Genomic DNA, 56,217 nt, shown 5'->3' on the forward strand with positions numbered 1-56,217 from the left:
GATCACGCCCAGCCTCGAAGAGATGGCCTACGTGGCCGCCGAGATGCAGCGCGACGACTATTTCCGCGAACGCCGCATGCCGCTGTTGATCGGCGGCGCCACCACCAGCCGCGTCCACACCGCCGTGAAGATCGCGCCGCATTACGACGGCCCTGTGGTGTACGTGCCGGACGCCAGCCGTTCGGTGGGCGTGGCCACCAACCTGATGTCCGACCAGTCGGCCAGCTACCTGGCGGAGCTGGCGCAGGAATACGAGGACGTGCGCCGCCGCCACGCCAACCGCAAGACCTCGCCGCTGATGTCGCTGGTCGATGCGCGCGCGCAGCGCCCGCGGATCGACTGGGCCAATTACACGCCGCCGCGGCCCAAGTACATCGGCCGCCGCACGTTCAAGAGCTACGACCTGGCCGAGATCGCGCGCTACATCGACTGGGGGCCGTTCTTCCAGACCTGGAGCCTGTTCGGACCGTATCCCGCCATCCTGCAGGACAAGGTGGTGGGCGAGCAGGCGCGCAAGGTGCTGGCCGATGGCCAGGCCATGTTGAAGCGCATCATAGAAGGCCGCTGGCTGACCGCCAGCGGCGTGGCCGGCTTCTATCCGGCCAATACCGTCAACGACGACGACATCGAGGTCTACAAGGACGAGTCGCGCGGCGAGGTGCTGTTCACGTGGCGCAACCTGCGCCAGCAGGGCGCCAAGCGCGAGGGCGTGTCCAACAAGTGCCTGGCCGATTTCATCGCGCCCAAGGACAGCGGCGTGGCCGACTACATCGGCCTGTTCGCCGTCACGGCGGGCCTGGGCATCGAGAAGAAGGAAGGCGAGTTCGAGCGCGACATGGACGACTATTCGGGCATCATGCTGAAGTCGCTGGCCGACCGCCTGGCCGAGGCCTTCGCCGAATGCCTGCATGCCCGCGTGCGGCAAGACCTGTGGGGCTACGCGCCCGACGAGGCGCTGTCCAACGAGGACATGATCGCCGAGAAGTACGTGGGCATCCGCCCCGCGCCGGGTTATCCGGCCTGCCCCGAGCACGTCGTCAAGACCGACCTGTTCCAGGTCCTGGACGCGCGGGAAGTGGGCATGAGCCTGACGGACAGCTACGCCATGTGGCCGGCTTCCAGCGTGTCGGGCTTCTATTTCAGCCACCCGCAGTCGCAGTACTTCAACGTGGGCGTCATCGGCGACGACCAGGTGGAAGACTACGCGCGCCGCAGCGGCCGCGGCGAGGACGACGTGCGGCGCACCCTGTCGCCCAACCTGGGCTGATGCATGCGGCGGCCGGGCGGCGCGCGCCGCCCGGCTCGCGGCACGCGCGGTATCGGCGGCGCGCATATGCCCCGGAAACGGGCCCATATGCGCGCCGTTTATGTTTTCTTTACGTCTGCGTACGCCTTGTTTGCAGGTTTTTTGCCCGGTGTGGCCTACAGTGCTCGAACTGGCCGTGGGGCCATCGACCGCAACAGGGCAAGACGCCGCGGTGCAAGGCGGCCACTGCCCGCCAGGAAAGGAAGACCATGGGCAAGATCGCCGATCTGCTGAAGGACCAGGACGTACTCATCGACCTGGACGTGCCGGACAAGGATGCGCTGTTCGACGTGGCCAGCCAGGGCCTGGCCAATGGATGCCAGATATCGGCCCAGAACATCCTGGCCGCGCTGACGCGCCGCGAGCGGCTGGGGCCGACCGCGCTGGGGCAGGAAGTCGCCGTGCCGCATGCTTCCGTCGAAGGGCTGGATGGCATCCACGTGCTGTATGCGCGCTTGAAGCAGCCGTGCTTCTTCGACGGCGCGACCGGCATGCCGGTGATGCATGCCCTGTTTCTCATCGTGCCGATGCCCGCCAACCAGACGCACCTGGACATGCTGGCCGAGGTGGCCCGCTTGTTCTCCCAGCCCGACTTCCAGAAGGCCCTGCGGCGCGCCGAGTCGCCCGCCGGGATTCGCCAGGCGTTCCAGGCGTATTGCGAACGCAGCCCGGCGGATATCGGCCAGGCCGCCGTGCGGGCCCGCTGACTCGCGGGCCGATGCGGCGGCAAAGCCGCGGCAGTGGGACGCTACACCGCGCACCCGGATTCGGGCAGCGAGGCAAAACAGGGCTTGGCGGCCACGATCGTCAGCGTGTCGCTGGTGAACGAGCCGTCCTCCTGCACCTGGAAATAGCGCCGCACCGGCTCGGGCGCGATGGCGGACATGTGCCGCAGCGCCGCGACCAGCGTGTCGGGCGTGCGCATGCGCGCCACCCACGACGAGAACTCCAGCGGCAGCCGCCGCGGCGTCCAGCTGCGAGGCACGAAACCGGCCTCGCTCAGCATGCGCGTCCATTCCGACGCCGAGTAGTCGCGCACGTGCGAGGTGTCGCGCAGCACTTCGATGGTCTGCAGCCAGGTGTCGAGCAGCGCCTGGCCGGGCGAGACCACGTCCGCGAAGACCGCCGTGCCGCGCGGCTTGAGCACCCGCAGCGCCTCGCGCATGGCCAGTCCGGGGTCGGACCAGTGGTGGGTCGAGTACCGGCACAGCACCAGGTCGAACTCCTCATCCGCGAAGGGCAGGCGTTCGGCCTTGCCGCGGCAGGTCGACAGGTTGGACAGCCCGCGCCGCGCCGCCTCGTCCGCCACCACGTCCAGCATCCGCTGCGACAGGTCATAGGCGGTGACGTGAGCCACCAGCGGCGCCACGGTGAAGCTGACGTGGCCGCCGCCGCACCCCAGGTCCAGCACGCGCGCCCGGGGATGCTCGCGGGCGATGTCGGCCAGTTGCCGCAGGTCGGCGCCTTGCGCGTGGACGGTGCTGGTCAGATAGGCGGCGGCCTGCGGGCCGAACTGGCGGTCCACCGCGGCCTCATGGGTATTCGTGGTCATGTCGATTCCTGCGTTGTCGGTCAGGGGCCGGAGCGGTCCCCGCAGGGCGTAAGATAGGCAGGTGTGCATACGCGTACAAGTCTATTGCTTATCCTGGTATGACTACTGCTCCCTCCGCTCCCTCCGCCTCTGACGGCTCTTCCGTGCGCCGCCACGCGCTGGGCGAATTCGTACGCAGCGCCCGCGCGCGCATCACCCCGCAGATGGCGGGTCTGCCGGACGGGCTGCGGCGCCGCACGCCCGGCCTGCGCCGCGAAGAGGTGGCGCAGTTGTCGGGCATCAGCGTCACCTGGTACACGTGGATCGAGCAGGGACGCGAGGTCTCGGTGTCGCCCTCGGTGTGGGGGCGCATCGCGGGTGTGCTGCAACTGGCGCGTGCCGAACGCGCCTATCTGTTCGAGCTGGCCGAATGCGCCGATCCGCAGCATCCGCGCGATGACGCCAGCGGCACGCCCGCGCCGTTGCGCGAATGCGTGGAGGCCATCCAGGCGCCGGCCTACGTGCTGGACCGTGCATGGAACGTGCTGGCCTACAACGCGCCCATGCGCGGCCTGTTCGACGACTGGCCGGCGCGCGATGCCAAGCCCAACCTGCTGCGCTACATCTTCCAGGACCCCGCCGCGCGCGAGCTGGTGGTGGACTGGGACCAGCGCGCCCGCCGCGTGGTGGCCGAGTTCCGCGCCGATGCCGGCGCGCACCTGGACGAGCCGGACGTGGCGCAACTGGTGGAAGACCTGAAGCGCGACAGCGGCACGTTCGCGCACTGGTGGACGCGCCACGCGGTGGTCGAGCGCGAAGGCGGCCTGCGCGATTTCCAGCATCCCCGGCGCGGCCGCGTGGCGTTCCAGCAGGTCACGTTCCGCCTGGCCACGCATCCGGAGCTGAAGCTGGTGATGTTGCTGGCGGGCGAGGCCATGCCCGCCGAGTAGCCGCGTTCAGGCGAAAAGGTCGCGATCCGCCGCGGGCATGCCCGGCAACCCCGCCAGGAACAGGCCTTCCAGCAGCTTCTTCACCGGCGCGGGCAGGGCGGTGGCGGCCAGTTCCGCCGCCGGCACCCAGCGCATGACCGGACCTTCGGCCACGCCATCACGCAGCACCGTGGGCGCCCGCACGTGCACATACCAGGGGCTGACGTTCAAGCGGTAATGCGTGAAGACGTGCGAGAAGTCCGCCAGCCGGTAGTGCGCGGCCGGTTCCAGCCCCAGCCGCCTCGACGCGTCCAGGGGATCGGCGTCCGCCGCGAATTCCGGCAGGCTCCACAACCCTCCCCAGATGCCGGTTTGCGGCCGTTGCAGCAGCAGCACGGCGCCATCGCGCTGCAGCACCAGCATGCCCGTGTCGCGTTGCGGTACGGCCTTGCGCGCCTTGGGGGTAGGCAGTTCCTGCTGGCGGCCCTCGCGCCGCGCGACACAGGTGTCCATGACCGGGCAGCGCTCGCAGGCCGGCTTGCCGCGCGTACAGAGCGTGGCGCCCAGGTCCATCAGGCCCTGCGTGTAGGCGCGCATGTCCAGCGTGGGCGCCGCGGCCACCTGGGCGTCGGCCAGCGCCCACAGGCGTTGCTCGACTTCGCGCTTGGCGGGATCGCCCTCCACCCCGAAATGGCGCGTGAATACACGCTTGACGTTGCCATCGAGGATGGGCGAGCGCTCGCCGTACGAGAACGCCGCGATGGCCGCCGCCGTGGAGCGGCCGATGCCGGGCAGCGTGGCGATCTGCGCCGCGGTGGGCGGAAAGCGGCCGCCCCAATCGGCCACGACCTGCTGGGCGCAGCGGTGCAGGTTGCGCGCGCGGGCGTAGTAGCCCAGGCCGGCCCAGTAGGGCATGACCTCGTCCTGGGTGGCGGCGGCCAGCGCCGCCACGTCCGGGAAGCGTTCCAGGAAGCGCTCGTAATAGGGGATGACCGTGGCGACCTGAGTCTGCTGCAGCATGATCTCGGACAGCCAGGTGCGGTAGGCGTTGGGAGCGCCTTGCCAGGGCAGGCCGTGACGGCCGTGCCGGGTCTGCCAGGCGGCGATGCGGGTGGCGAAATCCATGCCGGATTATCGCATCGCCCTATTGCGGGGACGCATCCGGACGAGTACAACATGAACAAAACAGGAAGCACCCTGGTGTGCTGTCCCATGGATCGCCGGCATGGCCAGACGTGCCGGGGCATCCATGCGACAGCGCACTGATGCCCCGGGCCAGCCGCCGGCCGCTCCACAAGAGCTCTTTTCCAGCGGCCATCCCGGTATTCCAAGACCAACGGAGTAGACATGAACGCCCCTCTCTCGCCCGCGCAACACGCGGCGCTTGCCTCTGTCCAACTGGACGATCGATACACCCTTGAAACCGGCCGGGCCTGGATGAGCGGCATCCATGCCCTGGTGCGCCTGCCCATCATGCAGCGGCTGCGCGACGCGCAGGCCGGCCTGAACACCGCCGGCTTCGTGTCGGGCTACCGCGGTTCGCCGCTGGGCGGCGTCGACCAGAACATGTGGAAGGCGGCCAAGTACCTGAAGCAGCACCACGTCGAGTTCCAGCCCGGGGTCAACGAAGACCTGGCCGCCACCGCCGTGTGGGGCTCGCAGCAGGTGAACCTGTTCCCGGGCGCGAAGTACGACGGCGTGTTCGGCATGTGGTACGGCAAGGGCCCCGGCGTGGACCGCTGCGGCGACGTGTTCAAGCATGCCAACGCGGCGGGCACGTCGCGCCATGGCGGCGTGCTGGTGGTGGCGGGCGACGATCACCCGGCCAAGTCTTCCACGCTGCCGCACCAGAGCGACCACATCCTCAAGGCCTGCATGATTCCGGTGCTGTTCCCGTCCAGCGTGCAGGAAGTGCTGGATTTCGGGCTGCACGGCTGGGCCATGAGCCGCTATGCGGGCGTCTGGGTGGGCCTGAAGACGATCACCGACATCGTCGAGGTCTCGGCCTCGGTGGACGTCGACGTCGATCGCGTGAAGATCCTGCTGCCGGAAGATTTCCAGCTGCCGGGCGATGGCCTGAACATCCGCCTGCCCGACACCCCGCTGGAGCAGGAGGCGCGCCTATTGGACTACAAGCTGTACGCCGCCCTGGCGTACGCGCGCGCCAACAAGCTGAACCGCGAACCGTGGCAGGTGCCGCAGCAGGATGCGCGCTTCGGCATCATGACATCGGGCAAGGCCTATCTCGACACGCGCCAGGCGCTGTCCGACCTGGGCCTGTCGGAAGAGGTGTGCCGCCGCATCGGCGTGCGCCTGTTCAAGGTGGGCATGGTGTGGCCGCTGGAAGCCAGCGGCACGCAGCAGTTCGCCGAGGGCCTGGACGAGATCCTGGTGGTGGAGGAAAAGCGCCAGGTGCTCGAATACCAGTTGAAGGAAGAGCTGTTCAGCTGGATCGGCTCGGGCAAGAAGATTCCTCGCGTGGTCGGCAAGTTCGACGACAAGGACGGCGGCGAATGGTCGGTGCCGCAAGGCAACTGGCTGCTGCCGGCGCACTACGAGTTCTCGCCCGCCATGGTGGCCAAGGTCATCGGCCAGCGCCTGCTGCGCTTCGAATTGCCCGAGGACGTGCGCGCCGGCATCGAGGCGCGCCTGGCCTTCATCGAGGCCCGTGAAACCGCGCTGTCCAAGCCGCGCGTCACGGCCGAGCGCAAGCCCTGGTTCTGCTCGGGCTGTCCGCACAACACCTCCACGCGCCTGCCCGATGGCTCGCGCGGCATGGCGGGCATCGGTTGCCACTACATGGTGACCTGGATGGGCCGCAACACGCAGGTGTTCACCCAGATGGGCGGCGAGGGCGTGCCCTGGATCGGCCAGGCGCCGTTCACCGAGGAAAAGCACGTGTTCGCCAATCTGGGTGACGGCACGTACTTCCATTCGGGACTGCTGGCGATCCGCGCGGCGGTGGCGGCCAAGGCGCCCATCACCTACAAGATCCTGTTCAACGATGCCGTGGCCATGACCGGCGGGCAGCCGGTCGATGGCCCCATCAGCGTGCCGATGATCGCGAACCAGGTGGCGGCGGAAGGCATCGAGAAGATCATCATCGTGACCGACGAGCCGCAGAAGTACCGCGGCGTGTCCGGCCTGGCGCCCAACGTGCCCGTCAAGCATCGCGACGAACTGGACGCGGTGATGCGCGAACTGCGCGAATATCCCAACGTGTCGGTGCTGATCTATGACCAGACCTGCGCCACCGAGAAGCGCCGCCGCCGCAAGCGCAATGCGTATCCCGATCCCGCGCGCCGTGTCGTCATCAACGAGCGCGTGTGCGAGGGCTGCGGCGATTGTTCCGAGAAGTCGCATTGCCTGTCGGTCGAGCCGCTGGAGACCGAGTTCGGCCGCAAGCGCACCATCAACCAGTCCAGCTGCAACAAGGATTATTCCTGCCTGAAGGGCTTTTGCCCCAGCCTGGTCACGATCGAAGGCGGCAAGCTGCGCAAGCCCGGCGCGTTGCAGCAGCAAGGAGACATCGCCGCGGGCCTGCCCGAGCCGCGCGCGGCGGACCTGCGCGCGGGCCACTACGGCGTCTTCATCGCCGGCGTGGGGGGCACGGGCGTGGTCACCATCGGCCAATTGCTGGGCATGGCCGCGCACCTGGAGGGCAAGGGCTGTTCGGTGCTGGACATGGCGGGCCTGGCGCAGAAGGGCGGCGCGGTGTATTCGCACGTGGTGCTGGCGCCCACGCCGGGCGAGCTGATGAACACGCGCGTGGCCATGGGCGAGGCCGACCTGGTGCTGATCGGCGACATGGTGGTGGGCACGGGGCCCGAGGCCATGGCGCGCATGCGCCCGGGCCGCACGCATGCCCTGCTGAACAGCGACGTGGCGCCCACCGCGGCCTTCGTCAGCAACCCCGACTGGACGCTGCCGGGCTCGGACCTGCAGGCGGATCTGCAGGCGGCTTGCGGCGCCGGCAACGTCGACACCATCGATGCGGCCGAGCTGGCGGTGGGCCTGCTCGGCGATGCCATCTACGCCAACCCGCTGATGATGGGCTATGCCTATCAGAAGGGCTGGCTGCCGCTGGGCGAGGCGGCGCTGCTGCGCGCCATCGAACTCAACGGCCAGCAGGTGCCGAACAACGTGGCGGCGTTCGCCTGGGGCCGCCGCGCCGCGCACGACCTGGCCGCGGTGCAGGGGCTGATCGGCGCGCCCGCCACACACGCGCCGCCCGTTGCCGACGAGGGCATCGTGGAGGTGCGCCGGGGGCAGGGGGCCGTGGTCGACTTCAAGCGGCCGGGCGGCGAGCTGGATGCGCTGGTGTCTCGTCGTGTCGAATTCCTGACGCGGTACCAGAACGCCGCCTACGCGCGGCGCTATCAGGAACTGGTCGACCATGTGGCGCAGGCCGAGCGCGCCGCCACCGGCACCACGCGCCTGGCCACGGCGGTGGCGCACTACTACTTCAAGCTGATGGCCTACAAGGACGAGTACGAGGTGGCGCGCCTGTACACCGATGGCGAGTTCCTCAAGCGCATCGAGGCGCAGTTCGAAGGCGACTGGACGGTCAACTTCCACCTGGCGCCGCCGCTGTTCGCAAAACGCGATGCGCAGGGACACCTGGTCAAGCGCCGCTATGGGCCGGGCATGCTGCGCGCCTTCAAGCTGATGGCCCGGCTGCGGGGCCTGCGCGGCACGCCGCTCGACGTGTTCGGCTACACGGCCGAGCGGCGCGCCGAACGCGAGCTGGTCCGCCAGTACCGCGAGGACATCATGGCGATCCTGCCCAAGGTGTCGCGCGCCAACCTGGAGCGCGCGGTGGCGCTGGCCAGCCTGCCGGAGCACATCCGCGGCTACGGCCACATCAAGGAGGCCGCGATGGCAAAGGCCGCCGCGCGCCGGCGGGAAATGCTGAGGGACTTCAGCGCGCAGGTGGTGCCCCTCGACGGCGCGCGGGCGGCCTAGACGCCGGCTTTTCGCCCCAGGGTGATTGACATGGGGTGTTCCGTGGATATATCGTAAGACATATCTTACGATCTACGGAGCATTCTCATGCATTTTCCCTGGCAGGGTTTCTCGCGGGGCCATTCGCCCCGGCATTGGTTCGGCATGGGCGGTCCGCGCGGCGGCCGCCATGGGCGGGGCGGCGGCTGGATGGGCGGCGGCTGGGGCGGCATGGGCGACGATGGATTCACCCGTGGCCGCAAGTTCGGCGCCGACGAACTCCAACTGATGCTGCTGGCGATGCTGCAGGAGCAGCCCCGCCATGGCTACGAACTGATCAAGGCGCTGGAGACGCGTTCCAACGGCTTCTACACCCCGAGCCCCGGGGTGGTCTATCCCGCGCTGACCTATCTGGAAGAACTGGACTACGCCACGGTCGAAGTTCACGGCAACCGCAAGCGCTATCACCTGGCCGAGGCGGGCCGCGTCCACCTGGACGAGAACCGCGAGCGCGTCGACCTGATCTTCGCGGGGTTGGCCCATGCCGCGCGCAAGATGGCGTGGATGAAGCAGTGGGGCGGCCAGGACGGCGCCGCAGAGACGCCCGCGGGTCCCCAGGGCGGCGGTTGGGTCAAGGAACTGGACGAGGCGCGCCACGCGCTGAAGATGGCGCTGTTCCGGCGCAGCGAAGCCGATGCCGACGAACAGCGCCGCCTGGCCGACATCCTGCGCCGCGCCACCGCCGAGATCGAGCAGGGTGGGCCCTGTCAGCCCCCGAAGGCTTGAATCCCCCATCAGATCCCGGAGAGAGAATCCCATGACATCCGATACCCTGGACGCGGCGCGCCCGCAGGTCCGCAAGGTTCAACATGCATTGAAAGCCCGTCTGTTGCGGGTGCGCCGCACCACGGCCCTCAGCCCGCAGATGGTTCGCATCACGCTGGAAGGCGACGACCTTGACGGCTTCGTCTCCGCCTCGTTCGACGATCACGTCAAACTGTTCTTCCCGTCCGAGCCGGATGCCACGCCGGTGATGCCGGTCTTCGGCCCGAATGGCCCGCAATGGCCCGAGGACGCGCCCAGGCCCGTCACGCGGGACTACACGCCACGCCGCTACGACGCGCAGGCCGGTGAACTGGACATCGACTTCGTGCTGCACGGCGAGGGGCCGGCCACGGCCTGGGCCGCGCAGGCGCGTCCTGGGCAGCAACTGGGCGTGGGCGGACCGCGCGGCTCATTCGTCGTGCCGCTGGGGTTCGACTGGCACCTGCTGACCGGCGACGAGACGGCCCTGCCGGCGATTGCCCGCCGCTTGTCCGAGTTGCCGGCTTCCGCGCGCGTGATCGCGGTGATCGAGACGCGCCAGACGTCGGCGCGACTGCCGCTGGAATGCGCTGCCGACCTGACCCTGCAGTGGGTGCATTGCGCGGTGGATACGTCCGATGGCCGCACGGCGCTGGAGCGCGCGGTGCGCCGCCTGCGATTGCCGGAAGGCCAGGGCTATACGTGGGCGGCGGGCGAATACTCGGCCATCCGCGCGATCCGCCAGCACCTGGTGCAGGAGCGAGGCATGGATTCGGCGTCGATTCGCGCCGCGAGCTACTGGCGGCGGGGGCCCGGCGCCGGGCACGAGGTGTTCTAGCGCTGCCGCGCCGGGAAGCCGGCCTCGGCCCGGGGCCGGCCGGCAGCGTTGGTCAGGACTTGGCCTTGTCGAAGCGTTCGACGCGCATCGGGCTGGGTGTGGCAGGCTTGTCGAAACGCTCGACCTTCATGCCGCCCGCAGGCTTGTCGAAGCGCTCGACCTTCATGCCGCCCGCGGGCTTGTCGAAGCGCTCGACATTTTGCGGGGCCCGCGTTTCCGACTGCACGAACTCGGCGGCCGCCTCTTCGCGCTTGGCGATCAGCACTTCGCCCTTCTGGTGATGCGGGGCCATGCGGCGCACCATCACGCGGCCTTCCTGCGGGAAGAAGTTGATGCGCCGCGCATGGATATCGCCCAGGTCCTGGGCCAGTACCGGGATGCCTTCCATCTTCAGGTAGCTGAGCACGAACTGGCCGTTGCGCTCGCCGATGTTCAACTGCTGCATGGCGCTGAGCACCGCGCCGCCGCCGAAGACCTTGGCTTCGAGGCGCTCGCGCGCTGCGCCGGCCTTGATCAGTTCGTTGATCAGCACTTCCATGGCGAACGAGCCGTAGCGCATGGTGGCCGAGGCTGGCGACGAGGCATCGCCCTCGGGCAGCATGAAGTGGTTCATGCCGCCGACGCCGGTGACCGGGTCGCGCAGACAGGCCGCCACGCACGAGCCCAGCACCGTCGACAACATCAGGTTCTCGTGGGTGGTGGTGACGTAGTATTCGTTCGGCAATATCTTGACCGCGTCGCTCTTGAAGGCGCTGTCGTAGTAGTGGCGCGTGGCGCGGGCTTTTGAGGCGGATGGCATGGGAGCAGGGCGCGAGCCGGAAATTAAACGACAGTATCGGGCATGAATCGTTACATTTATAACAGTTTACAGCTCAAATGTTGCAATACGCCCATCCGATGGGTCCACTGTACCCTGCCATGTGCCAAGTCTGATCTTCCGAACAACGAGCTTAAAAGCGCGTACTACGCGTGACTGACCAGCGGGCCGACAGGGCACCCAATATTCCGGCGGCCACGACGGCCAGCAGCAGCATCGGCGCCCCGGGAAGGTGCAACGCGAACTCGGCGCCATAGCTGTTGGCCAGGCCCAGCAGGGCGTCGTTCAGCGGCGCCAGGGCGATGGCGGCCGCGCCGACGGCCAGCAGGGCGGCCAGCGCGCCCGTCAGGGCGCCCAGATAGAGAAAGGGCCGGCGCACGAAGGCCTCGGTGGCGCCCACCAGGCGTGCCACGGCGATTTCCTCGCGCTGCGTCATGGCCTGCAGCCGCACGGTGTTGAACACCGTGGCCAGCACCACCACCGCCACGCAGATCGCCAGGAAGACCAGGCCGATGCGGGCAAAGCGCAGGATGGCTTCCAGCCGCTGCACCCAGGCGCTGTCCAGTTGCACCTGGTCGACGTGATCCCAGGTGCGCCATTGCCTGGCGAGCGTGTCGGCGCGTTGCGCCAGGTCGCTGCCGTCGGCCAGGGTGGCGACCACGGCGTCGGGCAGGGGATTGCCCTGCAGCACGGCCAGGGCCTCTTGCCAGGCCGGATTGCTGCGCAACTGCTCCAGCGCCTGGCCGCGCGGCACGACGCGCACCGCCGCGACCTGGTCGCCGAACTCGCCGCCGATGCGCTTGGCCACGGCGGCGGCCGCGGTGGCGGGGGCGCCGGGCTGCATGAAGACGGTAAGTTCCGGCGCCACCGATACCTGGCGCGCCACGGGCTGCACCGACACCAGGATGGCCGCGCCCAGCAGGGGCAGGGCCAGCGCCAGCGCCATCACCAGCAGGTTGGCCAGTGAAGAGAACGGCTGTTTCGCCAGGCGGCGCAGCGTGATGGTCAGGGCGTAGCGGTGTTGCCGCAGCAGGGCGTTCATGCGTGGCCTCCGTGCGAATCCTGGAACTTGCCCGGTTCGACCAGCAGCATGCGGGTGGCGTACGCGGCCATCAGGGCCTGGTCGTGCGAGGCGATCAGGGTGGTGACGCCGACGCGGTTGAAGTCGCGGAACACGTTCATGATGCGTTGCGCGTTGCCGTGATCGAGGTTTGCGGTGGGCTCGTCGGCGATCAGGATGGCGGGGCGGTTGACGATGGCCCGCGCGATGGCCAGGCGCTGCTGCTCGCCGCCCGACAGTTCGATCGGATTGAGGTCTTCCTTGCCCGCCAGGCCGACCTTGTCCAGGGCGGCGCGGGCGCGGGCGCTGGCCGACTCGCCCGGATGGCCCAGCACCGCCAGCGGCAGCATGACGTTCTGCAGTGCGCTGCGGTCGAACAACAGGTGGGTGTCCTGCAGGATGACGCCGACGGCGCGCCGCAGATAGGGCCGTTCGCGGGCCGACAGCTTGTCCAGTCTCTGGCCGTTGACCTGGATGGAGCCGCGCGACGGCGGCTCCAGCCCGCCGATCAGTTTCAGCAAGGTGGATTTGCCGGCGCCCGAGGGCCCCGACACGAAGACGAATTCACCGGCCGAGACCCGGAAATTGATGTCGGCCAGAATGTTGCGGCCGCGTCCGTACGATTTGAAGACGTGCTGGAATTCGATCATGGCGGGGCAGGAGTGAAGCAGCAATAGTAACTCGCCCCGGCGCTGCCCCGCAGCGTTCCGAGCCTCACGCGGTGCACCAACAAAGTGCATCGATATGACGTGAAACGTGCGCCAAGATCATATATATGTCCCCGATTCGGATCGTTTGTGCAAAGGGATTTCCCCCATGTCCCCAAATTTGTCCAAACGCTACCATCGCCGCAAGCGTGAGGCCTACCAGGCCCGCGCAGCAGTCGCACCTTACACGGGAGATCGAACATGAAAGTATTGAAACTGGCCGCTGTCGGCGCAGCCCTCTTCGCCGCCGCCTCGGCCGCGCACGCGGGCGCGACGTTCGACAACGTCAAAAAGAAAGGCTTCGTCCAGTGCGGAGTTTCCACCGGCATCTCCGGCTTTTCCATGGCCGACAGCAAGGGTACGTGGCAGGGCATCGACGTGGACATGTGCCGCGCCATCGCTGCCACGATGTTCAATGACGCCAGCAAGTTCAAGGTCACCCCGCTGAACACGCAGCAGCGCTTCACCGCCCTGCAGTCCGGCGAAATCGACGTGCTGACCCGCAACACCACCCAGACGCTGACTCGCGACACGACGCTGGGCCTGATCGGCGCGGGCGTGAACTACTACGACAGCCAGGGCGTCATGGTCTCGAAGGACCTGGGCGTCAAGAGCGCGAAGGAACTGAACGGCGCCACCATCTGCGTGCAGCCGGGCACCACCACCGAACTGAACCTGGCAGACTGGTTCCGTGGCCAGAAGATCGAATTCAAGCCGGTCGTGATCGACAAGTTCGACGAAATCGTGCGTGCCTTCTCGGCTGGCCGTTGCGATGCCTTCACCACCGACAAGTCGCAGCTGGCCTCGGTGCGCACCACGCTGACCGATCCCGACAAGTACGTCATCCTGCCGGAAGACTTCTCGAAAGAGCCGCTGGGCCCCATGGTCCGCCAGGGCGACGAGCAGTGGTTCAACGTGGTCCGCTGGGCGCTGAACGTGCAGCTGGAAGCCGAGGAATACGGCATCACGTCGAAGAACGTCGACGACATGGCCAAGAGCTCCAACCCCAACATCCAGCGCATCCTGGGCACGACCCCGGGCATGGGCAAGAACCTGGGCGTGGACGACAAGTGGGCCTACAACATCATCAAGCAAGTGGGCAACTACGGTGAAGTCTTCGAACGCACCCTGGGCAAGGGCAGCGCGATGAAGCTCGAACGCGGCCTGAATGCCTCGTACAAGCAGGGCGGCATCATGTACGGCTGGCCGGTGCGCTAAGCCGAGCCAGACCGCCTGCCGCGCCATGCCCCTGGGGGCGAGCGCGGCCCCGCCTCGCGGCGGGCATGGCAGGCGCAAGAGCGAAGGCGGCGCACGACGCCGCCTTCGCCGTGTTGTCCGATCTTTATAGAAGCACATCATGGCAACTTCCCCTAAAAGCCCCCCTGTGGCGGCCCCCGTGCGACGCCTGAGCTGGAACGATCCCGGCACGCGCGCGGTGATCTACCAGGTCGTCGCCCTGGGCCTCGTCGCCCTGGCCGTCTGGTTCCTGGTGTCGAACACGCTGCACAACCTGGCGCAACGCAACATCGCCACCGGCTTCGCATTCCTGAGCCGTGAGGCGGGCTTCGCCATCGGCGAAACCTCCGTCGCGTATTCGCCCGCGGATTCCTATGGCCGCGCCATCTGGGTTGGCCTGCTGAACACGCTGCGCGTGGCGGTGCTGGGCATCATCCTGGCTACCCTTCTCGGCACGCTGATCGGCATCGCCCGGCTGTCCAAGAACTGGCTCATTTCCAAGCTCGCCTCGATCTACGTCGAGGTGATGCGCAACATTCCGCTGCTGCTGCAGCTGTTCTTCTGGTACTCGATCATCACGGAAAGCATGCCGGGACCGCGCCAGGCGCACAACCCGCTGCCCGGGGTGTTCATCTCCAACCGCGGCCTGAAAGTGCCCAGCCTGCAGGGCGATTCGTTCGACTGGATACTGGTCGGCGTGGTGGTGGCGATCGTCGCCATCGTGCTGGCGCAGCGCTGGGGCAACAAGCGCCAGCAGGCCACGGGGCGTCCGTTCCCGCTGGGCCGCTGGGCCATCGCCTTCCTCATCGGTTTCCCGGTGCTGGGCTGGCTGGTCAGCGGCGCCTCGCTGGCGCTGGACGTGCCCGAGCTGCGCGGCTTCAACTTCGTGGGCGGCTGGACGCTGTCGCCCGAGTTCTCCGCGCTGCTGGCCGGCCTGGTGATCTACACCTCGGCCTTCGTGGCCGAAGTGGTGCGATCCGGCGTGCAGGCCGTCAACAACGGCCAGTGGGAAGCGGCCGGCTCGCTGGGCCTGCGCCGCGGCCTGGTGCTGCGCCTGGTGGTGCTGCCGCAGGCGCTGCGCGTGATCATCCCGCCGATGACCAGCCAGTATCTCAACCTGACCAAGAACAGCTCGCTGGCCGTGGCCATCGGCTATCCGGACATCGTCTCGGTGGTCAACACCACGTTGAACCAGACGGGCCAGGCCATCGAGGGCATCCTCATCATCATGGCGGCGTATCTCACCGTCAGCCTGTCGATCTCGATTTTCATGAACTGGTACAACAAGCGCATCGCGCTGGTGGAGCGTTGACATGAAGGCCCACCCCTACGCGCTGACGCGCGCTCCCCAGGGGGCGACGCAGGCGGACCGGCAAAGCCGGATCCGCGGCGTCCCCGATCGAGGCGCACCGGTTTCATATGCCGCGGGTGCTGCTTGGCTGCATGAGACGCTGACATGAGCAATACCATACACACTCCCACCGAAGCGTTGCCTGCGCCGTCCAACCAGGTCGGCGCATGGGCCTGGATCAAGTCCAGCCTGTTCTCGTCGCCCCTGAACATCCTGCTGACGGTCCTGTCGGTCTGGCTGATCCTGATGGCCGTGCCGGCACTGGTCGAATGGGCGCTGATCAAGGCCGACTTCAACGCAACGACGGCGGCCGAGTGCCGCGCCACCACCGGCGCGTGCTGGGCCTTCATCGCAGAGAAGCATCGCCTGATCCTCTTCGGCACATATCCGTACGACGAACAGTGGCGTCCGCTGCTGGCCACCATCGTCCTGATCGCGGTCATCGTCTGCAGCGGGATGCGCCGGTTCTGGAACATCGCGCTGCCCATCATCTGGACGATCGGCCTCACGCTGGTCGGCATCCTGATGTGGGGCGGCGTCTTCGGCCTGGAATACGTCGAGAACGCGCGCTGGGGCGGCCTGCCCCTGACGCTGATTCTGTCGACCTTCGGCATCGCCTTCGCCTTCCCGCTCGGCGTGTTGCTGGCGCTGGGCCGCCGTTCGCGCATGCCGGCGATCAAGGCGCTGTGCGTCGTGTACATCGAGCTGATTCGTGGCGTGCCGCTGATCAGCCTGCTGTTCATGTCGTCCGTGATGCTGCCGCTGTTCCTGCCCGAGGGCTATTCGATCGACAAGCTGCTGCGCGCGCAGATCGCCATCATCATGTTCGCGGCGGCCTACATCGCCGAGACGGTGCGCGGCGGCCTGCAGGCCATCCCGAAGGGGCAGTACGAGGGCGCGGATTCGCTGGGCCTGTCGTACTGGCAGCAGATGCGCAAGATCATCCTGCCACAGGCGCTGAAGATCGTCATTCCTCCGCTGGTCAGCATTTTCATCGCGCTGTTCAAGGACACTTCGCTGGTGGTCATCATCGGCATCTTCGACCTGACCCTCGCGGCCAAGGCGGCGTTGTCCGACGCGGCCTGGCGCGGCTTCAGCACCGAGGCCTACGTGTTCATCTCGCTGATCTACTTCGTCTTCTGCTTCTCGATGTCGAAGTACAGCCAGAAACTTGAAAAGCGGCTGCAAACCGGCCACGCCAGATAAAACAATCAAACCGCGCCGCCCCGGGGGCGGCGCGGCCTCAGTCATCACGGGAGTACAGGCATGCCTGACGCCATCATCAGCCTGCAGGACGTGAACAAGTGGTACGGCCAGTTCCACGTTCTGCGCAACATCAACCTCGACGTCGCGCCGGGCGAACGTATCGTGGTCTGCGGCCCGTCGGGTTCGGGAAAGTCCACGATGATCCGCTGCATCAACCGCCTCGAAGAACACCAGGCGGGCAAAATCATCGTCGACGGCACCGAGCTGACGAACGACCTGAAGCAGATCGAGACCATCCGCCGCGACGTCGGCATGGTGTTCCAGCACTTCAACCTGTTCCCGCACCTGACGGTGCTGGAAAACCTGACGCTGGGCCCCACGTGGGTGCTGAAGAAGCCGCGCGCCGAGGCCGAAGCCACGGCCATGCAGTACCTCGAGCGCGTGCGCATCCCGGACCAGGCCAAGAAATTCCCGGGCCAGCTGTCGGGCGGCCAGCAGCAGCGCGTGGCCATCGCGCGTTCGCTGTGCATGCATCCCAAGATCATGCTGTTCGACGAGCCGACCTCCGCCCTCGATCCGGAAATGGTCAAGGAAGTGCTGGACGTGATGGTGACGCTGGCCGAGGAAAGCGGCATGACCATGCTGTGTGTGACCCACGAAATGGGCTTCGCGCGCAAGGTGGCCGACCGCGTGATCTTCATGGACCGCGGCGAGATCATCGAGCAGAACAGCCCGGATGCATTCTTCGACAATCCGCAGAACGAGCGGACGCAGCTGTTCCTGAGCCAGATCCTGCACTGACCCGGTCCTGATCCCAGCATGTCCGAGGCCGCCTTGCGTTGTCGTATGGCGGCCTTTTTCTTTGCATTCCGATTGCGGGCCGGCTTGGGCAGATCCTCCCTGGAACCTGCCAACCGGACGCAATTATTGAAAGAAATCGCTGAATTTTCGGCAATGATTTGCCGCAAATTCACGAATAATTACCTAAAACCGCCAAAAATGAAAAGAATGCGCGCCTCTGTAACTGAGTTATGCTGGCGCCGCTCATCACTGGAGACCCTGCTCATGTCCCGTCCCGACACCCTCCGTTCCACCGCTCGCCGCGCCCTGCTGGGCGGCGTCGTGGCATTGGCCGCCGGCCTGTCCTCGCTGGCCCCGATGGCCGCGCAGGCCGCCGACTACCCCAGCAAGCCGCTGCGTTTCATCGTGCCGTATCCTCCCGGCGGTCCGCTGGACACCATGGCGCGCGTGCTGGCCGAGAAGGTGCGGGCCTCGCTGGGGCAGCCCGTCATCGTCGAGAACAAGGCTGGCGCGGGCGGCAACATCGGCGCCGACCTGATCGCCAAGGCGCAGCCCGACGGCTATACCCTGGGCATGGGCGCCGTGGCCACGCACGCCATCAACCCGTTCCTGTTCAAGAACCTGCCGTACGATCCGATCAAGGATTTCTCGCCCATCACCATCGTGGCCTCGGTGCCGAACGTGCTGGTCATGAACCTGGACTTCGCACAGAAGAACGGCATCAAGACGCTGGCCGACCTGATCGAATACGCCAAGAAGAACCCGGGCAAGCTGAACTATGGCTCGGGCGGCAACGGCAGCGCCGGCCACCTGTCCGGCGAACTGCTCAAGGCGCGCGCCGGCATCAACGTCGAGCACATTCCTTACCAGGGCGCGGCTCCGGCCCAGTTGGCGCTGCTGTCGGGCCAGTCCGACTTCATGTTCGACAACCTGGCCGCGTCGGCCGGCCTGATCAAGGACGGCAAGGTCAAGGCGCTGGCCGTGACCACCGCGCAGCGCTCGTCGCTGCTGCCCGACGTGCCCACCGTGCAGGAAGGCGGCGTGCAGGGCTTCGACCTGGGCACGTGGTTCGGCGTGTTCACCACCGGCGGCGTGCCGGCGGACGTGGTGGCCAAGCTGAACAAGGCCTACTCCGACGCGATGCACCTGCCCGAGGTGCGCGAGCGCCTGCTGGCCATGGGTTCGGAAGCCAAGCCGATGACGGCGCAGGCCTTCGCCGACTTCGTCAAGAAAGAGAAGGACAAGTACCAGGAGATCGTCAAGCTGTCGGGCGCCAGCCTGAACTGACGGGACGACGCCGTCGATGGCCTGGTATCCCTGGCTGCGCGTGCTGCACGTGGCGTTGGCGGCGGCGTGGGTGCTGGGCCTGCTGACGGTGTCGGCCGCCTGTTTTCCCGCGGCGCAGCCGCAGGCCCCGTCGCGGTTCATGCGGGGGCTGGCGCGCTGGAACGTGCGCGTGACCTGGCCGGCCATGCTGCTGGCCCTGGCCGTGGGCACCGAGCTGGCGCGCATGGTGGGCTGGTTCGGCCAGCCCTGGCTCGACGCCAAGCTGGGCCTGGTCGCGGTCCTGATCGCGCTGCAGATCGCCTTGTCCGTGGTGCTGCATCGCCTGCTGCACGTGCAGGGCTACCGCTCGCCGGGCTGGGTGCTGCCCGCCAGCATGGCGGTGTTCATCCTGGGGCTGGGCGTGTTGATCCTGGCGGCGGTCAAGCCGGCGTTCTGACGGCCGGCGCGCCTCGGCGAGCCCGTGCCCGGGCCGCCCGGCGCCATCACATCAGTTCGGCTGTACGCCTGCCTCCTGGGCCACGCGCTTCCACAGCGCGATTTCCTTGCCGATCAGCGCGGCGAATTCCTCCGGGGTATTGCTCTTGGGCGTGATCGACAGGGCCGCGATGCGCTGGCGCACCTCCGGTGCCTGCAGCGCGTCGCGCACGCTGCGCTGCAGCGTCGCGATCACGGCGGGTGGCGTGCCCGCGGGCGCGAACAGTCCGCTCCACAGCTCCACGTCCATGTCGATGCCGGCCTCCTTCATGGTGGGCACGTCCGGCAGATAGGGCGTGCGCTGCGCCGAGGTGACCGCCAGCGCGCGCACGCGGCCGCCCTTGATCATCGGCGTGGCCGGACCCGCGTCCACCAGGGTCATGGTGGCGTCGCCGGTGCTGACGGCGGTGATCGAATCCATGCTGCCTTTGTAGGGGATGTATTCGAAGTGCGTGCCGGTCTGCTTCTTGAACAGCTCGGTCATCAGTTGGAACGACGCGGCGCTGGCGCTGTAGTTCGATTTCTTGGGATTGGCCGCCGCATAGGCCTTCAGGCCCTTCAGGGTCGACGTCTCCTTGTTGGCGGACTGCGTCAGAAGGATCAGCGGAAACGTGCCGACCAGCGAGATCGGGGCCAGGTCCTTGTCCGGCGCATAGGGCAGCGACTTGTACAGCGCGGGATTGAACGAGATGGGGCCGCTTGCGCCCATCAGCAGCGTATAGCCGTCGGGCTTCGCCTTGGCCACGTAGGTGGCGCCGACGATGGAAGCCACGCCGGGCTTGTTCTCGACGATGACGGGCTGCTTCAGCGACACCGTCAGCCTGTCGGCCAGGATGCGGGCCAGGATGTCGTTGGCGCCGCCGGCGCTGTAGCCGACGATGATGGTGATGGGATGCGCGGGAAAGGCTTCCTGCGCCTGCGCGGCGGTGCCCGCGCAGGTCAGGCCTGCGGCCAGCGCAAGGGTTGCGGGACGGATCATGGTGTTGTCTCCTCGGGTGGGGGGGCGGGCCGTGGCTGCGGTCTCGTCGCTGCGGGTGGGACGGCGCGGTCAGGCCGGTGGTTCGGGGTGCGCCAGTTGCCAGCCGCGTGCGGTCTCCAGCCCCTTCACCAGCCGGTAAACGGTACGGCATGCGTGCACGGCGATGCCCAGGCGTTCGCCCTCGCGCACGATGAAGCCGGTCAATTCGTCGATCTCGGTGGCCGCGCCGCGCGCGATGTCCAGCGCCATCGATCCGGCATGGCGGCTGACCGGGCGCCGGCCGGCGCGCGTGTCGTGCACCAGCGCCATGGGATCGAACGCGAAACGGCCGCCCAGCGCCCGGACCACGTCGGTGCTCTCCCGCGCCATGTCGTCGATCAGCGCCGTGATGTCGGGCGATCCATAGCGCGCGGCGTTCACGCCCAGCAGCAGTGCGCCCACGGGGTTCATCACGCAGTTGAATACGAACTTGGACCAGACCGCGTCCATCGGATCGTCCAGCGTGCGGGTTGGCAGGCCTGCTTCGGTCAGCAGCGCGGCCAGCCAGGCGCTATCGGCGGCCTCGCCGCGGGTCGGTCCCAGCCACGTGGTGTTGCCGCGGATCAGGTGTGCGATGCGGCCCGGGGCCAGGTAGCGTCCCGCGTCCAGCGAGACGCCGCGCGCCACCTTGCAATCGGAGCCGGTCTCGAGGATTTCGCTGTTGCCCATGCCGTTCTGCAGCGTGACCAGCAGGGGGCGGTTCCTGGCCAACAGCGGCCGCAGCACGGCCAGGGCGTCGGCGGTGCGGCCGGACTTGACCAGGAACAGCATGGCATCGAAGTTATCGCCGTGCAGGGCGGCGGCGTCGGTCTCGGCGCGCAGCGTGCACGCGAATTGTTCCTCGCCTTCGATGCGCAGCCCGTCCTGGCGGATCGCGGCCACGTGGGCGGCATCGGTGTCCAGCGCGGTCACGTCGGCCACTCGCGTCAGGTGGGCGGCGAAGATGCCGCCCATGGCACCGCAGCCGACCACCAGGATGCGGTGTTGGGTATCGGGCATGGCTGTCTCCTGATTAGATCTGGCCGATCCGCACGTGCAGCAGCGCGGCCTGCCCGCCATCCAGCGCCTGCAGGCAGCGCGTGATGGCGGCGGGCAGTTCGTCCGGCTCGGCCACGTGTTCGCCGTGCGCCCCGAATGCCTGCGCCACCTGGTCGAAGCGGCGTTGCCGGCCGTCCAGGCGCGCCTGGAAGTCGTTGACGCCGGCCGCCTCGCCGTCCGGATACACGCGCAGCACGGCCTCTTTCACCGCCTGCCAGCCACCGTTGTCCAGCACCACCGTGAGGATGGGCAGGCCGTAGTTCTGCGCCACCGCATAGACCGAGGTCGGCGTCGAGAAATGGAAGCCTCCGTCGCCCACCACCTGCACCACGCGGCAAGCCGGCCGCGCCAGCTTCACGCCCAGCGCTAGGCCGCCGCTGTAGCCCAGGCCGCCGCCGGAGCAGCCCAGCAGCGTCATGGGTTCGGTGCGGGGGATCTGCCCCAGCACCGCGGGCGAGTTGCGGATGGCCTCGTTGATGACGATGTCGTCCTGGCGCAATGCCGCGCCCAGCGTGGCGCACACGTATTGCGGCGAGATCGCGCCAGAGGCGCCGCGCTGGCCGGCCGCGCGCGTCAGCGCGGCGCGGCGCGCGGCGTTGGGCTCTTCCCAGCCGGCTATGCGCTGCGCCACGCGGCGTTCGAACTCGGGCGTGGCCAGCCGCTCGACGGCCTCCAGCACCTGCTCGAGCGCGCGGCCGCAATCCGCCTGCAGCCGCGTGTGGGTGGCGAAGCCCCACATCGGGAAGTCGCGCTTGATCGGGTCGACGTCGATGTGGGTCCAGCGCGTGTCCGGATGCTCGGTGGCGAATTTCGGCAGCCAGGGCACGTCCACGTCCAGCAGCAGGCCGACGTCGGCGTCGGCCAGGCCGGGCTTGGGATCGAAGCCGCCGAAGCACGGATGGTCGCGCGGCAGGTTCATGTGGGTGGGCATGAACTCGTAGACGCGGATGCCGCAGCGTTGCGCCAGGGCCTGCAGCGCGTGCACCGCGGGCGCCTTGCGGCCCAGGTAGGCGGTGACCGCGATGGGGCTGCGCGCGTCGACCAACTGGCGCGCGATGGACTCGGCCTGCAGCGGATCGATGCCGCCCGCTGCCACCGCCCCGTAGCGGTCGGCCGGAAAGGCGCGCACCTGTTCGGGCGCCCACTGCTCGGCCAGCGTCTCGCGCGGCAGGGTCATGTACACGGGCCCGGGCGGGTCGCTGTGCATCACGGCATGGCCGCGCCGCAGCGCTTCCTTCGCCACCACGCCCGAGGGCAGGGAGTATTCCCACTTCACGTAGGGCCGCACCAGGCTGGCGATGTCGAAGGGGTCCTGCACGAAGTGCACGTAGTTGTCGCGCGAGCCCGGCAGCTCGCCGCGCAGCGTGTAGGGCGCCCTGCCGGCGATCAGCATCACCGGCAGGCGGCCGCGGAACATGTTGTGCAGGCCCATCGCCGCATTGGCGGTGCCGGCGTCGACGTGCACCATCACGGCCTGCCCGCGTCCCGTCATGGCGGCGTAGCCCGCGGCCATGTGCACCGCCACGTTCTCGTGCGGGCACAGGATGGTGCGCGCCTGCTCGCGCCCCTCGCGTTTCCCGCGGGCCATCTCCTCGATCAGCGCGACGTGGTCCGTGCCGAAGTTGGAGAAAATGTAGTCCACGCCGATCTCGTTCAGGCCCTCCAGGAAATAATGCGCGGCGCTGCGGGATGGGCCGGGCGTGGCGGGGGCTGCCGCCTGAGCGGCGGGCGTTGCGGTTCGATCCATGATGTCTCCAGTCGCCGGGGTCGGTCGCCGCGGCTGTTCTGCTTGGTGTAGGCAGGCCCCGGGCGTCAGGCCCGGGTTTCGTAATAGAAGTGCTTGGTCTCCAGGAAGTCGTTCAGGCCTTCCTGGCCGTGCAGCCGGCCATAGCCGCTGTCGGCATGACCGCCGGTCTCCGCTTCGGCGTACAGCTTGTTGTGCGTGTTGGCCCATACCGTGCCGAACCGCATGCGCCCCGCCACGCGGCGCGCCCGTTCGGCGTCGGCCGACCATACGCTGGAGGCCAGGCTGTAGCGGGTGGCGTTGGCGCGCGCCAGTGCATCCTCCTCGTCGCGAAAGCGTTCGACCACGACGAGCGGGCCGAACAGCTCGCGCTGCACGTAGTCGGAACTCAGGTCTTCGATGGCCACCAGGCTGGGCTCGATGAAGGCGCCACGCGCCAGCTCGCCGCCGGGAATGCGTCCCTGTAGCAGCACCGTTCCTGCATCGCCGGCACGCTCGACCAGGCCCGCGATGCGGTCGCGGTTGGCCGCGTCGATCAGACAGCCCATCTGGGATTGCGGATCGTCTCCGCGACCCACCCGCACCGCCCGATAGGCCTCGGCCAGCCCGCGCGTGAAGTCGCCGTAGGCGTCGTCCTGGACCAGCACGCGGCTGATGGCGGTGCATTGCTGGCCCGCCAGGATAAGGCTGCCCGCCACGATGCCGGCGATGGTGCGGTCGTGCGCGGCGTCGGCGAACACCACGGCGGGCGCCTTGCCGCCCAGCTCCAGCGACAGGCGCTTGAGCGTGCCCGCGGCGGCCTGCGCGATTCGCTTGCCCACGGCCGTCGATCCCGTGAAGCTGACCACGTCGACGTCCGGCGAGGCGCAGAGCCGCTGCGACACGGCCGAGCCGGATTCGATCACCGAATTCACGATCCCGGCGGGGATGCGCTCGTCCTGCACCAGGCATTCCAGCGCGAGGTCGTGTGCCTGCGCCGTCTGGAAGGCGGGCTTGACCACCACCGAGCAACCCGCGGCCAGCGCCGGCGCCAGCGAGCGTGCCAGCAGGGTGATGGGGGCGTTCCACGGCAGGATGATGGCGGCCACGCCCGCGGCCTCGCGCTCCAACGAGCTGTAGCAGCCGGGTTCCATCTCGGCGATGCGGCCGAACAGGTTGCGCGCCAGCCCGGCGTAGTAGCGCAGCTCGGAGACCGCCGCCAGGGTCTCGCCCAGGGCCTCGCGCCGCAGCTTGCCATTGAGAGTGACCAGCCAGTCGGCCACGTCTTCCTTGCGCGCTTCCAGCCGGTCGGCGGCGCGCAGCAGCACGTCCGCGCGCAGCCGCGGCGAGCGGCGCCATTCGGTGCGGTCGAAGGCGCGCCTGGCCGCCGCGATGGCGGCCTCGGCCTCGGCCAGACCGCCGTCGGCGAACCGCGCGGCCACCTGTCCCGTGGCGGGGTTGAACGCATCGCCCAAGGAGGACGACCCCGTGGCGGCTTCGATCCAATGGCCATCGATGTAGTGCCTGGCGGTCTGCATGCGATGCTCCTTTTAGTGTCAACAGGCCCTAGGCCGTGTGGTCGGGCTGCGCCGTGGGGGCGGCGGCGCGGAAGGCGGGCTGTTGCGCGCAGTGGTCGTGCACCGCCAGCGCGCGCGGGAACGCGGACAGGTCGCAGCCCATGCGCTGTGCGTTGGCCACCTGCGGCACCAGGCAGCAGTCGGCCAGCGTCGGCGCCTGGCCGAAGCAGTACGGACTCTCGGGCTGGCGAGCCAGCATGGCCTCGACGCTGGCCATGCCTTCGGCGATCCAGTGGCGGTACCACGCGGTCTTCTGCGCGTCGGTGACCTTCAGTTCCGCCTGCAGGTACTTCAGCACGCGCAGGTTGTTCACGGGATGGATGTCGCAGGCGATGACGTTGGACAGCTCCAGCACGCGGGCGCGCTGCGGCGGATCCTGCGGGATCAGCCGGGGTTCGGGATGGCGCGCATCCAGGTAGTCGATGATCGCCAGGGACTGCGACAGCTCGAACGCGTCGTGGGACAGCAGCGGCACGCAGGCCGAGGGGTTGCGCGCAACGTAGTGCGGCTGGCGATGCTCCAGCACGCGGATGTTGACGGGCAGGGTCTCGTACGCGATGCCCTTGAGCGCCAGGGCGATGCGCACGCGGTACGAAGTCGAGCTGTTGAAGAAGCTGTGTAGTTGCATGGGAAGACACACCTGGATCGGAAAGGCGGGCGGGGCCATGCCCGCCGGGGGGGGGGCGCGCGCGGCGCGGATCACTCGGCCGTGATGCCGGCGCGCTGGACGATCTCGCTCCAGCGTTTCTCGTCCTTCGAGATCAACTGGCCGAATTCGGCGGGCGTGGAAGTGGCGGGCACCATGCCCTGTGCCTCGAAGGCGGTGGCCACGCCGGGGGCCTTCAACGCCTGGGCGATCTGCTTGTTCAGGGCGTCGACGATGGCCGGGGGCGTGCCCTTGGGCGCCAGCACGCCGTACCACATGTCCACGTCGGCGCCCTGCAGGCCGGCCTCGGCCAGCGTGGGCAGGTCGGGCAGCTGGGCCAGGCGCTTGGGACTGCCGGTGGCGATGGCAGTGAGCTTGCCGGCCCTGATCTGCGGCAGCGCGACGTGCACGGGCAGGAACATGTAGTCGAGCCGTCCGCCCAGCATGTCGGTCACGGCGCCCGAGGTGCCCTTGTAGGGCACGTGCAGCATCGTGGTCTTGGTCTGGTCCAGGAACAGCGCCATCGACAGGTGGTGCGGCGTGCCCACGCCCGGCGTGCCATAGGTCAGCTTGCCCGGGCTGGCCTGCGCGGCGCGCACCACGTCGGCCACCGTCCTGGCCGGATTCGAGGGATGCGTGACCAGCAGCAGCGAGCCCCAGGAGGTCAGGCTGACGGGCGCGAAGTCCTTTACGGGGTCGTAGCGCAGCTTGCCTTGGTAGAGGCTCGCGTTCATCACGAACGTGTTCACCGTGACCATCAGCGTGTAGCCATCGGGTTCGGCGCGCGCCACCTTCTCGCTGCCGATGTTGCCGCTGGCGCCCGGCAGGTTCTCCACCACCACGGGCTGGCCCAGTGTCTTGGGCAGGCCGGCCGCCAACTGGCGCGCGATCAGGTCGATGCCGGTGCCGGGGGTGAAGGGCACCACCAGCGTGATGGGCCGTTCGGGCCAGGCCGCGTGGGCGGAACCCGCGATGGCCAGCATCAGGCAGGCCAGTACGTTCAGAAGGCGCTTCATGGTTGTCTCCGTTGTGGACGGGCCGTGTATCCGGCCCTGCCCGTTGTGTACGTGCGTCAGAGGAACGACGGCCGGGCCTTCAAGGCCACCGGGTCGAACCCTGCCACACGCCTGTAGTTGGCCGATATGTTTTCCAGCTCGGCCGCGCTGATGACGTCTTCGATGCGGGCATAGGGACGGTCGCCCGAGCGCACGTGGACCTCGCGCAGGATGGCGTCGGGCGGATTGGCGCGGTTGGTCAGCACGACGCGCGTGGTGGCTTCGACGCGCGCGCGGTCGTAGTCGGCCAGCGCGGCGGGCGTCAGGCCCTGGCGCTTCAGTTGGCCCGCCAGGTAGCGGGCATCGATGACCGCCTGGCCGGCGCCGTTGGAGCCGCGCGGCACCATCGGATGCGCGGCATCGCCCAGCAGGGTCAAGCGGCCCTGTGTCCAGGTGGGCAGCGGGTCCTGGTCGACCATGGGATATTCCAGGATGCTGTCGGCGTCCTGGATCAGCGCCGCCACGTCCAGCCAGTCGAAGTGCCAATCGGCGAAGGCCGGGAAGAAGTCTTCCAGGCGGCCGGCGCGCGTCCAGTCGCGCACAGCGGGCTCGGCGGCCTCGATCTCCGCCACCCAGTTCACCAACTGGTTGCCCTGCGCATCGATGTCGTCGCGGATGGGATAGATGACCATCTTGCCGGTGGACAGCCACCCCGCGCGCACCATGCTGGCGCCGCTCAGGAAGGGCTTGCAGCGCGTGGTGCCGCGCCACATGTTGACGCCCGAGTAGCGTGGCGCGCCTTCCTGCGGGTACAACTGCTTGCGCAGCGCGGAATGGATGCCGTCGCAGCCGACCGCGAGCGCGCCGCGCACGGATGGCAGCTCGCGCCCGTCGCCGTCGCGCAAGCGCGCGGTGATACCGGCGTCGTCCTGGTCGACGCGGATGCAGCGCGCGTCGGTCACCACGCTGTCGGGGCCCAGCCGTTGCCGCACCGCGTCCAGCAGCGCCATCTGCAGGTCGCCCCGGTGGATCGAGTACTGCGGCCAGTCGTAGCCGGCGGCCTGGCCGGCCGGCTCGCGATAGATGAGCTGCCCATGGCGGGTGTAGAACACCGATTCCTGGGTGCGCACGCCGACCGGGTCCAGCGCCGGCAGCAGGCCAAGTTCGTCCAGTTCGCGCGTGGCGTGCGGCAGCAGGTTGATGCCCACGCCCAGCGGACGGATCTCGCGCACCGCTTCGTACACGCGGCAGGCGATGCCGGCCTGGTGCAGGCTGAGCGCGAGCACCAGCCCGCCCACGCCCGCGCCGATGATGACGACGTCGGTGTCGCGCGTCATGGCTGCACCACTTTCACGTCGATGGTGCCCAGGCCGTCCACGCCGCCTTGCATGGTGTCGCCCGCCTTCACCGGCCCCACGCCTTCGGGCGTGCCGGTGTAGATCAGGTCGCCCGGCTCGAGCTGGAAGTAGCGCGACAGGTACGAGATGGTCTCGGCGACAGACCATATCAGCTTGGACAGGTCGCTGCGCTGTTTGTCCTGGCCGTTGACCTTCAGCCAGATGGCCGCGTCGTCCAGCGCGCCGGTCTGCGCGGCGGGCACCAGCGGGCCCAGCGGCGCGCTGTGGTCGAAGGCCTTGCCCAGTTCCCACGGGCGGCCGGCCTCGCGGGCCTTCATCTGCAGGTCGCGGCGCGTCATGTCCAAGCCCACGCCGTAGCCCCACACGTGGTCCAGCGCCTGTTCGACGGCGATATTGCTGCCGCGCCTGCCGATGGCCGCGACCAGTTCGATCTCGTAGTGGAAGTTGGCGGTCTCGCTTGGAAAGGGCAGTTCCAGCGTGACGCCTTCGGCCACCGGCATCACGGCGTCGGCGGGCTTGCAGAAGAAGAAGGGCGGCTCGCGGTCGGGATCGAAGCCCATCTCGCGGGCATGCGCCGCGTAGTTGCGGCCGACGCAGTAGACGCGGCGCACGGGGAACAGCTCGGCGCGGCCGGCGATCAGCGCGCCGGTGACGGTGGGGGGAGTGAAGACGTACGACATGAGAGACCCTGTTCGGATGGGATGAAGCATCGATTCGTAAGGGGCGCCGCGCGGACGCGCGTCCCGCGGCGCAAAGCGTTTCAGTCCTCGCGCGATTCGCGCCAGAGGCCCAGCGCGGCCTGCACGGGCCGGTCTGAATAGCTGAACAGCGTGGCGTCCTCGAGCGCGGCCAGCTGCACCGGCTGCCAAGACGGCGCGACGAACACGTCGTGCGGCGCGAATGCGAATTCCTGGTTGCCGATGCGTGCCGATCCGCGGCCTTCCACCACGCAGTACACGGTGGAGTCCGTGGCGCGGCTGGTGCGGCCCTGGAAGCCGGCGGGCAGGAACTGCATGAACGTGCCCATGGTGGGCATGGGGTAGCCGCCCGTGGCGGGATTGACGTAGCGCAGCTTCACGCCGTCCCAGGCGTCGAGTTCGCCGTGCCGGTACAGCCGGTCCAGCGCCTCGCGGCTGCGTTCGTAGGGGTAGTTGAAGATGGGCGAGGAGGACGCGTGCGCCGCCTGGTGGCGCACGGGCAGCATGTTGTAGCCATAGCGCGCGCCGCTGTCGCCTTCCGGACGCGTTACGGGCTGGGTGGCGGCCGGATAGTTCTCGGCGAAGCCCGCGTCCAGCATGCGCAGCAGCGGAATGTCCAGGCCGTCCAGCCAGACGACCGGCTCGCCGCCCTCGGCCGCCTCGGCATTGCCGTGGTCGTGCCAGGTCCACGACGGCGTGATGATGAAGTCGCCGGGATGCATGGTGGTGCGCTCGCCGTTGACGGCGGTGTACGCGGTGCGGCCCTCGACGATGAAACGCAGCGCCGATTGGGAGTGGCGATGGCTGGGCGCGATCTCGCCCGGCAGGATCAGCTGCAGGCCGGCATACAGCGTCTGGGTGACGCTGGCCTGGCCCCGCAGGCCGGGGTTCTCGAGGATCAGCACCCGCCGAACGGCTTCCTCGGCGCTGATCAGCGAACCCGAGGCCAGCACGTCGGCGCGCACGTCCTCGTATTTCCAGATGGCCGGCACGCAGCGCGGCGCGGGCTGGCGCGGTACGAGATTGTGCAGGGATTCCCACAGGGGGGCCATGTTCTTGCGGCCGATGCGCGCGTAGTAGGCCTGCCGCGCGTCGCCGGGCGATTTACCGTCGGGCATGTTTTGTCTCCGTCGTGTACGGAACGCGTCGCGGCGTTCCGGCCTGCATCTTGTCGCCAGGATGGCGCGGCAGGTCGTGGAGCTATTATGGGCGCGCCGATATGCTAAAAAAAATGAAGAAAACTTATCATCCATACGATAAAACGTATGGCAGGATGGAGAGATGGACTGGACCTACCGCCTGCGCCTGCGCAACGTGAAGATGCTGCTCAGCCTGGCCCAGACCCGCAACATCAGCCACTCGGCGGCCATGCTGAACACCACCCAGCCCGGGCTGTCGAAATGGCTCAAGGACCTGGAAGAGGACATCGGGCTGCCTTTGTTCGAGCGCCACGCGCGCGGCCTGCTGCCCACCCCATATGGCGAAGTGCTGATCGCCCATGCGCAGCGCCTGGATTCGCAGCTGGAGCGTGCCAGCACCGACATGGCGGCGTTGCGCGAGGGCGGCAGCGGCAGGGTGGTGCTGGGGGCGTCCGGCGCGGCCGCGTCCGATACCGTGCCGCTGGCCGTGCTGCGCCTGCTCGAGCGCATGCCGCAGGCGCGCATCAGCCTGGTCGAGGGCACGACCGACCGCTTGCTGGCGCAACTGGCGCAGGGTGACCTGGACGTGGTCGTGGGGCGCCTCGCGCCCGAGTATCACGATCCCGTGGTGCAGTCGGCCGCGCTGTACATGGAACCCATCCACCTGGTCGCGCGGCCGCGCCATCCCCTGGCGGCGCGCGTGGCGCTGCAGTGGGCCGATCTGCTGGCTTACCGCTGGATTCTCTGGCCCAAGGGCACGCCCATCCGCAATGCGCTGGACACGGCGCTGGCCGCGGCCGGACAGCCCACGCCGGCAGATGCTATCGAGTCCAACTCGGTCACCATCAACCTGACCCTGATCAACACCAGCGACATGATCGGCGTGGCCTCGCACCGCGCCGCGCTGCGCCTGTCGCAGATGAACGCCATGCGCATCCTGCCGATACGCCTGTCGGGCTTCGGCTCCGTGGCGATGTACTGGCGGCGCGAGAAATACCCGCCGCAAGCGGTCCGGATGGCGATGGCCTGCCTGCGCGAAGTGGTGGCCGAGCACGCGCCGGCGGCGTGAAAGAGCCCGGTGGGTGAGCGGGCGGCCCGCCCCCTGCACCGCATCCCGCATCACCAGCTGTACCGGTATCCCACCTGGCCGAACAGGCCGCGCCGCTCGTCTGCGCCCAGGTTCCTGGCGACCTTCACCGCGGCATACAACTGGCCCGACGGGCCGGCCCGCATGCTCAGGCCCGCGCCCACTTCCGTCCAGGTGCGGCCCAGGCCCTCGCGCAAGGCCGCGTCATCCACCCGCACGCGGCGCGCGCCGATGAAATCGTGCAGCACGTCGACGGTCAGGTAGGGCGTGGCGCTGCCCGTGCCGTCCGCCGTGTCCAGCCCGGGCACGAAGATGCGCACGCCCAGCCGGCCGCGCAGCGCGTGGCTGCCGCTGGCGGATACCGCTGAGATGCCGTCTTCGAAGCCGCGCAGCTTCAGGTACTGATAGGCCAGTTGCGCCTGGGGTTCGATGGCCAGTTTGCCGGCCAACGGAATCGGCTGGCCGATCTCCTGCGACAGGACCACCCCATAGCCGTTCTGGGTTGCCGTGCCGCCGTAGGCGTCGTTGTATTTGTTGTGATAGCGGGTGGCCTGGACGACGCTGTCCCAATAGCCGCCTTCCGGGCCGTACAGGGTGTAGTAGCCGCCCAGGCTCTGCGCCTGCGTGGTGGTGCTGCCGGTCTTCTCGGACAGCGTCGCGTCCAGGCTGCGCAGGCGGTCGCGGAATGTCGCGCTGGCGGTGCCCAGGCCGAGCGTCGCGCCCGCATGCGTGCTGCCGCCTGCCTGCGGCTGCGACAGGGTCCAGTCCTTGCCGAACTGCATGAAGAATGTGTGCTGGTTCACCGCGTAGCGGCTGCCGGCGTCGGCGTTCATGCCCAGCCCGCCGGCGCGGCCCCATACGCCATGGCGGTTGTCCTGCTGGCCGCGCTCGCTGCTGGCGATGTCGCCCACCCGCTCTTGCAGGCGGCCCAGGTTGGAAAAGCCGTAGTCCAGGTTCAGCGCGGGGATCAGCGCATAGGCCGGAACGGCCGGCCGGTAGGCAATCGGCGGCGGGGGAGCCGGATCGCCGGCGTCCGTTTCGAGCGTGGACCGCAGGTAATAGGCCTGCGGATCGGCGCTGCCGCCGCGGTGCAACAGGTACTCGTAGGCGCCCGCCTGCACGGGCGAGGCCAGCCGGAACGTGCCGGGCGCCGTCGTGCCGCCGTTGGCCGTGGCCACGACGTTGATGCCGTCGCCGGTGGTGGGGGCGCCGGCCCGGCCGGTCCTGTCGATGCGCAGGGCGGTGGCGCCCGTTGCCGCGCCGCCGTCGATGACCAGGCGGTCGCTGGCCGACGGCCCGCCGCCCAGATAGGTGTTCAGCACCGCCAGGCCGTTGCCTGTATAGCGTTGCGTGGTCAAGGTGCCGTAGCTGGCGGGCCGTGCCGGATCGCCGGTGGGCGCGATGAACGCGATGGTGCCCGCATTGGACAGGGTCTCGGTTTGCGAGCTGGCGGTCACGCGCCACGTGCTGCTGGCGTCGATGTCCACGGACAGGGGGTCGACGCGGCCCGTCAGCATCGCGCCTGCGCGCAGAATCACCGTGCCGCGGCTGCTGTCGTCCGCGAGCGCGTCGCCGCGCAGCGATATGCCTTCGGCGGTGAAGTCCGCCAGGCTGCCCCGGCTCAGTTGCAGCAGGGTGCCCGAGCCGGCGGCGAGGGTGGCGCCGCCGCGCACGGTGATGGCTGCACGCGTCCCGGCCACGTCGATGGCGTTGCCCGCCTGGGCGTCGATCGACCCGCCCGTGATGATCACGCGGGACACTTGCGCGCTACCGGCATCCGCCAGTGCGATGCCGCCGGCCACGCCCTGGACGGCCGTCCGATCCAGGGCCAGCTCGGTGTCGCGGCCCGTTACCCGGATGCCGACGCCTTGCGCGCCCGTGGCGGCAACGACGGAGCCGGACAGCGCGACCAGGCTGCCGGCGGCGCGGTTGTCTATGGCCGGGCCGCTTCCCTGCGAGGCGATGCGGGCCGTGCTGGCCACGACAGCGCCGCCGGTATTCGTGTCGTCCAGCAGCACGCCCGCGGCCGCGGCCGCGGCCTGTACGGGGCCCGCGCCCGTCAGCGCCACGGAGGCGCCTGCGCCGCTCAGGCGCACGGCCGCCGCGCCGTCGTCGGCCTGTATGGCGCCGTCGTTGCGCAGCACGGCGTTGGCGCCGCGCACGAGCGCGCCCACGCCGTCCGCCACGCGGATCAGTCCGGCGTTGCGGACTTCTCCGTCCGGACCCGCCACGACGCCGGTCGATGCCTCACCGTTCAGCCACACGCTGCCTTGGTTCACCAGCACGCCGCGATTGCTCGCGACGAAACCGATCACGCCGGCCGACGCCGCCGTGATCGCCGCGTCGTTGGTCAGCACGGTGGCCGTGGGCGTGCCCCGCACGGCGCCCGCCAGATCGTGGCTCTGGCCGTCGACGATGCCCGCCGTCGCGCCGGCCTGGCCCAGCCTGATCGTCGTGGCGGCATCCAGGCGACCCGTGGCGCCGCCCGCGACCACGATGGCGGCGGCGCCGCCGTTCACCCCGGCAGCGCCGGTCACGTCATACACGGCGCCGCCCGTGGACAGCGTGGTGCCGATGCCGGTCGCCACGACGCCGCGCGCGTCGGTGCCCGCGATCGTCAGCCGCATCGTGCTGCCGCCCGCGGTCGTGCCGTGGAACGCCGCGCCATCGGCCACGCGGAACATCGTGGACCGCTCCGTCGTCACGCCCAGCACGTTGTCGGCCACGGCGATGGCCGAGCCCGTGCCCGCGGCGTAGAACCCGATCTGGTCCGTGCCGCCCAGGAAGCGCGGCGTCGCGCCGGCCGCCACGTGCACCGTGCCGCCGTCCTGCGCGAAGATGCCGATGGCGCCGGTGCCCGTCAGGTTCACCCCGCCGCCGATGCTGGCCGTGGCGAGCGCGCCATCCACCCACACGCCGATGTTGCGCGTGCCGCTGGCGGGCGAGAGGCCACCGTTCACGTTGATGGCGCCGCTGGACTGCGCGTTGGCCGCGGCGCCGGGATTGGCGTTGACCAGGATGCCGATGCCATTGATGCCGGCGAGATTGATCGTGCCCGCGTTGTGCACGACGGCGTTCGTGCCCGCCGCGCCGTTGTCGTCGGCCATCATGCCGACGTTGGCCAGCGGCGTGCCGCCGGCGGCGCCGCGTATCGTGATGGTGCCGTTGTTCTGCAGCAGCGACTGCACGGGAGCGGTGGAGTACATGGCCACGGCGTTCTGCGCGCCGGCGCCGATGGCGATCTGCCCGTCGTTCACGGCGCGGTCGCCCATATCCATGATGCGGATGCCGTAGGTGGGGGCGGCGATGGCGACGTCCGTGGTGGCGTCGGCCGGGCTGTACTGCGCCGCGCGGCCCACGTAGATCGTGCCGCCCGCCGCGTTGGTGAAGGCGCTGCCGCCGCTGACGTTCACGCCCACGACCGTGCTGGCGTAGCCGGGATTCACACCGGCGTTGATGATGCCGTCGTTGGTGCCGGCCGCGCCCTGGTCCAGCCCGATGCCCATCGACAGGTTGTTGGCATAGGCCAGCCCCGCGGTATTCACGATGCCGCTGTTCTGCACCGTGCTGCCCGTGCCCGTGGCCAGGACGCCCGAGCCCGTGTAGTAGAACGTGGCCTGCGTGGCCGTATCCAGTCTGTCTCCGGCCAGGTAGCCCGAGGCCACCACGCCGGTGCCCGCGTTGACGAAGTGCGCGCCGCTTTCGATGCGGACGACCTGCTGCACGATGTTGCCGGACAGCGTGCCGTTGTTGGTCACCGTCGCGCCCTGGGCGGCCTTGATGGCGCCCGAGGCACGGGTGGCGTCGATCTGCGCGCCCAGCGCGACGGCGCCGGCGCCGCCCTGCGCCAGCATGGCGTAGCGGTCTCCGTTCGGCAGGCGCGCCAGGTCGCCGTCGGTGGTGTTCGTCTGGTAGCGCACCGGCATGTTGGTCGTGGCGTAGGCCATGGCGAACGCCCGGTCGTAGGCGTCCTGCGAGCCGAGCACGCCGCTTTCCAGCGCCGCGACCAGCGTGTCGTTGTAGGCCGCCAGCTGCGCGGCATTGGTGATGGTGTGGGTCACGCCGTTGAAGGTGACCGCGCCCGCGTAGGTGGTCACCGGCACGTACACCGTGACGAACCCGTTTTCATCGGGGGTCGGCAGCCCGGGATCGATGCCCATGTCGACCTGGTTGCGGGACTGCCACGACACGGTGCTGGCCGCCTCGCCGGTGCCGTCCGCGCGGGTCAGGTAGGTCTGCTTGGACACCATCGTGATGCGATTGGCGGACGGCGCGCCCGCGGGGTCCGCGCCGAGGTTCACGTTCAGCGTGCCGCCGCCCCGGTCGACCTGGCCCAGCGAGGCGTGGTGGTACATGTCCCCGGCGACGTCCTCGAACTGCTGGACGGGCGTGTTCGCGTTCGATTGGTCCGCGAAGGTGCCCGAGTCGTACACGCGGTAGACCTGGTTGACGCCGGCCGCGTCGTTCGGCCCCGCCACCGCCACGCTCTGCGCGCCGATGACCAACGCCTGGGACTGGAACGTGCCCGACACGACAGTGACCGTGCTGCTGTCGACGGTGGTGTTGCCGCTGTAGCCCGTGCTGACCGGCGAGGTGCCGTGCAGCGTGATGACGTCGCCGCCGCTGACCACCGCGCCGCCCGCGCCGTCGTTGCTGCCGGGCGGGTGATAGCTGGACACGCCGCATTGGCCGCCGCTGGCCGGCGCCTGCGAGGGCATGCCGGCGTGGCACACCGACGCCGGCATGGCGGGCGCGGCGAATCCCGCCGCCAGCAGGGCGCACGAGAGCGCCGACAGCCGGGCCGCGTGGCGCCATGGCGAGGGCGCATGGCCGGGACCGGTGCGCGCCCGCGCGGCCAGCCTGGCCGGCGCCATGCCGTCGAAAGGCCCGGGCCGCCCGGGGCGGCACGCGCCGCGATCATTCGGGCCGGCGCCTGGCGCAGGCATGGCGGCATATGCCGGCCCGGCCGGATGCCGGTCCGTTTGGCGTAGTGGATTCATGGCGATGCCCAGTCCTTCCCACGGAGTCGAGAATTGGCCGCCGCGCCTGCAAGGGCGAGTCGTTCGCGGCGGGGGGTGAGCGCATCATTCGCGCTAATCCCGTCGCGACCAATTGCCGCTTCGGGCTAGGCCAGAACGGCGTCGTGGAAATGGCCTAGGCGGCCGGCATGAGGAAAGCGGTGGGCGAGGCCAGGCGTGCCCGCGCCGCCCAGCGAGGGCGGCATGGACCTTTTGGAGGAAGGCGCGCGATGCCGTGCACGAGGGCTAGGCCATACGCACGGCATCCATGCGGGCGGGCATGGAAGGGCCGTCTGGCGGCGGGCGGGAAGACAGGCCCGCCGCGCAGGCCTGCCCTCGCCGTGCTGCGGCGAGCTCAGTCCTGCCTGGCCCAGCCCTTGGCGTGCTCGACGGCCTGCCGCCAGCGTTTCAACCTGGCCTCGCGCCGGTCGGCCGGCCAGGCCGGCTCGAAACGGCGATCGGCGCGCCACTGGGCGGCGAACTCGTCCAGCGACTGCCAGAATCCCACCGCCAGGCCCGCCAGGCCGGCGGCGCCCAGCGCGGTGGATTCGGCCACGCGGGGCCGCACCACGGGGACGCCCAGCAGATCCGCTTGCATCTGCATCAGCAGGTCGTTGCGGGTGGCGCCGCCGTCCACGCGCAGCTCGGACAGGTCGATCCCGCTGTCCGCGTTCATGCAGGCCAGCAGTTCGGCGCTTTGCAGCGCGATCGATTCCAGCGTGGCGCGCGCGATGTGGGCGCGCGTGGTGCCGCGCGTCAGCCCGATCATGGCGCCGCGTGCGTAGGGATCCCAGTGCGGCGCGCCCAGGCCAGCGAAGGCGGGCACCAGGAAAACGTCGTCGGTGTCCTCGACCTGCGTGGCCAGGGCCTCGACGTCGGCCGAGCGCGGGATGATGCCCAGTCCGTCGCGCAGCCACTGCACCGCCGCGCCGGCCACGAAGATGCCGCCTTCCAGCATGTACGTGGTTCGAGGGCCCGAGGGCGAGGGCAGCATCCAGCCCAGCGTGGACAGCAGGTTGTTGGACGAGGCCACCGGCTGGTCGCCGACGTTCATCAGCATGAAGCAGCCGGTGCCGTAGGTGTTCTTGGCCATGCCGGGCGTGAAGCAGGCCTGGCCGAACGTGGCGGCGTGCTGGTCGCCGGCCACGCCCGCGATGGGAATGGCGCCGCCCAGCAGTTCGGGCAGGGTGCGGCCCACTTCGCCGCTGCTGGGCGCGACCTGGGGCAGCAGGCTGCGCGGAATGCGCAGCAGCGCCAGGATGTCGTCGTTCCAGTCGTGCGAATGCAGGTCGTACAGCATGGTGCGCGCGGCATTGGTGGCGTCGGTGCTGTGCACCTTGCCGCCCGTCAGGTGCCACACCAGCCAGGTGTCGATGGTGCCGAAGGCCAGTTCGCCGCGTTCGGCGGCCTGGCGCGCGCCCGGCACGTTGTCCAGCAGCCAGCACAGCTTGGTGCCCGAGAAATAGGCATCCACCACCAGGCCGGTGCGTTCCTGCAGCCAATCGGCATGGCCGTCCTGGCGCAGTTGCTCGCAGATCGGCGCGGTGCGTCGGTCCTGCCAGACCAGCGCGCGGGCCAGGGGGCGGCCCGTGGCGCGCTCCCAGATGAGCGTGGTCTCTCGCTGGTTGGTGATGCCGATGGCCGCGACGTCGGCGGCGCTGGCGCCCGCGTTGCGCAACGCTTCGCGCGCCACCTCGATCTGGGTGCGCCAGATCTCGCCCGCGTCGTGTTCCACCCAGCCGGGTTGCGGGTAGTACTGGCGGAACTCACGCTGGCCGGTGCCGCGCACCGCGCCCGAGCGGTCGAACACGATGGCTCGCGAACTGGTCGTGCCCTGGTCCAGGGCCAGGATGAATTCATGAGTCGGCACGGCGCGCCCTCGCCTGGTTGAGTTGGGCGCCTGCGTCAGGCGACAGGCGCCGGAACGAAAATACCGAAAGCAGACATGCTACCCCGATCACCAGGAAGCCGACGATGACGTCGCCCACCACCAGGTGTTCGCCGCCGCGCGCGGACATGCTGATGTTCAGCGAGACGGCCGCCACGCCAACGCCCAGCGTGATGCCGAGCTGCTGCGCCATGGCCGAGAAGCTGCTGGCGCTGCTCATGCGTTCGGGGGCGATGTCGGCATAGGCCAGCGTGTTGACGCCCGTGAATTGCAGCGAACGGAAGAAACCGCCGATCAACAGGATGACGATCATCAGCCATGCGGGCGTCTCGGGCGTGAAAGTGGCGCAGGCCATGACGAAGATGCCGGTCAGCACCGCGTTGATCATCAGCACGCGGCGAAAGCCGAAGCGCAGCACGATGGGCGTGGCCACGAACTTCATCAGCATGGCGCCGGCCGCGCCGGCGAAGGTGATCATGCCGGCCTGGAACGGCGACATCCCGAAGCCCACCTGCAGCAGCATGGCGAGCAGGAATGGCGTGCCGCCCACCGTGAAGCGGCACAGGTTGCCGCCCAGCGTGGAAATGGAGAAGGTAGGGATGCGCAGCAGCGACAGGTCGATGATGGGATGCGCGACGCGGCGCGAATGGCGTACGTACAGCGCGCCGCATCCGAAACCCAGCGCCAGCAGCCCCCCCTGCATCCAGATGGGCATCAGGCCGCGGCCCAGCGATTCGAAGCCGCTGACCAGCGCGGCCAGGCACACGCTGCTGAGCACGAAGCCCCAGAGATCCAGGGCCGGCGCGTTGATCTCGCGGATCTCGTCCACGTAGCGCATGACCAGGATGATGCCCAGCACGCCGATGGGCAGGTTGATCAGGAAGATCCAGTGCCACGACATGTACGTGACCATGAAGCCCCCCAGCGGCGGGCCGATCACCGGGCCCAGCAGGGCGGGCAGGGACAGGAACGACATGGCCTTCAGCAGATCGTGCTTGGGCACGATGCGCAGCAGGATGATCCGCCCCACCGGGACCATCATCGCGCCGGCCATGCCCTGCAGGATGCGCGCCAGCACCAGTTGCGTGACGTCCTGCGCCAGCGCGCAGCCGACCGAGCTGACCGCGAACAGGCCGATGGCGGTGATGAACACCCGGCGCGCGCCGTAGCGGTCGGCCGCCCAGCCGCTGACCGGCACGAAAACCGCCACCGCCAGCAGGTACGAGGTGATGGCCACGTTCAGCCGCACCGGTGTCGAATTCAGGGCCGCCGCCATGGCGGGCAGCGCCGTGGCCACCACGGTGGCATCGAGCATCTGCATGAACAGCGCGCATCCCACGATGAAGGGGATCATGCGGGCGGCACGGGCGGCGCGTAGGGGATCGGAGGCGGCTGGGGCTTGTTCTGAGGACATTGGAGCGCGGCGCGCGGGGAGGGGTGTGGGGGAGCGCAGCGATTGTAACGCCGGCCCCCCCGCGCGGGGCGGGGAGGTCGTGTCATTCCGTGACGGCCAGGCCGCAAGCTGAAGTACACTTCCGGGATCCACAACCCGCCGGTCCGCATCCGCATCATGGCCAACTACGAATCCGAAATCACCAAATTCCTGAAGGATTACAAGGCGCAGCATCCCGACGTCGAAGAACGTCAGCGCGAAGGCCGCGGCCGCCTGTGGGACAAGCCGCAGGATGCGGAACTGCTCGAGGGCTTCCGTGCCGGCCGCGTGCCGCAGAAGCCCTACGTCTATTCGGCCGACTGATCCCTCTGCCCAGCACCCGCGCGGTCCCATGTCGTCCCGTAATCCTGCCGCCGACCTTGCCGCGCTCGTGGAGCCCAAAGTCGACAGCACACCGGACGTGGTCGACTCCGTGGCGTTCGCGCGCCTGTACGGCGAGCCGCTGTTCCAACTGCCCAACGACCTGTACATTCCGCCCGATGCGCTGGAGATCTTCCTGGAGGCCTTCGAGGGGCCGCTGGATCTGCTGCTCTACCTGATCCGCAAGCAGAACTTCAACGTGCTGGACATCCCGATGGCGGATGTCACGCGGCAATACCTTTCCTACGTCGACCAGATCCGGACCCACAACCTGGAACTGGCCGCCGAATACCTGTTGATGGCTGCGCTGCTGATCGAGATCAAGTCGCGCATGCTGCTGCCGGTGAAAAAGTCGGATACCGGCGAAGAGGCCGAAGACCCGCGTGCCGAACTGGTGCGCCGCCTGCTCGAATACGAGCAGATGAAGCTGGCGGCGCAGAAGCTCGACAAGATTCCCCAGTTGGGGCGCGACTTCGTCCGTTCGCAAGCCGTGGCCGAGATCAGCGTCGAGCGCATGATGCCCGACGTCAGCGTCGACGACCTGCGCGCGGCCTGGGCCGACATCATGAAGCGCGCCAAGCTCAACCAGCACCATCACATCACGCGCGAGCAGCTGTCGGTGCGCGACCACATGACCCACATCCTGCGGCGCCTGAACGAAGTGCGCTTCATGGAATTCGGCGAGCTCTTCCTCGAGCGCATCCGCGAGGGCGCGCCGGTGGCGGTGGTGGTCGTGCATTTCATCGCCATGCTCGAACTCGCGCGCGAATCCCTGCTCGACATCACCCAGGCCGAGCCCTACGCCCCCATCTACGTGCGCCTGGCCTACACCAGCGTCGCGGCCGCCGCCTGACGCGGCCCGTGCTGGCGTACCCGGCGCCTCCGAGCGGAGACTCCCGTGAAAGTCGTCCATACCATCCAGGAATTGCGTGACCACCTGCGCGGCCAGAACCGCGTGTCCTTCGTGCCCACCATGGGCAATCTGCACGAGGGCCATCTGGCCTTGATGAAACTGGCGCGCCAGCACGGCGACCCCGTGGTCGCCAGCGTGTTCGTCAACCGCCTGCAGTTCGGTCCCAACGAGGATTTCGACCGCTATCCGCGCACGCTGCAGGACGATATCGAGAAGCTTGAAAAGCAGCGCGACGTGTACGTGGTGTTCGCGCCCGACGAGCGCGAGATGTACCCCGAGCCGCAGAACTATCGCGTGCAGCCGCCCGATGACCTGGGCAACATCCTCGAGGGCGAGTTCCGTCCCGGCTTTTTCGGCGGTGTCTGCACGGTGGTGCTGAAGCTGCTGTCGTGCGTGCAGCCGCGCGTGGCGGTTTTCGGCAAGAAGGACTACCAGCAACTGATGGTGGTGCGCAGCATGTGCCGGCAGTTCCAGCTGCCCGTGGACATCCTGGCGCACGAAACCGTGCGGGCCGGCGATGGCCTGGCGCTGTCCTCGCGCAACCGTTACCTGAGCGAGGCCGAGCGCGCCGAAGCGCCCGCGCTGCATGCGGTGCTCAACGGTATCCGTGAGCAGGTGCGCGGCGGCGCGCGGGATGCCTTGGGGCTGGAGGCCGACGCCATGCGCGTGCTGGGCGAGCGCGGCTGGCAGGTGGACTACATCTCGGTGCGCCGCCAACGCGACCTGCAGGCGCCCACCGCGGCCGACATGCAGGCGGGCGAACCCCTGGTGGCGCTGGCCGCCGCCAAGCTGGGCGCCACCCGCCTGATCGACAACCTGGAGCTCTGAGCCCGCCGAGCCGCCTCAAGGGCGATGCCGGAGTGCGTAGCACGGAGGTTCGTTGATTCGCCCGCCGAGCCGCCTCAAGGGCGATGCCGGAGTGCGTAGCACGGAGGTTCGTTGATTCGCCCGCCGAGCCGCCTCAAGGGCGATGCCGGAGTGCGTAGCACGGAGGTTCGTCGATCCGCCCGCCGAGCCGCCTCAAGGGCGATGCCGGAGTGCGTAGCACGGAGGTTCGTCGATCCGCCCGCCGAGCCGCCTCAAGGGGGAATCCCCTGCCAGAATTGGTAGCTTCAACCCGCACGGCGGGCGTGCCACACTCCTTGCAATCCTGAATTGCAACGGAGGCAACCATGCATTGCGGCAGTCGTCCGCCAAGCCCTCTGCCGCCGGGCCAGCCGGCGCTTACTCCGCGCGAACGCGAACTATTGGGCTATATCGCCCAGGGGCAGTCCAACAAGGTCATCGCGATCGATTTCGGCATTTCCACTCGCACAGCCGAGGCGCATCGCGCGCGCATCTTCCGCAAGATGGGGGTGCGCACCACGCTGGAACTGGCGTGTGCGCTGTGCCCGCACCGCTGCCTGGCGGGCACGGGTACGGGCGCGCCGGGCCGGGCGGTGGTACCGCTTAGTGGCAGGCCGGGGTCGGCTGCTTGACCAGTTCGTCGATCGGATCGAGGTCGGGTTGGCGCGTCAGGCTGTAGTCCAGCGTGGGGGCGTTGCCCAGCACCGAGCGCACGCGCAGCACGTTGTTGGCCGAGGCCAGCAGTTCCGCGCGGGTGTTGCCCGAGGCATCCAGCAGCAGCAGGCGGGCGGGGCGTTCGCCGGTGACGTTCCAGCAGCCTTGCTCGGCCACGGGCTTGCCCTGTCCTTCCAGCGCCTGGGAGCGGGCGCGCCAGCGGCCATTGGGAGCCAGGGTCAGGGTGACGCGCTGGGCTTCGGCCTGGCACTGCATCGAACGCGAGAAACACGGGAACGTGCCCATGTAGGTCTGTGCCTGCGGCATGAAGGCCTGCGCTTCCGGGTTGGCCGGGCCGGCCGCGTCCTGCATGGGATCCGCCGCGGCGGTGCGGTTGACCATGCGGGCGTTGGCGCCGCCCGGCGGAACGGGCGGCACCGGCGAGTCGGCCAGGGCCGGATTCATTGCCGCCGCGCCGTTGGCGGTGGGGGCCGGCGTGCCCGTCTGCGGGGCTTGCGAACCGCCCGGCGTCTGGGTGGGGCGGCGCGGCGTGTCCGGACTCAGGTCGATCTGCAACTGCGACGGGGCGTGCACCACGGTACGGTAGCCCGCGCCCTGGCCGTGGTACTGCGCATCGGTGACGGTGCTTTCGGCCGGCGGGTTGTAATAGCCCGGGCTGCCGAACTGCGAGCAGCCGGCCGCCAGCAACGTGGAGGTCAGTCCGGCGGCGGCCAGAAGGCGGGAACGCGTGACGCGGGCGGGGGCGGGAGACATGATGAGGTGTCCGGAAGGAGACGAAGAAGGGCGGCGTACCGATACACAGACCCGTATGCCTGATGCCCCCGATTCTACGCATTTATCCCTGTATACGGGTATACCCGGCGATGCCGGCGGGCTGCGTTTGATGAATCGCCGCCCAGCCGGAATAATGCGGCGTCCGGCGGGCGCCGCCGGGTTCGATTTCCAGGCGGCCTGACTCCATGTGGCATATGTATTCCCTCGATCCCGGGCTGGCGGTGCTGCTGGCCGCGTTGCTGGGCCTGGCGGTCAGTGGCCCGCTGGGCGCCGTCGCCCATCGCCTGCCGCGCATCATGGAGCGCGAATGGCAGGCGGCGCTGCGCCAGGAGCAAGCAGCCGCCGAGTCGCCGGCCGAGTCCGACGCCGGGCAGCCCTATGGCCTGCTGCGCCCCGGCTGGCATTGCCCGTCCTGCGAGGCGCCGGTGCGCGGCTGGCGCGCCATGCCGCTGGTGGGCTGGCTGGCGCTGCGCGGAAAATGCGCCGGCTGCCGCGCGCCCATTGGCCGGCGCTATCCGGCTTTCGAACTCGCCATGGCGGCGCTGTTCGCGGCCTGCGCGTGGCGCTTCGGCCCCACCCCCATGGCGCTGTGCGCCATGGGATTGGTCGGCGCGCTGCTGGTGCTGGGCTGGATCGATACCGAAACCGGCCTGCTGCCCGACGCCATCACGCTGCCCCTGGCCTGGGCCGGCCTGCTGGTCAACCTGGGGGACGGGCTGGCGCCGCTGTCGCTGGCCGTGGTCGGCGCCGTGACCGGCTATCTGGTCCTGTGGTCGGTGTTCCACGTCTTCAAGCTGGTCACGGGGCGCGAGGGCATGGGCTATGGCGATTTCAAGCTGATGGCCGCGCTGGGCGCCTGGCTGGGCGTGGCCGCCTTGCCCTGGCTGCTGCTGGGCGCTTCGCTGGCGGGGGTCATCGTGGGGCTGGGGCTGCGGGTGGCGGGCCGGGTCGAGCAGGGCCAGCCGCTGCCCTTCGGTCCCTACCTGGCGGCGGGCGGTATCCTGATGCTGTTGGCCGCGGGGCAGCCGCCCTGGCTGGCGGTTTTCGGTCGATAAGGCAGGAGGGCCAGGCATGTACAGCATCGGATTGACCGGCGGCATCGGCTCGGGCAAGTCGCGCGTGGCGGACCTGCTGGGCAGTTGGGGCGCCACCCTGATCGACACCGACCTGATTGCGCACGGGTTGACCGGCCCGGGCGGCGCGGCGATGCCCGCGCTGCGCGAGGCGTTCGGCGAGCGCGCGGTGGACGCGCACGGCGCGCTGGACCGCGCCTGGATGCGCGACCGGGTCTTTCGCGAACCCGCGGAACGCGAGCGCCTGCAGGCGGTGCTGCATCCCATGATCGACCAGCACACGCGCCGGGCCGCCGAGCGGGCCGATGGCCCCTATGTGGTGTACGTGGTGCCGCTGCTGGTCGAGTCCGGACGCTGGCGCACGCGCGTCGATCGCATATGCGTGGTCGATTGCGATCCCGACACGCAGGTGGCCCGCGTGCAGGCCCGCAGCGGGCTGACGCCGGACGCCATCCGGCGTATCATGGCGGCACAGGCCGCGCGGGACACCCGGCTGGCCGCCGCCGACGACATCATCGTCAACGACGGCGACACCACGCCAGAGATGCTGCACGCGCGGACGCGTCGCATGCACGATCGCTGGATCGAATGGGCAGCGGCAACGGGCGGACACCCCCGCGAACCCGGCAGTCCCGCCTGACCTTTTCCGCCTGACAATTTACCGGCCCATGGCCGGCCACCACGGGCCTGCAGCGAGTGATCCTTTACGAATATCCTTTCAACGAGCGTATCCGGGCCTATCTCAGGCTGGAATATCTTTTCGACAGGTTGTTCTTCTTTGCGCGTGGCGATGACATCCGTCAGCACCAGATCGCAGTCACCACGCTGTTCGACATTCTCGAAACCTGCGAACGCACCGACGTGAAGAGCGCGGTGCTGCAAGACCTGGAGCGCCAGCGCATGGCCCTGGCCGGCCTGCGCGACCATCCCGACGTGGCCCAGCAGACGCTGGACGACATGCTGCGCGAGATGGAACGCGCCGCGGGCGCGCTGTCGGCCCAGGGCAAGACGGGGCAGGCGTTGCGCGAGAACGAATGGCTGGTCAGCCTGCGCGGCCGGCTGGCCGTGCCGGGCGGCGCCACCCAGGTCGACATGCCGTCGTACCATGCCTGGCAGCACAAGCCGGCCGAGGTGCGCCATGCGGATCTGCAAGCCTGGAGCGCGCCGCTGGCGCCGTTGTGCGAGGGCCTGGCCATGGCATTGCGGCTGCTGCGCGAATCCGGCCGCAAGTCGCCGATGGCGGCCGAGCAGGGCGCCTACCAGCAGATGCTGGGCGGCAAGACGCATCAGTTGCTGCGTGTCTGGATCGACCCCGGCCAGGGCGTATTTCCCGAGATCAGCGCCAACAAGTACATGATCTGGATACGGTTTTCGACCCAGGATGGCGAACTGAAGCCGCAGCCGGTCGCGCGCGACGTCCCGTTCCAGCTGTCCCTGTGCTCGGTCTGAACGACTTTTCCTTCTGTGGAACGCCGGTTCGCCTTCCTGGCGACGCGTAGCGGCGAACCAAACGGTCCGCCGCGGGTCGGACCCGATTCCTGTTGCGTTTTATTTCAAACGGTCGTCGCCCTGCGGCGCTCTGTTGGACAATAGCGCCACTCGTCGTTCACCCGGATGTCCCATGCCTGAGATTCACCCCGCCACCGCGCCGCGCCGCCAGCGCCGCCTGCTCGTGACCGTCGTGGTCATCCTGGTCGCCGCCGCCTTGCTGTGGTGGTTCCTGCGGCCGGCGGGTACGACCGGGGGCTCGGGCCATGCCGGGCGGCGCGGCCCGATGGCCGGCGGCTCGTCCTTCATGGCCGACATGCCGGTGCCGGTCAAGGTCACCGCCGCGCGCAGCCAGCAGATCGAAGTGATCCTGCGGGCGCTGGGCACCGTCACTGCCTACAACACGGTCACCGTGCGCAGCCGGGTCAGCGGCGAGCTGGTCAAGGTGGCCTTCCAGGAAGGCCAGACGGTGAAGGCCGGCGACCTGCTGGCCCAGGTGGATCCCCGCCAGTTCCAGGTGGCGCTGGACCAGGCCCAGGGCACCTTGCAGCAGAACCTCGCGCAACTGGAGAACGCCAGGCGCGACCTGCAGCGTTATCAGGCGCTGTTCAAGCAGGATTCCATTGCCAAGCAGCAACTGGACACGCAGGCCGCGCTGGTGCGCCAGTACGAAGGCACGATCAAGAGCAATCGGGCGGCGGTCGACGACGCCAAACTGCAACTGGATTATTCGCGCATCACCGCGCCCATCGGCGGCCGGCTGGGCCTGCGCCAGGTGGACCAGGGCAATCTGGTGTCCAGCAGCGACACCAATGGCGTGGTGGTCATCACCCAGACGCAGCCCATCTCCGTGCTGTTCACCTTGCCTGAAACCCAATTGCCGCAGGTGCTGGCGCAACTGCGCGCCGGCAGCACGCTGCGGGTCGAAGCCTACGACCGCGCCGACACCACGCGCCTGGCAACCGGCCAACTCGAAACGGTGGACAACCAGATCGACATCACCACCGGCACGGTCAAGCTCAAGGCGCGCTTCGACAACGCCGACCAGTCGCTGTTTCCCAATCAGTTCGTCAATGCGCGGCTGCTGGTCGAGACGCGTTCGCAGGTCACCGCCATTCCCACGGCCGCCGTGCAGCAGGGCTCGGCCGGCTCCTTCGTGTTCGTGGCCAAGGCCGACAACACGGTCGAGGTGCGGCAGGTCGAGCTGGGTCCGGTCAATGGCGACTGGGTCGCGGTCAACAAGGGCATGCAGCCGGGTGAGAACGTGGTGGTCGAGGGCACCGACCGCCTGCGCGCCGGCGCCAGGATCGACGTGGTGACGCCGCAGACCGCCATCCCGGCCACGCCCGGCAGCCAGACCGGCGCCGATGCGCAGGTCCAGGGCCAGCGCAACCGCCGAGCCAGGTAAGGGGCCGCCGTGAGCCCGTCGCGCCTGTTCATCCTGCGGCCGGTCGCCACGACGCTGTCGATGGTGGCCATCCTGATCGCCGGCCTGATCGCCTACCGCATGCTGCCGGTGTCGGCGCTGCCCGAGGTCGATTACCCCACCATCCAGGTCGTCACGCTGTATCCCGGGGCCAGCCCCGACGTGATGACCTCCCTGGTCACCTCGCCGCTGGAGCGGCAGTTCGGCCAGATGCCGGGCCTGGCCCAGATGTCGTCCGCCAGTTCGGGGGGCGCGTCGGTCATCACGATGCAGTTCGACCTGGCCCTGTCCCTGGACGTGGCCGAGCAGCAGGTGCAGGCGGCCATCAATGCCGCCTCGAACCTGCTGCCCAACGACCTGCCGGTGCCGCCCACCTACAACAAGGTGAACCCGGCCGATGCGCCGGTGCTGACGCTGGCCATCACCTCGCCCACCATGCCCCTGCCGCGGGTGCGCGACCTGGTCGATACCCGCATGGCCCAGAAGCTGTCGCAGATTCCGGGCGTGGGCCTGGTCGGCGTGGCGGGCGGCCAGCGGCCGGCGGTGCGCGTCAAGGTCAATCCGCAGGCGCTGGCCGCGGCGGGCTTGAGCCTGTCCGACCTGCGCACCGCGGTGGTCGGAGCCAACGTCAACCAGCCCAAGGGCAACCTCGACGGTCCGCAGCGTTCGATCACCATCAATGCCAACGACCAGTTGCAGTCGCCCACGGCGTACAACGACTTGATCATCGCCTACCGCAACAACGCGCCGCTGCGGTTGTCCGACGTGGGCCGCGCGGTGCAGGGCGCCGAGGACGTGCGCCAGGCGGCCTGGGTGGGCGACAAGCCGGCCATCCTGCTGAACGTGCAGCGCCAGCCGGGCGCCAACGTCATCGACGTGGTGGACCGAATCCAGGCGCTGTTGCCGCAGCTGCGCGCCTCGCTGCCCGCCACCCTGGACGTGACGGTGGTGGCCGACCGCACCCAGACCATCCGCGATTCCGTGACCGACGTGCAGCACGAGATGATGCTGGCCATCGCGCTGGTGGTGATGGTCACCTTCGTGTTCCTGCGCAGTTTCATCGTCACGCTGATTCCCAGCGTGGTGGTGCCGCTGTCGCTGGTGGGCACCTTCGGCGTCATGTATCTGACCGGGTTCAGCATCAACAACCTGACGCTGATGGCGCTGACGATCGCCACGGGCTTCGTGGTGGACGACGCCATCGTGATGATCGAGAACATCGCGCGCCACATCGAAGAGGGCGAGACGCCCATGGCGGCGGCCTTGAAGGGCGCCAGCCAGATCGGCTTCACGCTGATCTCGCTCACGTTCTCGCTGATCGCCGTGCTGATCCCGCTGCTGTTCATGACCGAGGTGGTGGGCCGGCTGTTCCGCGAGTTCGCCGTGACGCTGGCGGTGGCGATCCTGATTTCGCTGGTGGTGTCGCTGACCCTGACGCCCATGATGTGCGCGCGCCTGCTGCGGCCCGAGTCCGAGCAGAAGCACGGCCGTTTCCACCGCGCCACGGGCGCCTTCATCGACGGCATCATCGCGCGCTACGACCGCATGCTGGGCGTGGTGTTGCGCCATCAGCCGCTGACCCTGCTGGTGGCGCTGGGCACCTTCGCGCTGACCGTGCTGCTGTACATGGTGATTCCCAAGGGCTTTTTCCCGCAGCAGGACAGCGGCATGATCCAGGCCATCACGCAGGCGCCGCAGTCGGTGTCCTTCAAGGCCATGGCCGAGCGGCAGGAGGCCGTGGCCCGCCTGGCGATGCAGGATCCGGCCGTGGCGTCCGTGTCGTCCTTCATCGGCGTGGACGGCAGCAATGCCACGCTGAACGCCGGCCGCATGCAGATCGCGCTGAAGCCGCACGGCGAACGCAGCGACGGCATGCCCGACGTCATCCAGCGCCTGCAGCAGTCGTTCAAGGACGGCCAGAGCGACATGCAGGTCTTCATGCAGCCGGTGCAGGACCTGACCATCGACGACCGGGTGGCGCGCACGCAATACCAGATGACGCTGTCCAATCCCGACCTGGACGTGCTGGCCGAGTGGGTGCCCAAGCTGGTCGAGCGCCTGAACCGCGTGCCCGAGCTCAGCGACGTCACGCACGACCTGCAGGACCAGGGCCTGCAGGCCTGGGTCGAGATCGACCGCGATGCGGCGTCGCGCCTGGGCATCACGGCGGCGGCCATCGACGAGGTGCTCTACGACGCTTACGGGCAACGCCTGATCTCCACCATCTTCACGCAGTCCAACCAGTACCGCGTGGTGCTGGAGGTCGAGCCGCAGTTCGGCAACGGGCCGGCCGCCATCTCGCGGCTGCACGTGGCCACGTCCGATGGCCAGCAGGTGCCGCTGTCCAGCGTGGCCAAGGTGATCGAGGGGCGTTCGGTGCTGGCCGTGAACCGGCTCGACCAGTTTCCGATGGTGACGATGTCGTTCAACCTGGCGCATGGCGCGTCGCTGTCGGCGGCCGTGCAGGCCATCGCGGCGGCCGAGCAGGAGATCGGCATGCCCGCCAGTATCGAGACCCGCTACCAGGGCGCGGCGCTGGCGTTCCAGAATTCGCTGTCCAGCACGCTGTGGCTGATCCTGGCCGCCATCATCACGATGTACATCGTGCTGGGCGTGCTGTATGAAAGCTACATCCATCCCATCACCATCCTGTCGACGCTGCCGTCGGCGGGGGTGGGGGCGCTGCTGGCGCTGCTGATCAGCGGCACCGACCTGGACATGATCGGCATCATCGGCATCATCCTGCTGATCGGCATCGTGAAGAAGAACGCGATCATGATGATCGACTTCGCCCTGGACGCCGAACGCAATCGCGGCCTGGCGCCGCGCGATGCCATCCATGAGGCCGCGCTGCTGCGTTTCCGGCCGATCCTGATGACGACCCTGGCGGCCCTGTTCGGCGCGCTGCCCCTGATGTTGTCCACGGGCACGGGCGCCGAGCTGCGCCAGCCGCTGGGCCTGGTGATGGTGGGCGGCCTGCTGGTCAGCCAGGTGCTGACGCTGTTCACCACGCCGGTCATCTACCTGATGTTCGACCGCCTGTCGCGCCGCGGCAAGCGGACCGATGGCCAGCCGCAGCCGGTGCGCCAGCCATGATCCTGTCGGCGCCCTTCATCCTCCGTCCTGTCGCCACCACGCTGCTGTCCCTGGCGATGGTGCTGGCGGGGGCGCTGTGCTACTGGCTGCTGCCGGTGGCGCCGCTGCCGCAGATGGACATCCCCACGATCTCGGTGTCGGCCAGCCTGCCGGGCGCCAGCCCCGAGACCATGGCGTCCAGCGTGGCCACGCCGCTGGAGCGCTCGCTGGGCAGTATCGCCGGCGTCACCGAGATGACCTCGCGCAGTTCGCAGGGCTCCACCCGCGTCACGCTGCAGTTCGACATTTCTCGCGACGTGGACGGCGCGGCGCGCGACGTGCAGGCAGCGATCAATGCCGCGCGCTCGCTGCTGCCGACCAGCCTGCGCAGCAACCCGACGTATCACAAGGCCAATCCGTCGGACGCGCCCATCATGACGCTGGCGATGACGTCGGGCACGCTGACGCAGGGCAAGCTGTACGACCTGGGCACCACCATCGTGGCGCAGAAGCTGTCGCAGGTGAATGGCGTGGGCGAGGTCACCGTGGGCGGCAGTTCGCTGCCCGCCGTGCGGGTCGACCTGAACCCGGGCGCGCTGTCCAGCCGCGGCGTGTCGCTGGACGAAGTGCGCCAGGCGCTGGCCAGCGCCAACGCCAATCGCCCGAAGGGCATGCTGGAAAACGACAAGTATCACTGGCAGGTCATGGCCAGCGACCAGCTCGATCGCGCCGAGCAGTACCGGCCCCTGATCGTGGCGTGGCGCAATGGCGCGCCGGTGCGCCTGTCGGACGTGGCCGAGGTGCAGGATTCCGTCGAAGACCTGTTCCAGACCGGCTTCTACAACGACCGCCAGGCCATTCTGCTGATCGTGCGGCGCCAGGCCGACGCCAACATCATCGAAACCGTCGACGCGGTGCGCGCGCAACTGCCGCAGTTGGCGGCGTTCCTGCCCGGCGACGTCAATCTCAGCGTGGCCCAGGACCGCTCGCCGAGCATCCGCGCCTCGCTGCACGAGGCGGAGCTGACCCTGGTCATCGCGGTGGGGCTGGTGATGATGGTGGTGCTGCTGTTCCTGCGGCGCTGGCGTGCCGCGATCATTCCCAGCCTGGCCGTGCCGGTGTCGCTGGTGGGCACCTTCTGCGTCATGTACCTGTGCGGCTACACGCTGAACACCATGTCGCTGATGGCCCTGATCGTGGCCACGGGCTTCGTGGTGGACGACGCCATCGTGGTGCTGGAGAACATCATGCGCCACATCGAGAACGGCGCCTCGCCGATGCGGGCGGCCCTGCGCGGTTCGCGCGAGGTGGGATTCACGGTGCTGTCCATGAGCCTGTCGCTGATCGCGGTGTTCATTCCCATCCTGCTCATGGGGGGCGTGGCGGGGCGGCTGTTCCGCGAGTTCGCGGTGACCTTGTCGGCGTCCATCCTGGTGTCGCTGGTGGTGTCGCTGACGCTCACGCCGATGATGTGCGCGCGCATGCTGCGGGCCGAGCCGAGGGTGGCCGATCCGAGGCCGGCCGCGCCCAATCGAATCAACAGGGCGCTGGACGCCCTGATGGGCGCCATGCAGCGCGGCTATGCGCGCAGTCTCGGATGGGCGCTGCGCCATGCCAAGCTGACGATGCTGGTGCTGGCGGCGGCCATCGGGCTGAACGTGTACCTGTATACCGTGGTGCCGAAGGGGTTTTTCCCGCAGCAGGACACCGGCCAACTGCTCGGCTTCTTCCGGGCCGACCAGGGGTCGTCGTTCCAGTCGACCGTGCCCAAGCTCGAATACTTCCGCAAGGTGCTGATGCAGGACCCTGCCGTGCAAAGCGTGACGGCCTACGCCGGGGGCCGCGGAGGCAGCAACAGCAGCTTCGTGCAGGTGCAGTTGAAGCCGCTGGAGCAGCGGGGGGTCAGCGCGGAAAAGGTCATCGAGCGCCTGCGGGCGCGCCTGCAACGCGAGCCCGGCGCTCGCCTGTTCCTGGTGGCGCAACAGGACATCCGTGTCGGCGCGCGCTCCAGCCAGGGGTCGTACGACTACGGCCTGATGGCGGGCGACCTGCAGTTGCTGCGCACCTGGATGCCGCGCGTCCAGCGCGCGATGGCCGCCTTGCCCGAGCTGACCGACGTGGACGCCGATACCGAGGACAAGGGCCGCCAGGTCAACCTGGTGATCGACCGCGATGCCGCCACGCGGCTGGGCATCAGCATGTCCGCCATCTCGGCGGTGCTGAACAACTCGTTCAGCCAGAGACAGGTATCGGTGATGTACGGGCCGCTGAACCAGTACCACGTGGTCATGGGCGTCGACCAGCAGTTCGCGAAGGATCCCGATTCGCTGAAGGACGTGTACGTGATCGGCAGCAACGACCAGCGCATTCCGCTGGCGGCGGTGGCCCGCTACGAGGTCGGCAACGCGCCGCTGAGCGTGCAGCACCAGGGGCTGTTCGTGGCCGATTGGATTTCGTTCAGCCTGGCGCCCGGGGTGTCGCTGGGCCAGGCCACGGCTGCCATCGACGCGGCCGTGGCGCGCATCGGCCTGCCGTCCGACCAGATCCAGGCGGGTTTCCAGGGCAGCGCGGCCGAGTTGCAGAAGACGCTGGCGCAGCAGCCCTGGCTGATCCTGGCGGCGCTGGTCACCATGTACATCGTGCTGGGCATCCTTTACGAAAGCCTGGTGCACCCGCTGACCATCCTGTCGACCCTGCCGTCGGCGGGGCTGGGGGCGCTGCTGGCGCTGATGCTGCTGGGCAGCGAGTTCACGCTGATCGCGCTGATCGGGGTGTTCCTGCTGATCGGCATCGTGAAGAAGAACGCCATCATGATGGTGGACTTCGCGCTCGAGGCCGAGCGGCGGCGCGATCTGCCGCCGCGCCAGGCCATCTACGAAGCCTGCCTGACGCGCTTTCGCCCCATCATGATGACCACCATGGCCGCGATCTTCGGCGCGCTGCCTCTGTTGATGGCGACCGGCCCTGGCGTGGAAATGCGGCGTCCGTTGGGCATCACCATCGTGGGCGGCCTGGTGCTCAGCCAGATCCTGACGCTCTACACCACCCCCGTGGTCTACCTGTTCCTCGATCGATTCCGCCTGTGGGCCGCGCGCCGCCGTCGCCAACGGGTGGATCCTCACGTATCCCATCCATGATCCGAGTTCTCAGTCATCGTCTTTCCGGTCTGACCTTGCGCGGCAGCGCGGCGCTGCTATGCCTGGCGCTGTCGGCCTGCGCGGTCGGGCCGGATTACCAGCGTCCTGCCATCGACGTGGGCGTGGGCTACAAGGAAGGACAGGAGCAGGTGCCCGGCTGGAAGCCTGCCCATCCGCGCGACGACGCGCAGCGTGGCCAGTGGTGGACGGTGTATGGCGACCCCGTGCTGGACGGCCTGATGCGGCAGTTGAACACGGCCAACCAGGACGTGGCGGTGGCCGAGGCCAACTACCGGCAGGCGCAGGCGCTGGTGCAGGGCGCGCGCGCCGGCTTCTTCCCCACCATCGGCGCCAGCGCGGGCGTGACGCGCTCGGGCGGGGGCAGCGGGGGGGCGGGCACCGGCGGGTCGTCGGTCGGCAACCAGTATTCGCTGACGGGCACCGTCAGTTGGGAGGCCGACGTGTGGGGCCGCCTGCGCCGTGGGCTGGAAGCCAGCCGCGCCAGTGCCCAGGCCTCCGCCGCCGACCTCGCCGCCACGCGGCTCAGCTCGCAGGCCGCGCTGGCGCAGAACTACTTCCAGTTGCGCGTGCAGGATGAACAGAAACGCCTGCTGGAAGCGACGATCGCCGCCTATGAGCGTTCGCTGCGGCTGACGAGCAATCGCTACGACGCCGGCGTGGCGGGCCGGTCGGACGTGGCCGTGGCGACGTCGCAACTGGAGAACGCGCGGGCGCAGTCCGTCGACCTGGATTGGCAGCGCGGCCAGCTGGAACACGCGATCGCCGTGTTGACGGGCCAGCCGCCATCGCGTTTCTCGCTGCCTTCGCAGCCGTTCACGCAGCAACTGCCCGAGATTCCCGTCGGCCTGCCGTCCGAGCTGCTGGAACGCCGGCCGGACGTGGCCTCGGCCGAGCGCCGTGCCGCGGCGGCCAACGCACAGATCGGCGTGGCGCAATCGGCCTGGTTTCCCGACCTGACCCTGTCGGCCAACGGCGGTTTCCGCAATGGTTCGTTCGCCGACTGGTTGACGGCGCCGGCACGCTTCTGGTCGCTGGGCCCGTCGTTGGCGTTGACGCTGTTCGACGGAGGCGCGCGCGACGCGCAGGTCGACCAGGCCCGGGCGGCCTACGATGCGCAGGCCGCGTCGTACCGCCAGTCGGTGCTGACGGCGCTGCGCGAGGTCGAGGATTATCTGGTTCAACTGCGTGTGCTGGGTCAGGAGCAGCAGGTGCAGGCGCGCGCGCTGGAGGCCTCGCGAGAGTCGCTGCGCCTGATCCGCAACCAGTACGAACAGGGCATGGTCGACTTCCTGGATGTGGCGACCTTGCAGACTACGGCGCTGAGCGCCGAACGGTCGGCATTGTCGCTGGTCGGCAGCCGCCTGGTCGCCAGCGTGCAGTTGATCGCCGCGCTGGGTGGGGGCTGGGAAGGATTGCCGAAGGAGTGAGGGCGGCGGGGTAGCCCCGGTCCAGCGACGGCGGGTGTATGGCTCCGCCCAAGGCACGATGAGGGCGATTCTGGCGTACGAAGACCGTTGTACGTGGAATTGCGCGTGAACGAACAATCCCACTTCGTGCCCGGAATGCCCGCGTCGTGGATAAAGTGGAAACCTTGTTTTCCACCGCGTATCGCGATGACCCGGCACGACGCCACCTACAAGCTGCTGTTTTCCCACCGCGAGATGATCCAGGCCTTGTTGCAAGGCTTCGTGGGCGAACCATGGGTTGCGCAGCTGGATTTTTCCTCGCTGCAGAAAGTGCCGGTGTCGTTCGTCACCGACGACCGGCGAGCGCGCGTGGGCGATCTGGCCTGGCGCATCAGGGCGGGCGACCGGTGGCTGTACGTCTACGTGCTGCTCGAGTTCCAGTCGTCGGTGGATCCGCGCATGGCGCTGCGGATGATGGCGTACCTGGCGTTGTTCTATCAGGATCTGGCGCGCCAGCAGTTCTCGGGTGCGGGTGAGCTGCTGCCGCCCGTGCTGCCGCACACCGCAGGAGATAAGCCACGCGCTTACCGTGTGGCTCGAGTGTGCGCCTCAGTCTGATTTTTCAGGTCTGCACCGTGATTTGGTCCGATGGTTGCAGCATTCCCTGCTTCCTGCCCGTATGCCCGGTGCTAGGATTCCTGAGCTGAACGATATACAGGAGGCGCGCGCCATGCTTTACGACACCGTGAAGGGCTGGACACAGGATTGGTTGCGGCAGGGCATGCAGCAGGGGCGGCACGCCCTGTTGCGTCAACAACTGGTTCATCGTTTCGGCCCCTTGTCGGCTGACGTTGAGCAGCGGTTGAAGCAGGCGCCATCGCCCGACCTCGACCGCTGGGCGCTGTCGATGCTATCCGCCTCCAATCTGCAAGACGTCTTCGCCGAACCGGCCGCCTGATTCCGAAAGCGGCCAGTATCCCGTCTACAGCAGCCCGCGTATCGCCGCGATGCCATGCGCGCCATGCCGGCGCGCTTCGATCCGCGTGGCTTCCGACTGTCCGCCCAGCGCAAACACCGGCAGGCCCGCGTCGCGGCTGCCCTCGGTGAATCCGTCCCACCCGATGCCGGGTCGATCGGGATGCGAAGGCGTGGCCAGCACATGGCCCAGCACGGCGAAGTCCGCGCCCAACTCTCGGGCTCGCACCACTTCCGCGTGGCTATGCGCGGACACCCCTACCAAGGCGTTTTCAGCCAGATCGGGCCGCGCGGCTAGCGCCGCCGCGTCGGCCGCGCGCAGGTGCACGCCGTCGGCCTCTTTCCACCAGTCCGACGGATGCACACTGTTCACCAGCACCCGCGCACCCGCCGCATGGCAACGCGCCAGCACCGTTTGCAGGGCCTGATGCAGCGCCGGGCCGGCCGCGCCGCCGGGCCACTGCGGCTCGCGCAACTGCACCAGCTTCAAGCCCTTGGCCAGTGCGGCATCGAGGCGCGCCAGGAACGCCGGCAAGCCATCGGGCCCGCCGATGCTGCTGATGCCGTAGGACGTGGGCAGCGTCAGCCAGCGCAGCGGCGGCAGGGTGGCGGGCAGCAGGTCGCCGACCACCCCGGCGTTGGCCGGGTCCACCCATTCCAGGCGCTGGTTCTCCAGGCTGCGAGGCTCGCCTTCCCAGCCGGTGACCTGGCAGAAGGACAGGCGCACGGTGGTCTGCGGATAGGCGTGCACGTACGTCACCCAGGGCCAGGCCTCGGTGACGCGGATGCCGATCTCTTCCCGCAGTTCTCGTGACAAGGCCTGCAGCACGGTCTCGCCCGGCTCCAATTTGCCGCCAGGCAGTTCCCACCAGCCCGACCAGGGCTTGCCTTCGGGGCGTTGTCCCATCAGCAACTGGCCGTCGGGGCGCAGGATCAAGCCAGCGGCGACGTCGATGATCCGGTCGGTGCGGCCGGGCAGCGGAGCGTTCCTGTCTTCAGCCATGCCGTGCCGCCCAATCCCGTGCGAACTGATAGGCCACCCGGCCCGAACGCGAGCCGCGTTCCAGCGCCCATTGCAGCGCCTCGGCGCGGCAGGGGACGATCTGGTCGGCGGGGCAG

General features: G+C 68.9%; 46 protein-coding genes (1 of these 46 cut by a window edge). 26 read left to right on the forward strand and 20 right to left on the reverse strand.

Going from position 1 to position 56,217, the window contains the following annotated elements; genetic code table 11:
* Positions 1-1,267 carry the 3' end of a methionine synthase gene (gene metH / locus A6745_RS08465; RefSeq protein ID WP_066125639.1) on the forward strand. It extends 2,507 nt beyond the left edge of the window, so 1,267 of the gene's 3,774 nt are visible here — the last part of the coding sequence; its start codon lies off the left edge, out of view; the stop codon is at positions 1,265-1,267.
* A 248-nt stretch (positions 1,268-1,515) separates the two neighbouring features.
* The gene (locus A6745_RS08470; RefSeq protein WP_066125641.1) at positions 1,516-2,013 is read left to right on the forward strand and encodes a PTS sugar transporter subunit IIA; all 498 of its coding nucleotides are present in this window, start codon (positions 1,516-1,518) and stop codon (positions 2,011-2,013) included.
* A gap of 41 nt (positions 2,014-2,054) precedes the next feature.
* Here the strand turns inward: A6745_RS08470 and A6745_RS08475 are convergent, their stop codons facing one another.
* Positions 2,055-2,858, reverse strand: a complete 804-nt coding sequence (locus tag A6745_RS08475) for a class I SAM-dependent methyltransferase (RefSeq protein ID WP_066125643.1) — start codon at positions 2,856-2,858, stop codon at positions 2,055-2,057.
* A gap of 98 nt (positions 2,859-2,956) precedes the next feature.
* Here A6745_RS08475 and A6745_RS08480 point away from each other — a divergent pair, with 98 nt between their 5' ends.
* The gene (locus A6745_RS08480; RefSeq protein WP_066125645.1) at positions 2,957-3,787 is read left to right on the forward strand and encodes a helix-turn-helix transcriptional regulator; all 831 of its coding nucleotides are present in this window, start codon (positions 2,957-2,959) and stop codon (positions 3,785-3,787) included.
* 6 nt (positions 3,788-3,793) lie between these two features.
* Here A6745_RS08480 and mutY read toward each other — a convergent pair whose 3' ends face one another.
* Positions 3,794-4,891, reverse strand: a complete 1,098-nt coding sequence (gene mutY, locus A6745_RS08485; RefSeq protein ID WP_066125647.1) for an A/G-specific adenine glycosylase — start codon at positions 4,889-4,891, stop codon at positions 3,794-3,796.
* A gap of 222 nt (positions 4,892-5,113) precedes the next feature.
* On the opposite strand from mutY, the gene A6745_RS08490 reads away from it, so the two are divergent.
* From A6745_RS08490 to A6745_RS08500, 3 genes are all read left to right on the forward strand, one after another.
* The gene (locus A6745_RS08490; RefSeq protein WP_066125649.1) at positions 5,114-8,731 is read left to right on the forward strand and encodes an indolepyruvate ferredoxin oxidoreductase family protein; all 3,618 of its coding nucleotides are present in this window, start codon (positions 5,114-5,116) and stop codon (positions 8,729-8,731) included.
* A gap of 87 nt (positions 8,732-8,818) precedes the next feature.
* The gene (locus tag A6745_RS08495) at positions 8,819-9,496 is read left to right on the forward strand and encodes a PadR family transcriptional regulator (protein WP_082852955.1); all 678 of its coding nucleotides are present in this window, start codon (positions 8,819-8,821) and stop codon (positions 9,494-9,496) included.
* A gap of 31 nt (positions 9,497-9,527) precedes the next feature.
* Complete coding sequence (locus tag A6745_RS08500; RefSeq protein WP_066125651.1) at positions 9,528-10,352, forward strand: siderophore-interacting protein; 825 nt, start codon at positions 9,528-9,530, stop codon at positions 10,350-10,352.
* Between the two features lie 52 nt (positions 10,353-10,404).
* On the opposite strand, the gene cheD is transcribed toward A6745_RS08500, so the two are convergent.
* The 3 genes from cheD to A6745_RS08515 form a co-directional block, all read right to left on the reverse strand.
* Positions 10,405-11,151 carry a chemoreceptor glutamine deamidase CheD gene (cheD, locus tag A6745_RS08505; RefSeq protein WP_066125652.1) on the reverse strand — a complete coding sequence of 249 codons (747 nt, stop codon included), beginning with the start codon at positions 11,149-11,151 and terminating at the stop codon, positions 10,405-10,407.
* Between the two features lie 151 nt (positions 11,152-11,302).
* On the reverse strand, positions 11,303-12,211 hold the full coding sequence (locus tag A6745_RS08510; protein WP_066125653.1) for a cell division protein FtsX: 909 nt from the start codon (positions 12,209-12,211) through the stop codon (positions 11,303-11,305).
* The gene (locus A6745_RS08515; RefSeq protein WP_066125655.1) at positions 12,208-12,879 is read right to left on the reverse strand and encodes a cell division ATP-binding protein FtsE; all 672 of its coding nucleotides are present in this window, start codon (positions 12,877-12,879) and stop codon (positions 12,208-12,210) included. The genes A6745_RS08510 and A6745_RS08515 overlap by 4 nt, the downstream gene beginning before the upstream one ends.
* Before the next feature lie 258 nt (positions 12,880-13,137).
* Here A6745_RS08515 and A6745_RS08520 point away from each other — a divergent pair, with 258 nt between their 5' ends.
* The 6 genes from A6745_RS08520 to A6745_RS08545 all read left to right on the forward strand — a co-directional run bounded on the left by A6745_RS08520 (position 13,138) and on the right by A6745_RS08545 (position 19,253).
* Entirely contained in the window at positions 13,138-14,154 is a 1,017-nt protein-coding gene (locus A6745_RS08520) for an amino acid ABC transporter substrate-binding protein (RefSeq protein WP_066125658.1), read from the forward strand.
* A gap of 139 nt (positions 14,155-14,293) precedes the next feature.
* Positions 14,294-15,484 (forward strand): amino acid ABC transporter permease, encoded by a 1,191-nt coding sequence (locus tag A6745_RS08525; RefSeq protein ID WP_066125661.1) that lies wholly within the window; start codon positions 14,294-14,296, stop codon positions 15,482-15,484.
* Between the two features lie 144 nt (positions 15,485-15,628).
* Entirely contained in the window at positions 15,629-16,729 is a 1,101-nt protein-coding gene (locus tag A6745_RS08530; RefSeq protein ID WP_066125663.1) for an amino acid ABC transporter permease, read from the forward strand.
* Between the two features lie 60 nt (positions 16,730-16,789).
* Positions 16,790-17,530, forward strand: a complete 741-nt coding sequence (locus A6745_RS08535) for an amino acid ABC transporter ATP-binding protein (protein WP_066125665.1) — start codon at positions 16,790-16,792, stop codon at positions 17,528-17,530.
* Between the two features lie 264 nt (positions 17,531-17,794).
* On the forward strand, positions 17,795-18,817 hold the full coding sequence (locus tag A6745_RS08540) for a Bug family tripartite tricarboxylate transporter substrate binding protein (protein WP_066125667.1): 1,023 nt from the start codon (positions 17,795-17,797) through the stop codon (positions 18,815-18,817).
* Positions 18,818-18,833: 16 nt separating this feature from the next.
* Entirely contained in the window at positions 18,834-19,253 is a 420-nt protein-coding gene (locus tag A6745_RS08545; protein WP_066125669.1) for a CopD family protein, read from the forward strand.
* Between the two features lie 51 nt (positions 19,254-19,304).
* Here A6745_RS08545 and A6745_RS08550 read toward each other — a convergent pair whose 3' ends face one another.
* From A6745_RS08550 to gtdA, 9 genes are all read right to left on the reverse strand, one after another.
* Positions 19,305-20,270 carry a Bug family tripartite tricarboxylate transporter substrate binding protein gene (locus A6745_RS08550; RefSeq protein ID WP_066125671.1) on the reverse strand — a complete coding sequence of 322 codons (966 nt, stop codon included), beginning with the start codon at positions 20,268-20,270 and terminating at the stop codon, positions 19,305-19,307.
* A 69-nt stretch (positions 20,271-20,339) separates the two neighbouring features.
* Positions 20,340-21,308, reverse strand: a complete 969-nt coding sequence (locus tag A6745_RS08555) for a ketopantoate reductase family protein (protein ID WP_066125673.1) — start codon at positions 21,306-21,308, stop codon at positions 20,340-20,342.
* A 13-nt stretch (positions 21,309-21,321) separates the two neighbouring features.
* On the reverse strand, positions 21,322-23,094 hold the full coding sequence (locus A6745_RS08560) for a thiamine pyrophosphate-requiring protein (protein ID WP_066125675.1): 1,773 nt from the start codon (positions 23,092-23,094) through the stop codon (positions 21,322-21,324).
* A gap of 65 nt (positions 23,095-23,159) precedes the next feature.
* Positions 23,160-24,608 carry an aldehyde dehydrogenase family protein gene (locus A6745_RS08565; RefSeq protein WP_066125676.1) on the reverse strand — a complete coding sequence of 483 codons (1,449 nt, stop codon included), beginning with the start codon at positions 24,606-24,608 and terminating at the stop codon, positions 23,160-23,162.
* A 28-nt stretch (positions 24,609-24,636) separates the two neighbouring features.
* Complete coding sequence (maiA, locus tag A6745_RS08570) at positions 24,637-25,275, reverse strand: maleylacetoacetate isomerase (protein ID WP_066125900.1); 639 nt, start codon at positions 25,273-25,275, stop codon at positions 24,637-24,639.
* 71 nt (positions 25,276-25,346) lie between these two features.
* Positions 25,347-26,309: a Bug family tripartite tricarboxylate transporter substrate binding protein gene (locus tag A6745_RS08575; protein ID WP_066125678.1), complete on the reverse strand. Its 963-nt coding sequence runs from the start codon at positions 26,307-26,309 to the stop codon at positions 25,347-25,349.
* Between the two features lie 56 nt (positions 26,310-26,365).
* On the reverse strand, positions 26,366-27,625 hold the full coding sequence (locus A6745_RS08580; protein WP_066125680.1) for a flavin-dependent oxidoreductase: 1,260 nt from the start codon (positions 27,623-27,625) through the stop codon (positions 26,366-26,368).
* Complete coding sequence (locus A6745_RS08585; protein WP_066125682.1) at positions 27,622-28,326, reverse strand: fumarylacetoacetate hydrolase family protein; 705 nt, start codon at positions 28,324-28,326, stop codon at positions 27,622-27,624. Before A6745_RS08585 ends, A6745_RS08580 begins: the two co-directional genes overlap by 4 nt.
* Positions 28,327-28,406: 80 nt before the next feature.
* Positions 28,407-29,462: a gentisate 1,2-dioxygenase gene (gtdA, locus tag A6745_RS08590; protein ID WP_066125684.1), complete on the reverse strand. Its 1,056-nt coding sequence runs from the start codon at positions 29,460-29,462 to the stop codon at positions 28,407-28,409.
* Between the two features lie 163 nt (positions 29,463-29,625).
* On the opposite strand from gtdA, the gene A6745_RS08595 reads away from it, so the two are divergent.
* The gene (locus tag A6745_RS08595; RefSeq protein WP_066125686.1) at positions 29,626-30,552 is read left to right on the forward strand and encodes a LysR substrate-binding domain-containing protein; all 927 of its coding nucleotides are present in this window, start codon (positions 29,626-29,628) and stop codon (positions 30,550-30,552) included.
* Between the two features lie 50 nt (positions 30,553-30,602).
* On the opposite strand, the gene A6745_RS08600 is transcribed toward A6745_RS08595, so the two are convergent.
* The 3 genes from A6745_RS08600 to A6745_RS08610 all read right to left on the reverse strand — a co-directional run bounded on the left by A6745_RS08600 (position 30,603) and on the right by A6745_RS08610 (position 38,890).
* Complete coding sequence (locus A6745_RS08600) at positions 30,603-35,516, reverse strand: autotransporter outer membrane beta-barrel domain-containing protein (RefSeq protein WP_156513315.1); 4,914 nt, start codon at positions 35,514-35,516, stop codon at positions 30,603-30,605.
* 427 nt (positions 35,517-35,943) lie between these two features.
* Positions 35,944-37,458: a glycerol kinase GlpK gene (gene glpK, locus A6745_RS08605; RefSeq protein WP_066125688.1), complete on the reverse strand. Its 1,515-nt coding sequence runs from the start codon at positions 37,456-37,458 to the stop codon at positions 35,944-35,946.
* Entirely contained in the window at positions 37,445-38,890 is a 1,446-nt protein-coding gene (locus A6745_RS08610; RefSeq protein ID WP_066125689.1) for a DHA2 family efflux MFS transporter permease subunit, read from the reverse strand. Before A6745_RS08610 ends, glpK begins: the two co-directional genes overlap by 14 nt.
* A gap of 153 nt (positions 38,891-39,043) precedes the next feature.
* Between A6745_RS08610 and A6745_RS08615 the strand changes: the two genes are divergently transcribed.
* The 4 genes from A6745_RS08615 to A6745_RS08630 all read left to right on the forward strand — a co-directional run bounded on the left by A6745_RS08615 (position 39,044) and on the right by A6745_RS08630 (position 41,680).
* Positions 39,044-39,232: a DUF3460 family protein gene (locus A6745_RS08615; RefSeq protein ID WP_156513316.1), complete on the forward strand. Its 189-nt coding sequence runs from the start codon at positions 39,044-39,046 to the stop codon at positions 39,230-39,232.
* 28 nt (positions 39,233-39,260) lie between these two features.
* Positions 39,261-40,142, forward strand: coding sequence for a segregation and condensation protein A (locus A6745_RS08620; RefSeq protein WP_066125693.1), 882 nt, complete (start codon positions 39,261-39,263; stop codon positions 40,140-40,142).
* A 45-nt stretch (positions 40,143-40,187) separates the two neighbouring features.
* Complete coding sequence (panC, locus tag A6745_RS08625; RefSeq protein ID WP_066125694.1) at positions 40,188-41,030, forward strand: pantoate--beta-alanine ligase; 843 nt, start codon at positions 40,188-40,190, stop codon at positions 41,028-41,030.
* Between the two features lie 344 nt (positions 41,031-41,374).
* On the forward strand, positions 41,375-41,680 hold the full coding sequence (locus tag A6745_RS08630; protein ID WP_082852957.1) for a LuxR C-terminal-related transcriptional regulator: 306 nt from the start codon (positions 41,375-41,377) through the stop codon (positions 41,678-41,680).
* On the opposite strand, the gene A6745_RS08635 is transcribed toward A6745_RS08630, so the two are convergent.
* Positions 41,652-42,476, reverse strand: a complete 825-nt coding sequence (locus A6745_RS08635; protein WP_066125698.1) for a hypothetical protein — start codon at positions 42,474-42,476, stop codon at positions 41,652-41,654. The genes A6745_RS08630 and A6745_RS08635 overlap by 29 nt on opposite strands.
* Positions 42,477-42,682: 206 nt before the next feature.
* Between A6745_RS08635 and A6745_RS08640 the strand changes: the two genes are divergently transcribed.
* The 9 genes from A6745_RS08640 (at position 42,683) to A6745_RS28960 (ending at position 55,081) form a co-directional block, all read left to right on the forward strand.
* On the forward strand, positions 42,683-43,552 hold the full coding sequence (locus A6745_RS08640) for a prepilin peptidase (RefSeq protein WP_066125700.1): 870 nt from the start codon (positions 42,683-42,685) through the stop codon (positions 43,550-43,552).
* 16 nt (positions 43,553-43,568) lie between these two features.
* Positions 43,569-44,210, forward strand: a complete 642-nt coding sequence (gene coaE / locus A6745_RS08645) for a dephospho-CoA kinase (protein ID WP_066125703.1) — start codon at positions 43,569-43,571, stop codon at positions 44,208-44,210.
* A gap of 56 nt (positions 44,211-44,266) precedes the next feature.
* Entirely contained in the window at positions 44,267-45,019 is a 753-nt protein-coding gene (gene zapD / locus A6745_RS08650) for a cell division protein ZapD (RefSeq protein WP_066125705.1), read from the forward strand.
* A 172-nt stretch (positions 45,020-45,191) separates the two neighbouring features.
* Positions 45,192-46,466, forward strand: coding sequence for an MdtA/MuxA family multidrug efflux RND transporter periplasmic adaptor subunit (locus A6745_RS08655; protein ID WP_066125707.1), 1,275 nt, complete (start codon positions 45,192-45,194; stop codon positions 46,464-46,466).
* Positions 46,467-46,475: 9 nt separating this feature from the next.
* On the forward strand, positions 46,476-49,580 hold the full coding sequence (locus tag A6745_RS08660) for an MdtB/MuxB family multidrug efflux RND transporter permease subunit (protein ID WP_066125709.1): 3,105 nt from the start codon (positions 46,476-46,478) through the stop codon (positions 49,578-49,580).
* Positions 49,577-52,696: a multidrug efflux RND transporter permease subunit gene (locus A6745_RS08665; protein ID WP_066125712.1), complete on the forward strand. Its 3,120-nt coding sequence runs from the start codon at positions 49,577-49,579 to the stop codon at positions 52,694-52,696. Before A6745_RS08660 ends, A6745_RS08665 begins: the two co-directional genes overlap by 4 nt.
* Positions 52,693-54,144: an efflux transporter outer membrane subunit gene (locus A6745_RS08670; protein ID WP_066125713.1), complete on the forward strand. Its 1,452-nt coding sequence runs from the start codon at positions 52,693-52,695 to the stop codon at positions 54,142-54,144. Before A6745_RS08665 ends, A6745_RS08670 begins: the two co-directional genes overlap by 4 nt.
* Positions 54,145-54,249: 105 nt before the next feature.
* Positions 54,250-54,741 carry an Rpn family recombination-promoting nuclease/putative transposase gene (locus A6745_RS28955; protein ID WP_197488117.1) on the forward strand — a complete coding sequence of 164 codons (492 nt, stop codon included), beginning with the start codon at positions 54,250-54,252 and terminating at the stop codon, positions 54,739-54,741.
* 112 nt (positions 54,742-54,853) lie between these two features.
* A complete protein-coding gene (locus A6745_RS28960) occupies positions 54,854-55,081 on the forward strand; it encodes a DUF4351 domain-containing protein (protein WP_197488118.1) in 228 nt (75 codons plus the stop codon).
* 24 nt (positions 55,082-55,105) lie between these two features.
* Here the strand turns inward: A6745_RS28960 and A6745_RS08685 are convergent, their stop codons facing one another.
* Together A6745_RS08685 and A6745_RS27755 are read right to left on the reverse strand one after the other, a co-directional pair.
* Positions 55,106-56,101, reverse strand: coding sequence for a Nudix family hydrolase (locus A6745_RS08685; protein WP_066125719.1), 996 nt, complete (start codon positions 56,099-56,101; stop codon positions 55,106-55,108).
* A partial coding sequence (locus tag A6745_RS27755) for a DUF815 domain-containing protein (protein ID WP_156513318.1) occupies positions 56,094-56,217 on the reverse strand: 124 nt, incomplete at its 5' end. The genes A6745_RS27755 and A6745_RS08685, both read right to left, overlap by 8 nt.

The sequence above is a fragment of the Bordetella ansorpii genome (genome assembly GCF_900078705.1).
Taxonomy (GTDB): Bacteria; Pseudomonadota; Gammaproteobacteria; order Burkholderiales; family Burkholderiaceae_B; genus Bordetella; species Bordetella ansorpii_A.

Coding starts and splice junctions, on each gene's coding strand:
- A6745_RS08670 (WP_066125713.1), top strand. CDS start 52,693: ATGATCCGAGTTCTCAGTCATCGTCTTTCCGGTCTGACCTTGCGCGGC.
- A6745_RS08585 (WP_066125682.1), bottom strand. CDS start 28,326: ATGTCGTACGTCTTCACTCCCCCCACCGTCACCGGCGCGCTGATCGCC.
- A6745_RS08640 (WP_066125700.1), top strand. CDS start 42,683: ATGTGGCATATGTATTCCCTCGATCCCGGGCTGGCGGTGCTGCTGGCC.
- A6745_RS08470 (WP_066125641.1), top strand. CDS start 1,516: ATGGGCAAGATCGCCGATCTGCTGAAGGACCAGGACGTACTCATCGAC.
- A6745_RS08525 (WP_066125661.1), top strand. CDS start 14,294: ATGGCAACTTCCCCTAAAAGCCCCCCTGTGGCGGCCCCCGTGCGACGC.
- A6745_RS08475 (WP_066125643.1), bottom strand. CDS start 2,858: ATGACCACGAATACCCATGAGGCCGCGGTGGACCGCCAGTTCGGCCCG.
- A6745_RS08515 (WP_066125655.1), bottom strand. CDS start 12,879: ATGATCGAATTCCAGCACGTCTTCAAATCGTACGGACGCGGCCGCAAC.
- A6745_RS08535 (WP_066125665.1), top strand. CDS start 16,790: ATGCCTGACGCCATCATCAGCCTGCAGGACGTGAACAAGTGGTACGGC.
- A6745_RS08560 (WP_066125675.1), bottom strand. CDS start 23,094: ATGGATCGAACCGCAACGCCCGCCGCTCAGGCGGCAGCCCCCGCCACG.
- cheD (WP_066125652.1), bottom strand. CDS start 11,151: ATGCCATCCGCCTCAAAAGCCCGCGCCACGCGCCACTACTACGACAGC.
- A6745_RS08490 (WP_066125649.1), top strand. CDS start 5,114: ATGAACGCCCCTCTCTCGCCCGCGCAACACGCGGCGCTTGCCTCTGTC.
- A6745_RS08685 (WP_066125719.1), bottom strand. CDS start 56,101: ATGGCTGAAGACAGGAACGCTCCGCTGCCCGGCCGCACCGACCGGATC.
- A6745_RS08580 (WP_066125680.1), bottom strand. CDS start 27,625: ATGACGCGCGACACCGACGTCGTCATCATCGGCGCGGGCGTGGGCGGG.
- maiA (WP_066125900.1), bottom strand. CDS start 25,275: ATGCAACTACACAGCTTCTTCAACAGCTCGACTTCGTACCGCGTGCGC.
- A6745_RS08595 (WP_066125686.1), top strand. CDS start 29,626: ATGGACTGGACCTACCGCCTGCGCCTGCGCAACGTGAAGATGCTGCTC.
- A6745_RS08500 (WP_066125651.1), top strand. CDS start 9,528: ATGACATCCGATACCCTGGACGCGGCGCGCCCGCAGGTCCGCAAGGTT.
- A6745_RS08495 (WP_082852955.1), top strand. CDS start 8,819: ATGCATTTTCCCTGGCAGGGTTTCTCGCGGGGCCATTCGCCCCGGCAT.
- gtdA (WP_066125684.1), bottom strand. CDS start 29,462: ATGCCCGACGGTAAATCGCCCGGCGACGCGCGGCAGGCCTACTACGCG.
- A6745_RS08610 (WP_066125689.1), bottom strand. CDS start 38,890: ATGTCCTCAGAACAAGCCCCAGCCGCCTCCGATCCCCTACGCGCCGCC.
- mutY (WP_066125647.1), bottom strand. CDS start 4,891: ATGGATTTCGCCACCCGCATCGCCGCCTGGCAGACCCGGCACGGCCGT.
- A6745_RS28960 (WP_197488118.1), top strand. CDS start 54,854: ATGCTTTACGACACCGTGAAGGGCTGGACACAGGATTGGTTGCGGCAG.
- A6745_RS08600 (WP_156513315.1), bottom strand. CDS start 35,516: ATGCCTGCGCCAGGCGCCGGCCCGAATGATCGCGGCGCGTGCCGCCCC.
- A6745_RS08520 (WP_066125658.1), top strand. CDS start 13,138: ATGAAAGTATTGAAACTGGCCGCTGTCGGCGCAGCCCTCTTCGCCGCC.
- coaE (WP_066125703.1), top strand. CDS start 43,569: ATGTACAGCATCGGATTGACCGGCGGCATCGGCTCGGGCAAGTCGCGC.
- A6745_RS08530 (WP_066125663.1), top strand. CDS start 15,629: ATGAGCAATACCATACACACTCCCACCGAAGCGTTGCCTGCGCCGTCC.
- A6745_RS08620 (WP_066125693.1), top strand. CDS start 39,261: ATGTCGTCCCGTAATCCTGCCGCCGACCTTGCCGCGCTCGTGGAGCCC.
- A6745_RS08665 (WP_066125712.1), top strand. CDS start 49,577: ATGATCCTGTCGGCGCCCTTCATCCTCCGTCCTGTCGCCACCACGCTG.
- A6745_RS08540 (WP_066125667.1), top strand. CDS start 17,795: ATGTCCCGTCCCGACACCCTCCGTTCCACCGCTCGCCGCGCCCTGCTG.
- A6745_RS08510 (WP_066125653.1), bottom strand. CDS start 12,211: ATGAACGCCCTGCTGCGGCAACACCGCTACGCCCTGACCATCACGCTG.
- A6745_RS08545 (WP_066125669.1), top strand. CDS start 18,834: ATGGCCTGGTATCCCTGGCTGCGCGTGCTGCACGTGGCGTTGGCGGCG.
- A6745_RS08565 (WP_066125676.1), bottom strand. CDS start 24,608: ATGCAGACCGCCAGGCACTACATCGATGGCCATTGGATCGAAGCCGCC.
- A6745_RS08555 (WP_066125673.1), bottom strand. CDS start 21,308: ATGCCCGATACCCAACACCGCATCCTGGTGGTCGGCTGCGGTGCCATG.
- A6745_RS08480 (WP_066125645.1), top strand. CDS start 2,957: ATGACTACTGCTCCCTCCGCTCCCTCCGCCTCTGACGGCTCTTCCGTG.
- A6745_RS08630 (WP_082852957.1), top strand. CDS start 41,375: ATGCATTGCGGCAGTCGTCCGCCAAGCCCTCTGCCGCCGGGCCAGCCG.
- A6745_RS08635 (WP_066125698.1), bottom strand. CDS start 42,476: ATGTCTCCCGCCCCCGCCCGCGTCACGCGTTCCCGCCTTCTGGCCGCC.
- A6745_RS08550 (WP_066125671.1), bottom strand. CDS start 20,270: ATGATCCGTCCCGCAACCCTTGCGCTGGCCGCAGGCCTGACCTGCGCG.
- A6745_RS08655 (WP_066125707.1), top strand. CDS start 45,192: ATGCCTGAGATTCACCCCGCCACCGCGCCGCGCCGCCAGCGCCGCCTG.
- A6745_RS08575 (WP_066125678.1), bottom strand. CDS start 26,309: ATGAAGCGCCTTCTGAACGTACTGGCCTGCCTGATGCTGGCCATCGCG.